General features: G+C 71.8%; 45 protein-coding genes, 9 tRNA genes, 1 pseudogene and 1 riboswitch. Of the genes and pseudogenes, 21 read left to right on the top strand and 34 right to left on the bottom strand.

Features of this window, described 5'->3' with window-relative positions:
- Positions 1-775: 775 nt before the first annotated feature.
- From G3I54_RS11210 to G3I54_RS11195, 4 genes are all read left to right on the top strand, one after another.
- A complete protein-coding gene (locus G3I54_RS11210; RefSeq protein ID WP_164613615.1) occupies positions 776-2,347 on the top strand; it encodes a sporulation protein in 1,572 nt (523 codons plus the stop codon).
- Between the two features lie 115 nt (positions 2,348-2,462).
- Positions 2,463-3,719 carry an L-2-hydroxyglutarate oxidase gene (gene lhgO / locus G3I54_RS11205; RefSeq protein ID WP_164613613.1) on the top strand — a complete coding sequence of 419 codons (1,257 nt, stop codon included), beginning with the start codon at positions 2,463-2,465 and terminating at the stop codon, positions 3,717-3,719.
- A complete protein-coding gene (gene trmB / locus G3I54_RS11200) occupies positions 3,712-4,572 on the top strand; it encodes a tRNA (guanosine(46)-N7)-methyltransferase TrmB (protein WP_164613611.1) in 861 nt (286 codons plus the stop codon). The genes lhgO and trmB overlap by 8 nt, the downstream gene beginning before the upstream one ends.
- Before the next feature lie 74 nt (positions 4,573-4,646).
- On the top strand, positions 4,647-6,128 hold the full coding sequence (locus G3I54_RS11195) for a PrsW family intramembrane metalloprotease (protein WP_164613609.1): 1,482 nt from the start codon (positions 4,647-4,649) through the stop codon (positions 6,126-6,128).
- Positions 6,129-6,136: 8 nt separating this feature from the next.
- Here the strand turns inward: G3I54_RS11195 and G3I54_RS11190 are convergent, their stop codons facing one another.
- The 15 genes from G3I54_RS11190 to G3I54_RS11120 all read right to left on the bottom strand — a co-directional run bounded on the left by G3I54_RS11190 (position 6,137) and on the right by G3I54_RS11120 (position 22,383).
- Positions 6,137-7,081 carry an aldo/keto reductase gene (locus G3I54_RS11190; RefSeq protein WP_164613607.1) on the bottom strand — a complete coding sequence of 315 codons (945 nt, stop codon included), beginning with the start codon at positions 7,079-7,081 and terminating at the stop codon, positions 6,137-6,139.
- Positions 7,082-7,367: 286 nt separating this feature from the next.
- The gene (locus tag G3I54_RS11185) at positions 7,368-8,402 is read right to left on the bottom strand and encodes a M23 family metallopeptidase (protein WP_164613605.1); all 1,035 of its coding nucleotides are present in this window, start codon (positions 8,400-8,402) and stop codon (positions 7,368-7,370) included.
- An 11-nt stretch (positions 8,403-8,413) separates the two neighbouring features.
- Positions 8,414-8,566, bottom strand: a riboswitch (cyclic di-AMP (ydaO/yuaA leader).
- A gap of 210 nt (positions 8,567-8,776) precedes the next feature.
- On the bottom strand, positions 8,777-10,000 hold the full coding sequence (locus G3I54_RS11180) for a PP2C family protein-serine/threonine phosphatase (protein WP_164613603.1): 1,224 nt from the start codon (positions 9,998-10,000) through the stop codon (positions 8,777-8,779).
- A 137-nt stretch (positions 10,001-10,137) separates the two neighbouring features.
- A complete protein-coding gene (locus G3I54_RS11175) occupies positions 10,138-10,884 on the bottom strand; it encodes a MerR family transcriptional regulator (protein ID WP_164613601.1) in 747 nt (248 codons plus the stop codon).
- Positions 10,885-10,991: 107 nt separating this feature from the next.
- A tRNA-Met gene (locus G3I54_RS11170) sits at positions 10,992-11,065 on the bottom strand.
- 125 nt (positions 11,066-11,190) lie between these two features.
- A complete protein-coding gene (locus tag G3I54_RS11165; RefSeq protein WP_164613599.1) occupies positions 11,191-11,721 on the bottom strand; it encodes a hypothetical protein in 531 nt (176 codons plus the stop codon).
- A 4-nt stretch (positions 11,722-11,725) separates the two neighbouring features.
- A complete protein-coding gene (locus tag G3I54_RS11160; protein ID WP_164613597.1) occupies positions 11,726-12,865 on the bottom strand; it encodes a hypothetical protein in 1,140 nt (379 codons plus the stop codon).
- A complete protein-coding gene (locus G3I54_RS11155) occupies positions 12,865-13,491 on the bottom strand; it encodes a hypothetical protein (protein WP_164613595.1) in 627 nt (208 codons plus the stop codon). Before G3I54_RS11155 ends, G3I54_RS11160 begins: the two co-directional genes overlap by 1 nt.
- A 552-nt stretch (positions 13,492-14,043) precedes the next feature.
- Positions 14,044-14,117: transfer RNA gene (locus tag G3I54_RS11150), tRNA-Lys, on the bottom strand.
- A 128-nt stretch (positions 14,118-14,245) separates the two neighbouring features.
- Complete coding sequence (locus G3I54_RS11145) at positions 14,246-17,404, bottom strand: VCBS repeat-containing protein (protein ID WP_164613593.1); 3,159 nt, start codon at positions 17,402-17,404, stop codon at positions 14,246-14,248.
- A gap of 286 nt (positions 17,405-17,690) precedes the next feature.
- Positions 17,691-19,970 carry a DEAD/DEAH box helicase gene (locus G3I54_RS11140; RefSeq protein WP_164613591.1) on the bottom strand — a complete coding sequence of 760 codons (2,280 nt, stop codon included), beginning with the start codon at positions 19,968-19,970 and terminating at the stop codon, positions 17,691-17,693.
- Between the two features lie 239 nt (positions 19,971-20,209).
- The gene (locus G3I54_RS11135) at positions 20,210-20,782 is read right to left on the bottom strand and encodes a hypothetical protein (protein ID WP_164613589.1); all 573 of its coding nucleotides are present in this window, start codon (positions 20,780-20,782) and stop codon (positions 20,210-20,212) included.
- Between the two features lie 286 nt (positions 20,783-21,068).
- Positions 21,069-21,443 carry a fluoride efflux transporter CrcB gene (gene crcB, locus G3I54_RS11130; RefSeq protein ID WP_164613587.1) on the bottom strand — a complete coding sequence of 125 codons (375 nt, stop codon included), beginning with the start codon at positions 21,441-21,443 and terminating at the stop codon, positions 21,069-21,071.
- Between the two features lie 69 nt (positions 21,444-21,512).
- Positions 21,513-21,977, bottom strand: coding sequence for a CrcB family protein (locus tag G3I54_RS11125; protein ID WP_164613585.1), 465 nt, complete (start codon positions 21,975-21,977; stop codon positions 21,513-21,515).
- A 55-nt stretch (positions 21,978-22,032) separates the two neighbouring features.
- Entirely contained in the window at positions 22,033-22,383 is a 351-nt protein-coding gene (locus G3I54_RS11120; RefSeq protein ID WP_030089136.1) for a metallopeptidase family protein, read from the bottom strand.
- Between the two features lie 112 nt (positions 22,384-22,495).
- Between G3I54_RS11120 and G3I54_RS11115 the strand changes: the two genes are divergently transcribed.
- From G3I54_RS11115 to G3I54_RS11100, 4 genes are all read left to right on the top strand, one after another.
- Complete coding sequence (locus G3I54_RS11115) at positions 22,496-24,160, top strand: metallophosphoesterase (RefSeq protein ID WP_164613583.1); 1,665 nt, start codon at positions 22,496-22,498, stop codon at positions 24,158-24,160.
- An 80-nt stretch (positions 24,161-24,240) separates the two neighbouring features.
- Positions 24,241-24,313 (top strand) — tRNA-Glu (locus tag G3I54_RS11110).
- Between the two features lie 38 nt (positions 24,314-24,351).
- Positions 24,352-24,426, top strand: a tRNA-Asp gene (locus G3I54_RS11105).
- Positions 24,427-24,447: 21 nt separating this feature from the next.
- Positions 24,448-24,524 (top strand) — tRNA-Phe (locus tag G3I54_RS11100).
- 38 nt (positions 24,525-24,562) lie between these two features.
- Here the strand turns inward: G3I54_RS11100 and G3I54_RS11095 are convergent.
- The 3 genes from G3I54_RS11095 to G3I54_RS11085 all read right to left on the bottom strand — a co-directional run bounded on the left by G3I54_RS11095 (position 24,563) and on the right by G3I54_RS11085 (position 26,751).
- Positions 24,563-25,429: a cytochrome c biogenesis CcdA family protein gene (locus G3I54_RS11095; RefSeq protein WP_164613581.1), complete on the bottom strand. Its 867-nt coding sequence runs from the start codon at positions 25,427-25,429 to the stop codon at positions 24,563-24,565.
- Complete coding sequence (locus tag G3I54_RS11090) at positions 25,426-26,262, bottom strand: DsbA family protein (protein WP_164613579.1); 837 nt, start codon at positions 26,260-26,262, stop codon at positions 25,426-25,428. Before G3I54_RS11090 ends, G3I54_RS11095 begins: the two co-directional genes overlap by 4 nt.
- A gap of 63 nt (positions 26,263-26,325) precedes the next feature.
- A complete protein-coding gene (locus tag G3I54_RS11085; RefSeq protein ID WP_164613577.1) occupies positions 26,326-26,751 on the bottom strand; it encodes a hypothetical protein in 426 nt (141 codons plus the stop codon).
- A gap of 131 nt (positions 26,752-26,882) precedes the next feature.
- Here G3I54_RS11085 and hrpA point away from each other — a divergent pair, with 131 nt between their 5' ends.
- The 3 genes from hrpA to G3I54_RS11070 all read left to right on the top strand — a co-directional run bounded on the left by hrpA (position 26,883) and on the right by G3I54_RS11070 (position 31,548).
- Positions 26,883-30,830, top strand: a complete 3,948-nt coding sequence (gene hrpA, locus G3I54_RS11080; protein WP_164613575.1) for an ATP-dependent RNA helicase HrpA — start codon at positions 26,883-26,885, stop codon at positions 30,828-30,830.
- 138 nt (positions 30,831-30,968) lie between these two features.
- A tRNA-Asp gene (locus tag G3I54_RS11075) sits at positions 30,969-31,043 on the top strand.
- A gap of 184 nt (positions 31,044-31,227) precedes the next feature.
- Positions 31,228-31,548 carry a DUF6274 family protein gene (locus G3I54_RS11070; protein WP_164613538.1) on the top strand — a complete coding sequence of 107 codons (321 nt, stop codon included), beginning with the start codon at positions 31,228-31,230 and terminating at the stop codon, positions 31,546-31,548.
- Between the two features lie 604 nt (positions 31,549-32,152).
- Here G3I54_RS11070 and bldC read toward each other — a convergent pair.
- Complete coding sequence (gene bldC, locus G3I54_RS11065; protein WP_003949541.1) at positions 32,153-32,359, bottom strand: developmental transcriptional regulator BldC; 207 nt, start codon at positions 32,357-32,359, stop codon at positions 32,153-32,155.
- A gap of 676 nt (positions 32,360-33,035) precedes the next feature.
- Positions 33,036-33,881, bottom strand: coding sequence for a hypothetical protein (locus tag G3I54_RS11060; RefSeq protein WP_164613574.1), 846 nt, complete (start codon positions 33,879-33,881; stop codon positions 33,036-33,038).
- A 218-nt stretch (positions 33,882-34,099) separates the two neighbouring features.
- Between G3I54_RS11060 and G3I54_RS11055 the strand changes: the two genes are divergently transcribed.
- Both G3I54_RS11055 and G3I54_RS11050 read left to right on the top strand, forming a co-directional pair.
- Positions 34,100-35,182: a Glu/Leu/Phe/Val dehydrogenase dimerization domain-containing protein gene (locus tag G3I54_RS11055; RefSeq protein ID WP_164613572.1), complete on the top strand. Its 1,083-nt coding sequence runs from the start codon at positions 34,100-34,102 to the stop codon at positions 35,180-35,182.
- Positions 35,183-35,464: 282 nt separating this feature from the next.
- Complete coding sequence (locus G3I54_RS11050; RefSeq protein WP_007447468.1) at positions 35,465-35,722, top strand: DUF3073 domain-containing protein; 258 nt, start codon at positions 35,465-35,467, stop codon at positions 35,720-35,722.
- Positions 35,723-35,862: 140 nt separating this feature from the next.
- Here the strand turns inward: G3I54_RS11050 and purM are convergent, their stop codons facing one another.
- The 9 genes from purM to purS form a co-directional block, all read right to left on the bottom strand.
- On the bottom strand, positions 35,863-36,936 hold the full coding sequence (gene purM / locus G3I54_RS11045) for a phosphoribosylformylglycinamidine cyclo-ligase (RefSeq protein WP_164613570.1): 1,074 nt from the start codon (positions 36,934-36,936) through the stop codon (positions 35,863-35,865).
- A gap of 60 nt (positions 36,937-36,996) precedes the next feature.
- Positions 36,997-38,523 carry an amidophosphoribosyltransferase gene (gene purF / locus G3I54_RS11040; RefSeq protein ID WP_073799726.1) on the bottom strand — a complete coding sequence of 509 codons (1,527 nt, stop codon included), beginning with the start codon at positions 38,521-38,523 and terminating at the stop codon, positions 36,997-36,999.
- 331 nt (positions 38,524-38,854) lie between these two features.
- On the bottom strand, positions 38,855-39,709 hold the full coding sequence (locus G3I54_RS11035; RefSeq protein ID WP_164613568.1) for an META domain-containing protein: 855 nt from the start codon (positions 39,707-39,709) through the stop codon (positions 38,855-38,857).
- A 96-nt stretch (positions 39,710-39,805) separates the two neighbouring features.
- Positions 39,806-40,603, bottom strand: coding sequence for a maleylpyruvate isomerase family mycothiol-dependent enzyme (locus tag G3I54_RS11030; RefSeq protein WP_164613566.1), 798 nt, complete (start codon positions 40,601-40,603; stop codon positions 39,806-39,808).
- 37 nt (positions 40,604-40,640) lie between these two features.
- Positions 40,641-41,480: a M23 family metallopeptidase gene (locus G3I54_RS11025; protein WP_164613564.1), complete on the bottom strand. Its 840-nt coding sequence runs from the start codon at positions 41,478-41,480 to the stop codon at positions 40,641-40,643.
- Between the two features lie 39 nt (positions 41,481-41,519).
- On the bottom strand, positions 41,520-42,032 hold the full coding sequence (locus G3I54_RS11020) for a helix-turn-helix domain-containing protein (RefSeq protein ID WP_164613562.1): 513 nt from the start codon (positions 42,030-42,032) through the stop codon (positions 41,520-41,522).
- A 151-nt stretch (positions 42,033-42,183) separates the two neighbouring features.
- The gene (purL, locus tag G3I54_RS11015) at positions 42,184-44,433 is read right to left on the bottom strand and encodes a phosphoribosylformylglycinamidine synthase subunit PurL (protein WP_164613560.1); all 2,250 of its coding nucleotides are present in this window, start codon (positions 44,431-44,433) and stop codon (positions 42,184-42,186) included.
- On the bottom strand, positions 44,430-45,110 hold the full coding sequence (gene purQ / locus G3I54_RS11010) for a phosphoribosylformylglycinamidine synthase subunit PurQ (RefSeq protein WP_164613558.1): 681 nt from the start codon (positions 45,108-45,110) through the stop codon (positions 44,430-44,432). The genes purL and purQ overlap by 4 nt, the downstream gene beginning before the upstream one ends.
- Complete coding sequence (purS, locus tag G3I54_RS11005; RefSeq protein ID WP_164613556.1) at positions 45,107-45,358, bottom strand: phosphoribosylformylglycinamidine synthase subunit PurS; 252 nt, start codon at positions 45,356-45,358, stop codon at positions 45,107-45,109. The genes purQ and purS overlap by 4 nt, the downstream gene beginning before the upstream one ends.
- 421 nt (positions 45,359-45,779) lie before the next feature.
- On the opposite strand from purS, the gene G3I54_RS11000 reads away from it, so the two are divergent.
- From G3I54_RS11000 to G3I54_RS10965, 8 genes are all read left to right on the top strand, one after another.
- Positions 45,780-46,115 (top strand): Lsr2 family protein, encoded by a 336-nt coding sequence (locus tag G3I54_RS11000; protein ID WP_164613554.1) that lies wholly within the window; start codon positions 45,780-45,782, stop codon positions 46,113-46,115.
- A 259-nt stretch (positions 46,116-46,374) separates the two neighbouring features.
- Positions 46,375-46,446: transfer RNA gene (locus tag G3I54_RS10995), tRNA-Gly, on the top strand.
- Between the two features lie 79 nt (positions 46,447-46,525).
- Positions 46,526-46,598: transfer RNA gene (locus G3I54_RS10990), tRNA-Gly, on the top strand.
- Between the two features lie 140 nt (positions 46,599-46,738).
- A complete protein-coding gene (locus G3I54_RS10985) occupies positions 46,739-47,746 on the top strand; it encodes an ABC transporter ATP-binding protein (RefSeq protein ID WP_164613552.1) in 1,008 nt (335 codons plus the stop codon).
- Entirely contained in the window at positions 47,743-48,561 is an 819-nt protein-coding gene (locus G3I54_RS10980; protein ID WP_164613551.1) for an ABC transporter permease, read from the top strand. The genes G3I54_RS10985 and G3I54_RS10980 overlap by 4 nt, the downstream gene beginning before the upstream one ends.
- A 1-nt stretch (position 48,562) precedes the next feature.
- Positions 48,563-49,972, top strand: a complete 1,410-nt coding sequence (locus G3I54_RS10975; protein WP_164613549.1) for a histidine kinase — start codon at positions 48,563-48,565, stop codon at positions 49,970-49,972.
- Entirely contained in the window at positions 49,969-50,589 is a 621-nt protein-coding gene (locus G3I54_RS10970) for a response regulator transcription factor (protein ID WP_164613547.1), read from the top strand. The genes G3I54_RS10975 and G3I54_RS10970 overlap by 4 nt, the downstream gene beginning before the upstream one ends.
- Before the next feature lie 23 nt (positions 50,590-50,612).
- Positions 50,613-50,685, top strand: a tRNA-Gly gene (locus G3I54_RS10965).
- A 57-nt stretch (positions 50,686-50,742) separates the two neighbouring features.
- Here G3I54_RS10965 and G3I54_RS10960 read toward each other — a convergent pair.
- The 5 genes and pseudogenes from G3I54_RS10960 to G3I54_RS10940 all read right to left on the bottom strand — a co-directional run.
- On the bottom strand, positions 50,743-51,657 hold the full coding sequence (locus G3I54_RS10960; RefSeq protein ID WP_164613545.1) for a phosphoribosylaminoimidazolesuccinocarboxamide synthase: 915 nt from the start codon (positions 51,655-51,657) through the stop codon (positions 50,743-50,745).
- A gap of 113 nt (positions 51,658-51,770) precedes the next feature.
- A complete protein-coding gene (locus G3I54_RS10955) occupies positions 51,771-53,225 on the bottom strand; it encodes a N,N-dimethylformamidase beta subunit family domain-containing protein (RefSeq protein ID WP_164613544.1) in 1,455 nt (484 codons plus the stop codon).
- Between the two features lie 298 nt (positions 53,226-53,523).
- Positions 53,524-55,251, bottom strand: coding sequence for a hypothetical protein (locus tag G3I54_RS10950; protein WP_164613542.1), 1,728 nt, complete (start codon positions 55,249-55,251; stop codon positions 53,524-53,526).
- Positions 55,252-55,661: 410 nt separating this feature from the next.
- Positions 55,662-56,912 (bottom strand): phosphoribosylamine--glycine ligase, encoded by a 1,251-nt coding sequence (purD, locus tag G3I54_RS10945; RefSeq protein ID WP_164613540.1) that lies wholly within the window; start codon positions 56,910-56,912, stop codon positions 55,662-55,664.
- Between the two features lie 376 nt (positions 56,913-57,288).
- Positions 57,289-57,671, bottom strand: a pseudogene (locus G3I54_RS10940) (DNA polymerase III subunit gamma and tau); the annotation flags it as partial.

Below are 57,671 nucleotides of genomic sequence, written 5' to 3'. Positions count from 1 at the left end.
CGCAGGAGAGGGTGTACGGGCGGCGCACGCCGGAAGAGCATGCGCCCCTGGCAAAGGCCCGACGCGACCTTCACCGCGACGACAGCAACGGAATTGTGGGTTCCGGGAGTTACGGGGGCCGGGTCGTCCGGTGTCCGCGCCGCCCCGGCCCGTCCCCGTGGAAGGGGAAGGGCCGGCGCCGCCCGGAAACAGCGCCGATATCCGGCCATAGTCGGACCGTTGGCCAGACCCTCACCGGACCGTCGCTATTCGGCCATTCTCTCGAAGCGCCACCACGCGCGCATACCGTGCCGCGCCCCCCTGGCGAGCCCTTCCACGCACAGTCCGGGAGGTGGGCCTCACCTCCCGGACCGGTCCGCCGCCCGCGGGGAATGGAGCGGCGGTTTCCCCCAGCCCACTGAGTCCAGCGCAGCGGGCCGACCCACGCGGTACTCAGCCAAGCGTTCCGGTGACGGCCGGGCCAGAGCGCACGGCCGGGCGCACGGCCACACGCCGGGAGCACGCCGCACCCCGGCCCGTACACCGACGCCCGGACGGCCCGGACCGCCCGCACGGACAACAATCCCGCCATCCGGACGTCTGCCCCTTAACGGTAGGGATAGGGAGAACTACGCTGTGTTTACTGGTGTTCTCAGCAGGGGGGCATATTCCTCGGGGCTCAGCCACATGCGTGTGCAGGCGGAGTACGAGGGTTCGAACCTGGGGAGGCATCGGTACGAATGCCGCGCGCCGTCCTCGGTGACGCGGCGGCTGTCTGTGTGTCGAGGGGTGGCGCATGTCCAGGGAGCAACGCGGGCCGAACGAGAAGCTCGGCACAGTTCTCGCCCTCGCGGGAATCAGTAACGCCGGGCTCGCCCGGCGGGTCAACGACCTCGGAGCACAGCGCGGTCTGACACTTCGCTACGACAAGACCTCGGTGGCCCGGTGGGTCGCCAAGGGGATGGTGCCGCAGGGCGCCGCGCCGCATCTCATCGCGGCGGCGATCGGGGCCAAGCTCGGCCGGCCGGTCCCGCTGCACGAGATCGGCCTCGCCGACGCGGACCCGGCCCCGGAGGTCGGCCTCGCCTTTCCCCGGGACGTGGGCGAGGCGGTCCGGTCGGCGACCGAGCTGTACCGGCTGGATCTGGCCGGGCGGCGGGGCGGCGGCGGGATCTGGCAGTCCCTGGCGGGATCGTTCTCGGTGAGCGCGTACGCGACGCCCGCCTCCCGCTGGCTGATAACCCCCGCCGATCCGTCGGTGGCCCGGGACCCGACGGCGGCGCAGGCGGCGATCCTCGGGGCACGCGGCGGCTCGCCCGACGGCCCGCCCGGTCCGGCGGCCCGCGGCGCCCAGAGCGCACCGGACACCCGGGGCGCACACATCCTCCACACACCCGGCGCGGCCGGCTCCGTCCCCGTACAGCCCGGCCCGGAGGCCGCGGCGGACGCCTCGCCGCTGCGGGTCGGCCACAGCGATGTGTCGAAGCTGCGCGAGGCGGCCCAGGACGCCCGGCGGTGGGACTCCAAGTACGGCGGCGGCGACTGGCGTTCCTCCATGGTTCCCGAGTGTTTACGGGTCGACGCCGCGCCTCTGCTCCTCGGCTCGTACACCGACGAGGTCGGACGGGCCCTGTTCGGCGCGTCCGCCGAGCTGACCCGGCTGGCCGGCTGGATGGCCTTCGACACCGGCCAGCAGGAGGCCGCCCAGCGCTACTACATCCAGGCCCTGCGGCTGGCCCGCGCCGCCGCCGACGTCCCGCTCGGCGGCTATGTCCTCGCCTCGATGTCCCTCCAGGCGACCTACCGCGGCTTCGCCGACGAAGGCGTCGACCTCGCCCAGGCCGCCGTCGAACGCAACCGCGGCCTCGCCACCGCCCGCACCATGAGCTTCTTCCGGCTGGTGGAGGCCCGCGCCCATGCGAAGGCCGGCGACGCACCGGCCGCGGGGGCCGCGCTCAAGGGCGCGGAGAGCTGGCTGGAGCGGTCCCGGGCCGGCGACTCCGACCCGCCCTGGCTCGGCTTCTACGGCTACGACCGGTTCGCCGCCGACGCCGCCGAGTGCTACCGGGACCTGAAGGCCCCCCGCCAGGTGCGGCGCTTCACCGAGCAGGCGCTGTCCCGGCCGACCGAGGAGTTCGTCCGCAGCCACGGACTGCGGCTCGTCGTGTCCGCCGTCGCCGAGCTGGAGTCGGGCAACCTGGACGCGGCCTGCGCGGCGGGCACCCGGGCGGTGGAGGTCGCGGGCCGGATCTCCTCGGCCCGCACCACGGAGTACGTCCGCGATCTGCTGCACCGCCTGGAACCGTACGGGGACGAGCCCCGCGTCGCCGAGCTGCGGGAGCGGGCCCGCCCGCTGCTGGTGACGTAGGGCCGAGCCGCCCGGCGGGACGCACGCCGGGCGGAATGTGCGCCACGCCCTGCCCGACTCGGGTTTGAGCCGGTTGTCAGTGGGTCAGTGCACTATCGGGGTGGGAGGTGGCGTGATGATGACGCACGCGGCGTACGACTGCGATGTGCTGGTGATCGGTGGCGGGATCGTCGGTCTGTCGACCGCGTACGCGCTTCTGCGGGCCGCTCCGGGCACCCGGGTGACGGTCCTGGAGAAGGAGCGCGGCCCCGCCCGCCACCAGACCGGTCGCAACAGCGGCGTGATCCACAGCGGCATCTACTACCGCCCCGGCTCCCTCAAGGCCCGGTACGCGCTGCGCGGCTCCGCCGAGCTCGCGGACTTCTGCGCCGAGCACTCCATCGCCCACGCCACCACCGGCAAGCTGATCGTCGCCACCGAGCGCTCCGAGCTGCCCCGGCTGCACGGCCTGGTGCAGCGCGGCCGTGAGCACGGACTGCCCGTGCGGGAGCTGGGCCCGGCGCAGATCGCGGAGTACGAACCGGAGGTCCGGGGCCTGGCGGCGATCCGGGTCGGCACCACGGGCGTCTGCGACTTCACCGCCGTGGCCACCCGCTTCGCGACCGAGGTCACCGCCGCGGGCGGCATCGTGCGGTACGGCGCGGAGGTCACCGCGATAGACCGGCGGCCCTGGGGCGTCGCGGTGCGCACGGCGGACGGCCTGGTCGTCCGGGCCCGCGTGCTGGTCAACTGCGCGGGGCTCCACTGCGACCGGGTGGCCCGCCTCGCCGGGGACGACCCGGGGGTGCGGATCGTGCCGTTCCGGGGCGAGTACTACGCGCTGGCCCGCCCCGAGCTGGTGCGCGGTCTGGTCTACCCGGTGCCGGACCCGGCGTTCCCCTTCCTCGGCGTCCACCTCACCCGGGGCTTCGACGGCTCCGTCCACGTCGGTCCGAACGCGGTGCCCGCCCTGGCCCGCGAGGGGTACGCCTGGCCGCAGGTCCGCCCCGCCGAACTGCTGTCCACGCTGAGCTGGCCGGGCACCTGGCAGATCGCCCGCCGGCACTGGCGGTACGGGGCGGGCGAGGTGCACCGCTCGCTGTCCCGGTCCGCCTTCACCCGGGCCGTCCAGCGGCTGCTGCCCGCCGTCACCGAGGAGGATCTGCGCCCGTCGCCCGCCGGGGTCCGGGCCCAGGCGGTGCTCAAGGACGGCACGCTGGTCGACGACTTCCTGATCCGCGAGGCCCCGCACACCGTGCATGTGCTCAACGCCCCGTCGCCCGCCGCGACGGCGTGCCTGCCCATCGGACGGGAGGTGGCGCGGCGCGCGCTGCACCGGGCTCGGGAGACGGGGTGGAAGCCGCCCGCCGTAGAATCCGGTCATTGTGTCTGAGCAGCCCCTGAACCCCAGCCCCGCCACGGCCCCCGCCGACTCCGCCGACGACGTGACGGCCGAGGACGTGACGGCCGACGAAGCCGCCGCGCTGCGGGCCGCCTCCTTCGAGCGCGCGCGCCGGCTGCGCATGGAGCCCCGCTTCCCCGGCGGCCCCGCCGCCGACCCGGCCGGCTCGCACCACGAGCGCCGGATCCGCAGCTTCCAGCCGCGCCGCAGCCGGGTCACCACCGGCCAGCAGGAGGCCCTGGAGCGGCTGTGGCCCACGTGGGGCCTGGACATCGACGGCAAGCGGGTCCTCGATCTGACCGAGCTGTTCGACGGGCTGCCCGTCGTCCTGGAGATCGGCTTCGGCATGGGCGAGGCCACCGCGCAGATGGCGGCCGACGACCCGGGCACCGGCATCCTCGCGGTCGACGTCCACACCCCCGGCCAGGGCAATCTGCTGGGCCTCGCGGACAAGGCGGGCTCGACCAACGTACGGGTGGCCAACGGCGACGCGGTGATCCTGCTGCGCGAGATGCTGGCCCCCGAGTCGCTGGACGGCCTGCGGGTCTATTTCCCCGACCCGTGGCCCAAGGCCCGGCACCACAAGCGGCGGCTGATCCAGCCGGAGTTCCTGGACCTGGTGGCCCCGGTGCTGAAGCCCGGCGCGATCGTCCACTGCGCGACCGACTGGGAGCCGTACGCCGAGCAGATGCTGGAGGTGCTCACCGCGCACCCCCGCTTCGCGAACACCGCGGCCGACGGCGGATACGCCCCGCGTCCCGCGTTCCGGCCGCTCACCCGCTTCGAGGGGCAGGGCCTGGACAAGGGCCACGTCGTCCACGACCTGCTGTTCGCGCGCGTCTGACGCGTCCGCGGGCGGCCACGTCCTGGCCGGATGCGCCGTCGCCGGGTGTCGGTGCTCCTCGTTAGGGTCGAGAGGTGTCCGACCCTTCCGTGCAGCATCAGCAGGCGCGGCCCGCCGTCCCGGTCCTCCACGAGCAGCGGCTCGACGAGGTCCTGGGCGCCGCGCCGGAGCCTGGCCAATGGCGTTACCGGCCGCGCCGCGTCGGCATGGTGTGGCGCAGCAAGGTGTTCCGCGCCGGGGCCGTGATCGTGGCGCTCGCGCTGTGCGGGCTGGTGATCCTGGCCCTCGTCCGCGAGCAGACCGGCCCGGAGGGGTTCCTCGTCGGCCTCAGCCTGGCGGTGCTTCCGGTGCCGCTCCTGATGGCCGCCTTCCGCTGGCTGGACCGGGTCGAGCCGGGCCCCTGGCGGAATCTGATCTTCTCCTTCGCCTGGGGCGCGTGCGCCGCAGCGCTGGTCGCGATCATCGCCAACTCGTTCGCGACGCGCTGGATAGCCACCGCGACGGCCGACCCGGCGAGCGCCGACACCCTCGGGGCCACGGTGATCGCCCCGATCGTCGAGGAGAGCGCGAAGGCGGCGGCCGTGCTGCTGATCTTCCTGTTCCGCAGACGGGAGTTCGGCGGGGTGGTGGACGGCATCGTCGTCGCCGGGTTCACCGCGACGGGCTTCGCGTTCACCGAGAACATCCTCTATCTGGGCAACGCCTTCGGCGAGGACCAGCAGCTGGGCAGCTCCGGGTTCGCCTCGGTGACGGCGGGGACGTTCTTCGTACGGATCGTGATGTCGCCGTTCGCGCATCCCCTGTTCACGGTCCTCACCGGCCTCGGCTTCGGCTTCGCGGCCGTCAGCGCCCGCCGCCACCGGGTCCGCCGGATCGCCCTGCCGGTGCTGGGCCTGCTGCTGGCGATGGGTCTGCACGCCCTGTGGAACGGCTCGTCGGCCTTCGGCCCGTACGGCTTCTACGCGGTGTACGGCATCGTCATGGTCCCGGCGTTCGGCCTGGTGACCTGGCTGGCGATCTGGTCACGCCAGCGTGAGCTGCGTACGCTCGCCGCCGAGCTGCCCGCGTACGCGGCGGCCGGCTGGCTCACCCCCGCCGAGCCGACGGCGCTCTCCTCCATGCGGGCCCGGGGCATGGCCCGCGACCTGGCCCGCCACTGGCAGCAGGACCGGACCCGGGGCCGGGCGGCGGCCCGCGCGGTCGCGGAGTACGAGTCGTTCGCGACCTCCCTGGCCGGTCTGCGCCGCCGGGCCCGCCACGGCGCGGTGGGCCCGGACTTCGGCGCACGGGAGCGGGAGTTGCTGCACCACCTCTGGCAGCGCCGGGCCATCGCCGCCCCGGCCCTCACCCACGCGGCCCGCCTCACGCACCGCCCGGTCGCCCACCACTACCGCCGCCCGCCGACACCGTACGAATACGGCTACGGCTACGGACAGAGCCACGGGCAAGGACACGGCCACGGGCGAGGACCGGGTTACGGGTACGGCTACGGCGGCCCGGCCCCCCAGCCGTACGGCAGCGCACCGCCCACCTCCCACCGACGCCCGCCGCGGTAGCGGTTCCGTCAGGCCGATGCCTCGGTGAGCAGCGCGACCTCCCGGTCCGTCAGCTCCAGGTCGGCGACCGCGACGAGGGCGGGGAGCTGTTCGACCGTACGGGCGGAGGCGATCGGGGCGGCGACGGTCGGCCGGGCGGCGAGCCAGGCGAGGGCGACCGTCGCGATCTCGGCGTTCCGCTCTCCGGCGACCCGGTCGAGCGCGGCCAGCACCTTGCGGCCCTGCTCCGACTCCAGGTGGCCGCCCGCCTTCGCGGCCCGGGCGCTCTCCACGGCCGTACCGGGGCGGTACTTGCCGGTGAGGAAGCCGGAGGCGAGCGCGTAGTACGGGACGGCGGCGAGGCCGGCGGCGGCCGCGGTGTCCTGGAGCTCGCCCTCGTAGGTGTCGCGGGAGACCAGGTTGTAGTGCGGCTGGAGCGCGACGTACCGGGCGAGGCCCTCGCGCTCGGAGAAGTCGAGGGAGGCCCGCAGCCGCTCGGGGCTGATGTTGGAGGCGGCGATGTGACGCACCTTGCCGTCCTTCACCAGCTGATCGAGGGCGGTGATGATCTCCTCGACCGGGACGGTCTCGTCGTCGAAGTGCGTGTAGTAGAGGTCGATGTGGTCGGTGCCGAGCCGGCGCAGCGAGGCCTCGGCCGCGCCCTTGACGGCGCCGGCGGAAAGGCCCCGGAAGTCGGGGTGGGCGCCGGCCTTGGTGGCGACGACGATGTCGGACCGGTTACCGCGGGAGGCGAGCCACTTGCCGATGACGGTCTCCGACTCGCCGCCCCGGTTGCCCTCGACCCAGGCGGAGTAGGCGTCGGCGGTGTCGATGAAGTTGCCGCCGGCCGCGACGTACGCGTCCAGGACGGCGAAGGACTGTTCCTCGTCCGCCGTCCAGCCGAAGACGTTGCCGCCGAGGGCGAGGGGGAAGACCTGGAGGTCGGAGGTGCCGAGAGTGCGCGCAGAAGTCATGTGAGGGTTCAACGGGCCGGGGCGGCGGAGGTATTCCGCCGGATGGTGTTCCACGGGGTGGCGTTCCACCGGATGGCGCACCACGGGGGCGCACGTCACCGCCGCGCGGGCCCCGACCGGGCCCGGCCGCCCCCGGACAGACCGGCAGCCCTGACGTCGGGGGGGGGTGTGCGTCAGGGCTGCCGGGGTTTCGGGGCGGGGTGGCGACGAAGGGACGTACGTCGTCAGCCGGAGGGCCGGGGACGCGGACCGGACGGCCCGGGCCCCGGACCGAAATGCCGGGGTCTCAGACCGAGAGGCCCTTGCTGTTCAGCCAGGCCATCGGGTCCATCGCCGAACCGCCCGCCGTGCGGACCTCCATGTGGAGGTGGACACCGGTCACGTTGCCGGTGGCGCCCATGCGGCCGATGGTCTCGCCGGTGGTGACCTTCTGGCCGACCGAGACGTCGATCGAGGACTGGTGCGCGTACCAGATCTCCGTGCCGTCATCGAGCTGGAGCACCGTGCGGTAGCCGTACGAACCGGCCCAGCCGGCCGACGTGATCGTGCCGCCGTGCACGGCCTTGATCGGCGTACCGGCCGACCCGGCGAAGTCCAGACCGGTGTGCTGGCCCGAGGACCACAGGGCGCCGGACTGACCGTAGGTCGAGGTGATCGTGTACGAGGAGGTGGGCAGGGAGAAGCTGGCGGCGAGCTTCGCGAGACGCTCGGCCTCCTTCTTCTTCGCGGCCGCTTCCTCCTCGGCCTTCTTCTTCGCGGCGGCCTCGGCCTCGGCCTGGTCCTGCTGCTTCTTGGCCTCCTGCGCCGCCTTCTCGGCCGCGGCCTTCTCGGCGGCGGCCTTGGCCTCGGCGTCGGCGCTGGCCTGCTGCTGCTCGGCCTGCTGGAGGATCCGGGCGCGCAGGGCCTCGCCCGCGTCGGCGGTGCCCTCCTCGGCCTCGGCGGTGGTGAGGCCGGCGGTGGTGAGCGGCGCGGCCGCGGCGACCGGGGCGGGCTCGGCGTCGTCCGACATGAAGGACCCGACGCCGGGAAGGGACTTGGCGTCGGGGAGGTTGTCCGCGATCGAATCGGGAAGAGAGATGGAGACCGGCGCCTTGTCCTGCGCGGTGGCCATGCCGCCCGCACCGACGGCCGCTATGACGCCGACCCCGAGGACGGTGGAGCTACGGGCCAGACCACGCTGCTTGGCTACGCGGTGCCTGCCGCGCACGGGACGGATGGACTCCTCGGTGGGATTCCACTCCTCCCAGGACCGCTCCGCGTCACCGAAGGTGTCGGCACTGAAGGGTGACGGGACCTCAGGGGCAGGCTTGTTGGACGCCACGTGGGCGCACTCCTTTCCTTCCTTCTCGCCTACCGGGTTAGCTGACGGGTTCGGAGCAGGAAGGTCTCCTACGGGCCCCTCCGTCTCTCACGAGACGCAGGCGTCCGATTCACCCCATGTAGGTGGTTCCCCGGTTCCCTTGCGGAATTCGGCGCTCGCGCGCGGTGCCGTCTCTGACGACGACTGGGACGACCGCGCTGCGTTATCGAACGTTAATAGACACCCGGGCCCGATTCCAAGCTGTTCCTGTTGATCATTAACGGACGCGGTGGGGATGTACGGGTCACAAGCGGGCGGAATCGGGCGACTTGACCGCGACTCAGCCACACTCCTTTTTCTGACGTTGTGTCAAATGTTATGCGGAGCGGTGTCCTTCAGTTACGCACCGTGTCATCGCCCCGGCCCACGATCTTCACCGTCGTCCGGCGCACGGGCTGCCCCTCCGCCGGCCGGCCGACCGCGATCAGCGCCATGTCGTCCGTGGTCCGCCCCCCGGTGTGCAGCCGTACGTCGTCGGTCAGCGCCGACAACAGCTCCTCGGGGCCCGGGAAGATCCGGCCGCGCAGCCGGGCCGCCGGATCGTAGAAGACCCCGTTCGCGTCCCTGGCCTCCGACAGACCGTCCGTGAAGGCGAGCAGCGTCGCCCCGGCGGGCATCTCCCACTCGTCGGCCCGGTCCGGCCACACCCCCAGGTCCATCCCCAGCGGCAGCGCGGGCACCGAGGGCGCCAGCACCTCCAGGGCGCCGTCCGCGTGCAGCAGGATCGGCTCCGGGTGACCGCGGTTCACGATGCGCAGCGAGGCCGCGCCGGGCGGGATCTCGGCCAGTACGGCGGTGATGAACCCCTCCATGGCGTCCAGCCCGTACCGCCGCGTCCCCTCCCGGGCCAGCGCCCGCTCCAGCCGCTGCGCCACACCCTCCAGCGAGAGCTCCTGCTCGGCGGCCTCCCGGAACGCCCCGATGATCACCGCCACCGCCTCGACGGCGCCCAGCCCCTTGCCGCGCACGTCGCCGACCACCACGCGTACGCCGTACGGGGTGTCCGCGACGGCGAACAGGTCGCCGCCCACGAACTCGTCCGCCTGTGCCGCCTCGTACCGCGCGGCCACCTGGAGCCCGCCGATCCGCTCGGCCGGCGTCGGCAGCACGGCCCGCATGGCGGTCTCGGCGATCACCCGGGCCGAGGCCAGCTGCTCGTTGCTGCGCCGTACGACCCCGTTGATGACGAGGGCGAGCACCGAGGCGGTGAGCACGGTGATCATCTCGATGACGGGGACCACCTGGGTGGACGTCCCGTCGGAGAGCCGCATCGCGATGACGGAGAGGATCGCCGCGATGCCGGTGCGGATCGTCCGGGACAGCGAGAAGAACGGCGCGGCGATCAGCGGGGCCGCCACGAACAGCGGGACGGCGGTGAAGTTGGGCGGGGCCAGCGAGTCGAACAGCAGCCCGCCGACGATCAGCAGGGCGGGCAGCATCCGGACGAACCGGCGTGACCCCCGGCTGCCGGGCGTCACGTTGCTCTCCGGGGACCCGAACACCGCACGGCCCACGGCGTCCATGCTCCCCGCCGTGCCGCTGCGCCGTCTCTCGGCCATCCCCACCTGTGCACTCCTGCCCGGTCCACCCACGGCTGCGGACGGTACCGCGCCCCGTCCAGGCTTCCCGGAGCCGCGCCGAGCGGCGACTCCGCATCGGCCGAATAGGGGGAAGCGAACGGAGTCCCGGCCCGTGGTCAGTCGGAGAGCCGGTGTTCCGCGTAGACCGTCAGTGCGTCCCGTACGAAGGCGGCGGTGCCGTCCCCGTAGCGATCGTAGTTCTTTCCGAAGCGGGGATCGGCGACATACATCTCACCGAGCCCGATCACGTACGAACGGCTGGGCTCCTCGGCCGACGACAGCCACGCGCAGTGCCGCCGCGCGAGTTCCTGCGCCTCGGCCCCGTCGGCGGCCAGCCCGGCCTCCCTGACCCGCCCCCAGTCACGCGCGATGGCCTCGTGCTCGTCCTGGAACGCCTTCTTCTCCCCGTCCCCGAGCGAACGCCACCAGCGGTCGCCCTCCTCGTACGCGTCCCGGCCCCAGCGCTCGGTCACCTCCTGCTCGTGGGCGGTGTGGTCGAAGCCGTCGAACACTTCATCGGCCATGAGTTCCATCCCCTCCTGGGTCTTGTGGAGAGTGGTCCGCACCGAGGCGATCTGCCGCCCGATGCGCGCCTGTTCCTGTTCGAGCAGCCGCAGATGCGCCCGCAGCGCCGTCGCCGTGTCCCGCTGCCCCGCGAGTACGTCCTTGATGGCGGGCAGCGACAGACCGAGCTCCCGCAGCAGCAGGATGCGCTGCAGCCGGACGAGGGCGTCCTGGTCGTAGTAGCGGTAGCCGTTGCTCCCGATCCGGCTCGGCGCGAGAAGACCGAGGTCCCCGTAGTGCCGGAGCGTGCGGCTCGTGGTGCCGGCCTGGCGGGCGATTTCCTGAATGGACCACTCCATGCCGGAAACGCTAGATCTTTACGCAACGTCAAGGTCAAGCGTCTTCGGCCGGGCCCCGGAAACGACTCGGGCCCGGCACGCTGTGCGTGCCGGGCCCGGGCCTTCAGTAGCGGGGACAGGATTTGAACCTGCGACCTCTGGGTTATGAGCCCAGCGAGCTACCGAGCTGCTCCACCCCGCGTCGGTAAACACAACTCTACGTCATCGGAGCGGCCGCTCCGACCACTTTTCCGTGGAGCCCTTCTTCCCGGAGCCCGGCGCGACCGGGCGCGGAGATGAGCGCGGCGCACGACGGGCACGAGGGGGTCAGCTCGCGCTCGACTCCAGCCTGAAGCGGGGGCAGATGTCCGGGTCGTCGTTCTCGTGGAGCACGATCCGGTCGGAGTCCGCCGCGACCGTCAACGTGTCGAGGGTGTCGTTGGCGCCGAACTTCCTGGGCTCGGTGAAGACAAAGGAGACCGTGGCCTTCTCCCCCGCCTCCCCGCCCGGCCGGAACTCCCAGGTCCCCGCTCCGTCGAAGGTCTCCCCCAGCTCCGACCGGTACCAGTCACCCGTAGGCCAGTTCTCCACGGTCACCCGCCCACCGGACGCCCCGGGCCGTTCCGCGTCCGCCTCCAGACCGACGGACACGCCCTCGGCATCCCGCAGCCCGGTGTACGCGCCGACGAGGTCGGCAGAGCTGACGGCCCCTCCGTCGGGCAGGCACGTCCGGGCGGAGTCGGCCGAGCAGGCGCCGAGCGGAAGCAGCAGAGGCAACAGCAACGCGGCCACCAGGGCGCGCCGCGGCCGGGCGGGGAGCGGGGCGAGGGCGGGAACGTGGACGGGAAATCTGCTCATGCCGTCACTTCCCCTTCGCCGGAATGCGTTCTGTCCAGATGATCTTCTGGTCAACGGACGAGAAAGCCCCTTCCTCCCGATTGAGCTTCTCCAGCCACTCGTAGTAGCCGACGAAGTGCAGGAAGGACTCATTGCTGGTGTTGTTCTTGAGTGAGTACTCCACGACGAGAGAACCGTCCGGGTCCTCGCCCTTGACCGTGTAGTGGAGGTTGTAAGACCCCATGAACGCCTCGCCGAGATGTTCCTCGTCACCCGTGACGATCGCGGGTATGTCTGTGGTGACCAGCTTCTTCAGCGCTCCGAGCTTTCCGCTCTCGGAGATCGAATAGGCGACGTCCCCCTCGGTCAGGCCCTTGGCCCGCCACTCGGCAACGGTGTCGTTGCGCAGCTGCTCCATGCTGACGCTGGAGCGGATCAGTTCGGTCATCTCGTCACCGCTGTAGTACTCGCGGTGACGGGACCCGTCGCCGGTGACCCAGTCCCAGCCCAGCGAATACGGGTCGTCCGAACTCGTCGCCGGGTAGGGATCCTTGCCCTGCATGGCCAGGTTGAGGGCGTTGTACTCGCCGTGCCCGATCCGGTTGGTCGAGTCGATGTCCGTGAAGCGCGGCTTTTCGTTGAACCATTGGCCGAGGCCGACATTGGAAGCCAGGCTGAAGGCCAGGTTACGGTCGGCTGCGGTGCCCCGCTGCACGAGAGCGGTGATCTCACGCTGCGCCGCCTCGATCTCCTTGACATCGTTCTCGTCGACCTGGACCCGACACTCCCCGTCGACGACCGACGTGGACACGACTCCGTCCGACCCGATGTACATGCCTTTCTCACGGGCACGCCGCACAGCGTCCTTCAGTTCTCTTTGCACCACTTTGAGTTCGTGGACCGCGTCATCGACAACGCTGCACGACGAGTCCGCCACCTTGGCCGCGTACTCCAGCTGGCGCTCGATGTCGTCGATCATCTTCCAGGCGTACGGGGCTGCGGCGCCCTCCCAGTAACCCTTGTTCCGCAACGGAACCAGGACCTCGTCGTGCATACGCTTGCTCAGCCCCTTGATGGAACCGTGGATCGACTTCCAGCGTGTGGCCAGGCCGTCCAGCGCCGTCAGGTCCGTGGACAGCAACTCCCCGTAGAAGGTCTTGACCATCAGAAGTCCTCCAGCTTCGAGCGAGCCCGGACCTGCCGCATGTCCTCATCGACTTTCATGTCCGTCTTGGTGTAGCCGCTGTCGGCGACGCGCAGGCTCTCGGCAATGCGCGCCAACCACGCTGTGACCGTTCCCGCCTGGCGTTCCCATTGCCGATGTGCCAGCCGGACGGCGTCATGCGACTCCCAGCCCTGCAGAGCGCCGAGGGCCTTGAGCGCGGCCTCCTCCAGACCCGCCGCCGGCTTGTAGAAGGCGTCGTAGATTTCGTCCACGCGGCCCGCGGCCTTGTTCAGCACCGACGGCGCAATCTTCAGATCCGCGCCCGGCGGAGTCCCGGGCGTCCTCGGGGAGCCCGGAAGCCCCGGACCGTACGGTGCCTGTTGCCCCGGCGGCCGGAGCAGCGGCGGAGCTTGGTCCGGGCCGGGAAAGAAGGGCGGGGCAGCCTGCAGCGGAGGCCGGTCGAGCGGGTCGACGTAGCTGTCGGCGGGTGGAGCACCATAGCGCCCTTCCCACCCCGGCAGCACGTTGTGCCGTGCCAACTCGTCCGGTGACAGGGGAAGTTTCGATGGCTCGGCGAGCCTGTCGTCACCCGCTTCGGAACGCGTCCCGTATTTGCTTTCACTCATGTGCCATCCCCCATGGCGCGCACTGCGACTTCACCGTTCGCACAACTGCTATTGATCACAGAAGCGTATCCAGGCCCTTGCGCGTGGTTCGCCCAGGGCCCACCCACAAGACTCTTCTCATGGCCACCGGATCAGACTTTGGGAGGCGGACGGGCAGCAGCGGGACGACATTCTTCGCGACTATGTGTCGACAGCCATCTGGGCCGGCAGCCGGTTCCTGGGCGAGAAGGGCAAGAAGTTCCTCGCCGGCACACCTGGCGTCGGCGGAGAGCCCCGGACACTGCCGGATCCCCGTGGGCGAGCCGAGAGGCGCATCGCGCAGTCACCTCCCCTGAGGCACCGGCTCTTCCGGCGGCAGACGCCGACGGTCAGATGATCTTCGACTAAAGATCAACGAAGCGCTGAGGACGTTCAACAGTCATCGGCCATCCGGGGGCTCTCCCGGATGAGAGATCGACGCAGGAACCGAACGCCGAAGCGCCTCCACCCGAGCAGGGCCGGGTGGAGGCGCTTCTTCGCAGGCCGCGGGCTTACGCCCCGCCTCGCGATCGGTAGGCCGTGTGGGACTCGAACCCACAACCAACGGATTAAAAGTCCGCTGCTCTGACCAATTGAGCTAACGGCCCCTGAGCGATCACTCCACGAGCATAGCCGTCCCCGGCCCGGCAGCCGATCCGGTATCCGAATCGCGTCCCGGCACGGCGTCGCCCGACACCGGGCCCGGGCGAGTGGATCGCCCGGGCCCGGCCGGCGGTCAGAACAGCGTGAGGTAGCCCTGCCAGCCGGGGCTGAGCTTCTCGCGGGGGGCGAACAGCCCGTCGCCCGTGCCCTCGTACCGCCACAGCACCCCGGCCTTGTCCCGGGCGAACAGGTCGTTCCTGCCGTCGCCCGTGATGTCGCCGACCGCCGCGATCGCGTTGTACTGGCCCCAGCCGGAGCCGATCCGCTGCTTGGCGGCCAGCTTTCCGGCGCCCGTGCCGGCGTACCGCCACAGCACTCCGGAGGAGTCGCGGGCCAGCACGTCCCCGATGCCGTCGCCCGTCAGGTCACCGGCGGCGACGACCGTGAGGCCCTTCCAGCCCGTGCCGATCAGGACGCCGGCCGTGAGCTTGCCCGCTCCGTTCGACGCGTACAGGTACAGCGATCCGGTGGTCTTCTGACGGGCCAGCACATCGGCCACGCCGTCGCCGTTGAGGTCGCCGGGCGAGTACACGTCGTAGGCCTTCCAGCCCGTGCCGATCTTCACCGGGTCGGTGAGGAAGCCGTACGGACCGTCGTCGTCGCAGGTGCCGTCGAGCCGGTACAGAGAGCCGTCGCTGTTCACGACCAGGTAGTCGTTGCAGCGGTCGCCGCGCAGGTCGCCCGTCGGGACGATGTCGGTGGCGCGGGCGTCGAGGATGCCCCAGTAACCGCCGTACGGGCCCACCGTGCCGGGGAGCTTGCCGCGGCGCATGCCGAGGCTCTGGTCCTCCACCGCCACGAAGAGGTCGCCGAGGCCGTCCCGCCCGCCGAAGTCCCGCCAGGCGGGGGCCGCATGGGCGATGTCCACCTTGCCGGCCCTGACCAGGGCCCGGCCGTGGCCGTCGGCGGGCTGCGCCGTCAGCACCCAGTCGTAGGTTCCGTTGACCACGAGCCGGCCGCCGCCGTCCCTGGCGTTCCAGTCGATCTCCAGGACGTCGCGGGCCTCGCCGCCGGTGAGCGTACGGACCGTCCTGCCGGTCCGCCGGTCGACGAGGATCGCCTTCCAGGAGCCCACGGGCTTGGAGAGGCGGGCGGAGTACTGCCAGTGGCCGCTCTCCTCCGTGGGCTGGCTCACCGAGAGTTCGTCGCGGACCCACAGCGGCTGCGTCGGCACACCGGTCGGCACCACGTGCACCCGCTGGCCGCTGTCCACGTACGCGACATGGCCGCCGTGCTTGTCGACCGTCCACGCCACGCGACGCTGCGCGTTCTCGGTCGCCGGCAGGTCCGCGAGCACCCGCTCCGGCGCCGTACCCGTGTCGACGCCGGTCACCAGATCGGTCAGCACCAGCTTTCCGGCGGCCTTGTCGTGACGCACCAGATAGCCGTCGCCGAGCAGGGCCTCGTCGGCGGGTACGGGCAGCGACTTCTTCGTCGTCAGGTCGTACACCCCGGCCGGGCCGGACTCCCCGCACGACCAGTAGAGCCAGCGGCCCAGCGCCTGGAGCTCCCGCGGTGCGCAGCCGGTGCCCAGATCGACGGTCTGCTTGGTGCGGCCCGTCGCCAGGACCGTCTCCGTCACCGTGCCCGGCTTCTCCGCCGCGCTCCACAGCGTCTGCGTCGACAGGGCGGTCGCGACCGGCTTCCGGGTGAGGATCTTCTCCGGCCCGTACGACCGGTAGACGGTCTGTACGCCCGCCGCCTTGTCCGTGTAGACGGCGTACGTCCCGTCGGCGTCCGTGAGCGTGCCGCCGGAGGCGCCGGTGATGAAGGAGTTGCCCTCGGAGTTGCGTACCTCGTCGCCCTCGGCACCGCCCCGCCGGGCGAGGAAGGTGACACCGCCGTCGAGGGCGCCGAACATCGCGTGGCAGTCCGGGTCCTCCGGTCCGCACGCGGTGGCGAAGGTGATGCCGGCCGGGACCCGCGGGCCGTAGGTCGGCGTCCCCGACACGCTCAGGGTGCGCACGGTGGCCTCGCGGAGGTTGGAGAGCCTGCTGTCCGCCACCGTGAGCCGCCCGCCGGACAGGCCGATCCCCTGGATCTTCCGGGGCAGCGGGGCGAGGTCGATCACCCGCTCCGGCACGGGGGCGCCGTCCGGGCCCTCGGTGATCCGGTGCACGCCCCATTCCCGGTCGCCCGCCTGGCCGCTGGCCCCTCCGACGACGATCGCGGAGCCGTTCTCGGCCGCGGCGATGTCCTGCCGGGAGGCTCTCAGCAGCTGGCGGGACGGACCGCCGTCGAGCGGTGTGGCCATGAGGGGACCGCTGCCGCGGTTGTGGATCAGCCAGTCGCCGACGACGCGGAGGGAGGAGGAGTAGCGGTCGGCGGGCGGCACCGAGGTGATCGACCGCGGGGTGCCGCCGATGTCGGAGCGGGGCAGCACCCCGATGGTCGTCCCGGTGCCCACCACGTAGAAGAGAAGGTGCCGGGGGGTCAGGAGGAACGCGTTGCCCGAGGCCTTGACCCCCGCGCCGAGCCGCTGGCCGACGCGCGCGCTCGCCACGTCGACGAGTGCCAGGGTCCCGGCGCCGCCGGTGACGTAGCGGAGCGCCACGGATGTGCTGTCCCCGGCCACGGCCGAGTCGGCGAGCAGCAGCCGGGTGTCGGCGGGCAGCCCCTCGACCGTGCGGTCCCGTACGGTTCCGTCCTCGCGCACGTCCAGCAGATGCGCCTCGTCCGCCGCGCGGGGCTCGTCGCCCGTGGGGTCCGGCGCGATCCTGACCGCGACGACGGTGCGGCCGAAGACGCCGGAGAAGAGCAGGCCGTCCGGGAGCGTGAGGGTGCGGGTGGTACCGGCCGCCATGTCCCGCAGCTCGAAGGTGTTCCCGCGCTGGTACACGATCACGTCCGTGCCCGTGCCGTGCACCTTGTCGACCGGTGCGGTTCCGGACGGGCCGGCGGGGAAGGTGCGCCCGTCGGCGAAGCGGGTCCAGACGTAGGCGCTCGGCGGGCCGGACACCCGGTGGAAGACACCGGCCGTGCCGGCGCCGTCGGGATGGCGCGGCCGGCCGGCGGCGGCGAAGTTGAACGGCTGTACGGACTGGCTCATCACCGGCGGGATGATCACCGGTTCCGCCGCGGCCTTCGCCGCGGCGGGGGCCGTGAAGGCCGCCGGAGCGTCTCTGGGAGCAGGGGCCGGGGCCACGGCCGCGGCCGTCGGTCCCAGACCCGCGGTCACCGACATAACCAGTGCCGCGGCGACGACGCCGTTGGTGAGGGCACGCTGAGCCACTCGGGTTCCTCCCCGTGGAAGACAGTGGGCGCGGGGGGAGGCGATCACTCAGCTGCGGTCGACGGATTCCGGCGTGGAAGGCCCGGGCTCGTTCCCCGGCGGCACCCCCCACACGAGTGAGCGGATCTTAACAGGATCTCCACACATGGGGGAACGTTTTTTCGAGTGCGTCAGGCCTGCCGGAAACAGCAACAGGGCCCGTACGTCACCGAGTCGGTTCGGTGGCGTACGGGCCCTGCCGGTCTGTCAGGCGGACCTGCTCGGCCGGGAATCGGCCGGGCGGGGGTCAGCCGTTGCGCTTCCAGCGCGGCTTGTCGTCGCGGCGGCCGAAGGTACCGGTGTTGGTGCCGGTGTTGGCGCCGCGGTGGTCGTCACGACGGCCGGTGGGGCGGTCGCTGCCACCGGAGCGGAAGCCACCCGAGGGGCGGTCGTCACGACGGTCGCGGTTGAACGGGCGGTCGCTGCCGCCGGAGCGGAAGCCGCCGGAGGGGCGGTCGTCACGACGGTCGCGGTTGAACGACGGACGGTCGTTGTCACGACGCTCGAAGGAACGGCCACCACGGTCGTCCCGACGGTCACTGCTGCCACCGGAGCGGAAACCACCCGAGGGGCGGTCGTCACGACGGTCGCGGTTGAACGACGGACGGTCGTTGTCACGACGCTCGAAGGAACGGCCACCACGGTCGTCCCGACGGTCACTGCTGCCACCGGAGCGGAAACCACCGGACGGGCGGTCGTCACGACGGTCGCGGTTGAACGACGGACGGTCGTTGTCACGACGCTCGAACGGACGGCCGCCACGGTCGTCCCGACGGTCGCCGCCGGAGCGGAAGCCACCGGACGGGCGGTCGTCACGGCGGTCGTTGCCGCCGCGGTAGCCGCCACGGTCGCCGCCGCGGTTGTCGCGGCGCTCGTAGTTGCCCCGCTCGTCGCGGCGCTGCTCGTCGCGGGCGGCCGGCTGCTCGGGGACGGAGACGGCTGCCACCAGGGCGGCCTCGGCCTCGGCGGCCACCTCGGCCACCGCCGCCTCGGGGTCGTCGCCCCGCTCGCGGGCGGCACGGGCGACCAGGCGGTCGGCCTCCTCGCGCAGCTCGACGGCGCGGCGCTGGACGCGCTCCAGCTGCTTCGTCAGGTCGGCGGCCTCGCGCTCGGCCTGCTTGGCGGCGTTGTTCGCGGAGTCGGCCTGGACCTCGGTGAGCGAACGGGCGCCGGTGATCTCGGCGACCTCCGGCTCGAAGACGCCCGCGCCCTGGACGATGTGGCGCGAGGCGTCGACGCCCGCGTCCTCCATCAGGCGGAAGATCTGGCGACGCTGGTGCGGGAGCGCCAGCGAGACGACGACACCGGACTTGCCGGCCCGGGCGGTACGGCCCGAGCGGTGCAGGTAGTCCTTGTGGTCGCCGGCCGGGTCCACGTTCAGGACCAGGTCGATGCCGTCGACGTGGATACCGCGAGCGGCGACGTCGGTCGCGACGAGCGCGTTGACGTAACCCTTCTTGAAGTCCTCCAGGACCCGCGTACGGGCGCCCTGGGTCATGCCGCCGTGCAGCGCGTCGGCCTTCACGCCGGACTCGATGAGCTGCTCGGCGATGCGGTCGGCGCCCAGCTGGGTGCGGACGAAGATGATCGTGCGGCCCTTGCGGGCGGCGATGGCGGCCGTGACCGGCGCCTTGTCCTTCGGCTTCACGACGAGGACGTGGTGCGACATGGTCGTGACGTTGCCCTGGGCGCTGTCGACCTCGTGCGTCACCGGGTTGGAGAGGTAGCGCTTGACCAGCGTGCCGATCTCGTTCTCCATGGTGGCGGAGAAGAGCATCCGCTGACCGCCACCGGGGATCTGGTCGAGCAGCTCGGTGACCTCGGGCAGGAAGCCCAGGTCGGACATCTGGTCGGCCTCGTCGAGGACGGCGACCTGGACGCTCGCCAGGGAGCAGGCGCCGCGGTTGATGATGTCGCGCAGTCGGCCCGGGGTGGCGACGAGGACGTCGACACCGCGCTCCAGCGCGTAGATCTGGTTGCCCATCGACGTACCGCCGCAGACGACCTTCATCTTGAGGCCGAGCACGTCGCCGTACGGCTGCAGCGCGTCCGCGACCTGCATCGCGAGCTCACGGGTCGGGGTGAGGATGATGCCGCGCGGCTTCTTCTTCTCGGTGGTGCCACCGGAGAGCGAGGCCAGCAGCGGCAGGCCGAAGGAGAGCGTCTTGCCGGAGCCCGTACGGCCGCGGCCGAGGATGTCCTTGCCGGCCAGGGCGTCCGGGATGGTCGCCGCCTGGATCGGGAAGGGGGCGGTCACACCGTTCTGCGCGAGCTTGCGGACGATGCCCTCGGGCAGGCCCAGGTCACCGAAGGTGACGGTCGGCTCGGCGGCCTCGTCCGCGATCTCCTCGGGGGAGTCCGTGATCTCGGCGGCGGGGGCCTCGGCCTTCGCGTCGGTGATGAAGTCCGCGACGGGCTGCTCGACGACGGTCTTCTCGGCGGCCGGGGCGGTGGTGCCGGCGGGGGCCTCGGTCACAGCGGCCTCGACGAGCTCGGCGAGCTCGGCGTTGTCGACGTTCTCGGGCATGACGGTGTGGTCAGAACTGGAAATTGACATGCGAAATGCGAAACCTTCCGGAGTCTCGGCACGCGCCCATAACTCCGTGATTCGCAATTTCGACCGCCTCAATGCGGTCCAGCCACGGCAAGGGAGAGTACGCGCCACACGGCGCTCTTCTGTGTCGGCGCCGGGCAATGGGATCAAACGATCTACCACCATACGCACTCTCACCCACATTGCGCAAACCGGCTGCCACGAACCCTCGGCTACACCGGCCCCACCTGCGGCGATGCCTCCGGCGTCCGCAACGGCCCGGCGCCCTCCGGTCCGCTCATCGCATGGGCCCGCAGCTGCGCGGCGGGCGAGGCCGAGGGGGGCGGCTCCGGCGGATCGGTGGGCTCCGGCTCGGGCTCCGGGTCCGGGTCGGGCGTCGGCGGGGCCGGCGGCTCCGGGGTGGTGGGCGGCGGCTCCCCCGGCCCGGGCGTCGAGGGCGTCGGCGAGGGCGGCGGACCGCCCCGGGTGGGCCCCGGAGCGCCGGGCTCGGGGCGCGAGCCCTTGGGGGTGACCGACGGCACGGCACCGGAGGCGTCCGGACTCGGACTGCTCCCGGGGGCGCCCCGGTCCGAGTGCGGGTGGGCGTCCCCGCCGCGCCCCCCGGCCTGCTCGGAGCCGGGAACCGTGTCCCCGGCCGGATCGGCGGCGGAGCCCTTCGGACCGGCGGACCGGGAGGGCCCGGGCCCTCCGGCGCCGTCCTCGCCGACGCTCATACAGCCGGTGGACGCGGCGATCGTCAGCGCGGTGACGGCTGCCCAGCGGACAGGGGCGGACAACTGGCGCACGAGTGGCACCTCCGGGGCGAGGGAGCGGAGAGCGGGCGGGGCGGAGCGGGAAAGCGGTAGCGGGGAGCGGTGGAACGGAGAGCGGGAGCCAGGAGCGGCGGAGCCGGGAGCGGGGAGCGGGGAGCGGAAGTCAGCGAGCGGCGGAGCGGGGAGCGCGGCGTCGGGGCCGCGCGGGAAGCACGAGCGAGCGGTACGGCGTCGTCGCACCGTGCCCAACTCCCCCGACCCCGCCGGAGACACGCCCGAAAACACCACGCGCCCGCGCGACGGCCGCCGAAGCGCCCCGCTACCCCCCGAACCCGCCCGCCAGTTCCGCCCCCAGGAACACCGCGCCCAGCCCCGCCAGCAGCGAGGCCAGCACATTGGCGGCGGCCAGGAAGGCCCGGCCCGTCTCGGCCAGGCGGAGGGTCTCGTACGAGAACGTCGAGTACGTCGTCAGCGCCCCGCACAGGCCCGTCGCCAGCAGGGCGTGCGCCGGGGAGGACACCGCGGCGCCGGTCAGCACGCCGAGCAGCAGGCTGCCCGCCATGTTCGCCGTGAAGGTGCCCCACGGGAAGACGTACGGGACGCCCGGCCCCTGGCGCGCCTGCACCGCACGGTCCGTCAGATAGCGCAGGGGCGCGCCCACCGCCCCGCCGATCGCCACCAGCAGCCAGTTCACGCGGTCCGCCCTTCGCCCCGGTCCGCCCGGTTCACGCGGCCCGTCCTTCGTCGCCCCGGTCCGGCCGGTTCACGCCGACCGCCCCTCGCCCCGCGCGCCCCGGTCCAGCCAGGTCCGCGTCGCCACGGCCGCCGCCCACACCGCCCCGAGCGCGGCCACCACCGTCGCCGCCGCGTACGCCAGGGCGGTCAGGACCTCCTGACGCACCAGCAGGCCCGAGACATCGGCCGCGTACGTCGAGAAGGTCGTGAAGCCGCCGAGCACGCCGACGCCGAGGAAGGGCCGCACCAGGGGGTGGGTCACCCGGCCCCGTTCGACGGTGAGCACCATCAGGACGCCGATCAGGGCGCAGCCGCTCACGTTGACGACGAACACCGTCCACGGGAAGCCGCCCGAGCCGGGCCACAGCACCAGGGCCCCGTAGCGGGCGAGCGCGCCGAGCGCGCCGCCGGCCGCGACCGCCGCCAGCACCCGGCCCTGCGGGGCGGCGGGCGGACCGGGCTCCGGCAGCGTCTCCGGCTCCTGTCCGCTCATCCGCAGCCCGAAGCTTCCCGCCGGCGCACCCGTGGCCCGGGGCCGCGCTCTCCGCTCATCCGTAGCCCAGGGCGTGCAGCCGCTCGTCGTCGATGCCGAAGTGGTGGGCGATCTCGTGGACCACGGTGATCTCGGTCTCCGCGACGACGTCCTCGTGCGACGCGCACATCCGCAGCGTCGGCCCCCGGTAGATGGTGATCCGGTCCGGCAGCACCCCGGCGTACCACTCACCTCGGTCGGTGAGCGGGGTGCCCTCGTAGAGCCCGAGCAGGTCGGGGTCGCCGGGGTCGGGTTCGTCCTCGACGAACACCGCCACGTTGTCCATCAGCCGCGTCAGCTCCGGCGGAATCCGGTCCAGAGCCTGGCTCACCAGCTCCTCGAACTGTTCCCGCGTCATCTCCAGCACCCCGCCATTGTCACGTACGGGAGCCGACTGCGGGCAGATGGCGGCCGCCCCGGACTCATGACCGCGGCCGCCGCCCGGCATGGCGGAGGCCGTACCGGGGCATACGGGCCCAATGGTCCGCGTCCCGTTCCGTGCCGCAGCCGACCGCGTCCGGCACCGCCTCAGCCAGCTCGTCCGCCCGAAGCCCCGTACCCGTCCCCGTACCCCGGACGGCTCCCGCACCGGCACGGCGGCCCCCGGCGATCTGACGGGCCCCGCCCGCCGCCCGTACCTCCGCGCCCTCGGCATGCTCGCCGTCGTCGTGCTGGGGGCCTGGCTGGGACTGCTCGCCGTGGGCAGCATCCATACGCCGGTCGGCCCCATGGACACCAACATGACCCTGCGCCCCTCCCTCACCGGCGGCAGCAAGATCAACGTGTCCCCGCTCGGGGCCCTGGAGCTGGACTCGCACACCGCGCCGCTCCGGCTGGACGTGGACGTGGACCGCCTCGACCCCGAGCGCTCCCAGGCCCTGGTCGACCAGCCGGAACGGTTCTCCACCCTCCAGGCCGAGGTCACCCGGGACGTCGCCGCGGGCACCCGGGAGCTGGCCGTACGCTCCTGCGTCGCCGTCGTCTCCGGCGCGACCGCGCTCGGCCTCGTCGTCTACCGCCGCCCCCGCCGCGCCCTGGCCGCCGGCGGCCTCGCCCTCACTCTGCTGGCCGCGTCCGGCGTCAGCGCGTACGCCACCTGGAACCCGAAGTCCGTCCTGGAGCCGAAGTTCTCCGGGCTGCTCTCCAGCGCCCCGTCCCTGGTCGGCGACGCCCGCTCGATCGTCACCGAGTTCGACATCTACCAGCAGGAACTGGCCCGCCTGGTCACCAACGTCACCAAGCTGTACGACGCGACCTCCACGCTCCCCGTCTACCAGCCCGACCCCGGCACCATCCGGGTCCTGCACGTCTCCGACATCCACCTCAACCCGGCCGCCTGGCACATCATCGCCTCGCTCGTCGAGCAGTACGAGATCGACGTCATCGTCGACTCGGGCGACACGATGGACCACGGTTCCGCCGCGGAGAACGGCTTCCTCGACCCGATCCGCGACCTCGGCGCGCCCTACGTGTGGGTGCGCGGCAACCACGACTCCCCCGTCACCCAGGCCTATCTGGAGAAGTTCAAGAACGTCCGCGTCCTCGACGACGGCAAGGCGGTGAACGTCGGCGGGCTGCGGATCGCGGGCACCGGCGACGCCTCCTTCACCCCGGACCGGACCGCCCCGGTCGGCGGCAAGGCGGCCGCCCGGCTGGAGGGCGCGCGCCTGGCCTCCGCGCTGCGTGACCAGGAGAACGCCGGCACCCCCGTCGACATCGCCGTCGCCCACGACCCGAACACCGCCCGGGAGACCGACGGCAGGGTCCCGCTGGTGCTGTCCGGCCACCTCCACCGCCGGATCAACGAACAGCTGAAGCTCGGCACGCGGCTGAAGGTCGAGGGCTCCACGGGCGGCGGCGGGCTGCGCGCGGTGCAGAACGACAAGCCGGAGAAGGTGCACGCGTCGGTGCTCTACATGGACCGCTCCACCCGCCGGCTGCAGGCCTGGGACGAGATCACGCTGGGCGGTCTCGGACTGACGACCGCCGAGGTCGGCCGCCACCTTCCGGAGGAGAACCTCAAGAAGGACTCCCCCACCTCGCCCACCTCGCCCACCCCGTCCCCGACCTCCTCACCGGCCTCCCCACCTGCCTCCTCGCCCTCCCCGACCCGCTCCCCGGCGCGCCCGACGCCCTCGTCGTAAACCGTTTTGGCGATAGCTCCACCCATCCCATATGCTTCTCTCGTCCCCGACGCGCTGCAAAGCGAACAGGCGGGCCAATAGCCCTCATCGTCTAGTGGCCCAGGACGCCGCCCTTTCAAGGCGGTAGCACGGGTTCGAATCCCGTTGGGGGCACGTTTCACCGTGTGCGAGACTTGTTTCGCACATTGCTTGGTCCTGTGGAGCAGTTTGGAGTGCTCGCCACCCTGTCAAGGTGGAGGCCGCGGGTTCAAATCCCGTCAGGACCGCTGCAGCCCCAGCGGCTGCGTGGCTGGGTAGCTCAGTTGGTACGAGCGATCGCCTGAAAAGCGATAGGTCGCCGGTTCGATCCCGGCCCCAGCCACCACTCGAAGGCCCCGTCCACCGGACGGGGCCTTCGCCGTGTCACACCTTCTCGGTCTCCTCCCGCTGCTCGTTCCGCGGTACGTCGGCGTCGCGCCGGCGCCAGGCGCGTACGCCCAGGACCAGCAGCACCACGAGCACCACCGCGACCAGCGCCACCCCGTCCGACACCCGCTCGCCGAGCTTCTGCGCCCACTGCTCCACCGCGAACGAGTCGTCGACCCCCAGCAGCCCGGGCAGCGCGGTCGTCCCGTCGTAGACGAGGAACAGCGCGCCGAGGCCGATGAAGAACAGCCCCGACAGGAGCGAAGTGGTGTGCAGCTCGAACCGGCCGACACGGACGGCCCGGCCGCGCAGCCAGGCCCGCCGGCCGAGGTCGAAGCGCTCCCAGAGCAGCGCGAGCACGAAGAGCGGTACGGCCATCCCGAGCGCGTAGACCGCCAGCAGCAGCCCGCCGTAGACCGGGCTGCCGCTGACCGCCGCGACGGTGAGGACGCTGCCCAGGATCGGGCCCGCGCAGAATCCGGCCAGGCCGTAGACCGCGCCCAGCGCGTAGACGGAGAACGCGGTGGTCGGGCGGATCCGGCCGCTGAGGGCCGCGATGCGCCGGGACGCGAAGCCGAGGCCCACGATCTGCGCGACGCCGAGCAGGATGATCAGCCAGCCCGCGCCCGTGACAAGGGCGTCGCGGTGGCCGTAGAACAGCCGCCCGGCGTACGAACCGGCAGCGCCGAGCGGGACGAGGGTGGTGGCGAGCCCGGCGTAGAAGATGCCGGTACGGGCCAGCAGCCGCGAGGTGGAGTCGATGGAGTACGCGAAGAAGGCCGGCAGCAGCAGCGCGCTGCACGGGCTGACCAGGGCGAGCAGCCCGCCGAGGAAGGCGGCGAAGTAGCCGATGTCCGCCGTCACTTGGCGGCGTCCCCGGCGTCCCCGGTGTCCCCGGGGTCCTTGCCCGCGTTGCCGGTGGTCTTCGCCTTGGCCTGCTCGGCGGCGGCCTCGATGGCCTGCGTGAACGTCTCGTCCGGCTGGGCGCCCGCGATCGGGCGGCCGTTGACCAGGAACGACGGGGTGGAGGTCGCGCCGATCCCGTACCCCTGCTCCTGGTCCTTCGCGACGGCGGCCCGGGCGGCCTCGCCGTCGAGGTCCTTCATGAACCGGTCCAGGTCCTTCACCCCGGCCTCCGCGGCGAGCGCCTTCACCCGGTCCTTGCCGAAGCCCTTCTCCTTCGCCCCCTCGGCGTAGGCAGCGCGGTGGAACTCCCAGAAGCGGTCCTGCTGCCCGGCGGCCCAGGCGGCGCGCGCGGCGTTCTCGGACTCCTCGCCGAAGATCGGGAAGTTGCGCCACTCGATGCGCAGCGTGCCGTCCTTCACGTACTTCTCAATCAGCTTCGGCTCGGTGTCCCGGGCGAACTTCCCGCAGTAGCCGCACTTGAAGTCGGCGTACTCGATCAGGACGACCGGGGCGTCCGCGCGGCCGGTGGCCAGCTTGTCGTCCGCGTCCCGGCGGGCGAGCTTCGCCAGCTCCGGGTAGACGCCCTCGTTCGGGTCGGCGGAGACCTCGGCGGCGGGGGCGGAGGCGGTGTCCGGGGCGGTGTCGTCGGGGGCGGTGGCCTTGTACGAGGCGAAGCCGAGGAGACCGGCGGCGACGACGACCGCGGCACCGTAGACGAGGGGCTTCTTCGAGCCGGGCGCGGGCTTCGAGGGCGTGGACTTCGCGGACGCGGACTTCTTGGGCGTGGGCATGCGGCACTCCGTGCTGATGGTGCGGGAGAGAGAAGGAAAGGGGTGCGGGTCGGGCGGGCCCGCCTACACCCTCAGCACGGAGAGCTCGACCGGGGTCGGTGTGACGGGGACCGGCGCCCTGACCCGTATCCCCGGCGGCGGCTCGGCCGGCAGCGCGCCCGTCGCGGCGGGCAGCCCCCACGGGGCGAGGCCCGGGGCCTGGTCGTACGCGGTCCGGGCGCGCGAGGGCACGGCGGGCTCGCCGTCGTGGTCACGGAGCTTCCCGCAGCCGGGGACCGGGGCGCCCGCGTCGGCGGCTTCGGCCACCGGGGCCTGAGCCAGGGGCCGGGCCGGGGCCAGGGTCTGCGCGGCGGAGGCCGGGGCGGAAGCGGAAGGGGCGAAGGCCCCGGGCACCGCCGCCGAGGACGCCGCGCTCGCCGCCGGTCCGCACAGCAGCCCCACGACGACCGCGAGCAGCGCCGTCAGGCTCCACCACTGCGTACGGGACACGGGACCGGGCCTTTCTCGCGTGAGCGGCGGTGACAAGCGTTCGACTGCCCGAAATGGTACGTGCCGCGTGACGCAGCCCGCGCGAAATGAGGTCGCCACTGGCCGGGCCCGGGTGAGATCCTGGGATCCGTATGTCTACTTCCTTCGCCGATCTCCAGTCCCAGCTCGGACAGCTCTCGCTCCGTGACGCGAACCGGCTCGGCCGGCGCCTCGAAGGAGCGCGCCGCATCCGCAAGCCCGAGGCCCGCCAGTCCGTGCTGGACGAGATCGCGGCCGAGGCGGGCAAGGCGGCCGAACGGCTCGCGACGCGCGCGGCCCGGCTGCCGGCCCTGTCGTACCCGGAAGAGCTGCCGGTCAGCCAGAAGAAGGACGAGATCCTGGAGGCGATACGCGACCACCAGGTCGTGATCGTCGCCGGTGAGACCGGGTCCGGGAAGACCACGCAGATCCCCAAGATCTGTATGGAGCTGGGGCGCGGCGTCCGGGGCATGATCGGGCACACCCAGCCCCGCCGGATCGCCGCCCGCACGGTCGCGGAGCGCGTCGCGGACGAGCTGAAGACGCCGCTGGGCGAGACCGTCGGCTGGAAGGTCCGTTTCACCGACCAGGTGAACCCGGAGTCGACGTATCTGAAGCTGATGACGGACGGCATCCTGCTCGCCGAGATCCAGACGGACCGCGAGCTGCTGGCGTACGACACGATCATCATCGACGAGGCCCACGAGCGGTCGCTCAACATCGACTTCCTGCTCGGCTATCTGGCCCGGCTGCTGCCCAAGCGCCCGGACCTGAAGGTCGTCATCACCTCGGCGACCATCGACCCGGAGCGGTTCGCGCGCCACTTCGGCGAGGCCCCGATCGTGGAGGTCAGCGGGCGGACGTATCCGGTCGAGGTGCGGTACCGGCCCCTGCTGGAGGATGACAGCGAGGACTCCGACCGGGACCAGATCACCGCGATCTGCGACGCCGTGGACGAGCTGGGCCACGAGGCCCCGGGCGACGTCCTGGTCTTCCTCTCCGGTGAGCGCGAGATCCGGGACACGGCGGACGCGCTGAACAAGCGGAACCTCAGACATACCGAGGTGCTCCCGCTCTACGCGCGCCTCTCGCACGCCGAGCAGCACCGGGTGTTCCAGCGCCACACCGGACGCCGTATCGTCCTCGCGACCAACGTGGCCGAAACCTCACTGACCGTCCCCGGCATCAAGTACGTGATCGACCCGGGCAACGCCCGTATCTCCCGCTACAGCCACCGCACCAAGGTCCAGCGGCTGCCGATCGAGCGGATCTCCCAGGCCAGCGCCAACCAGCGCAAGGGCCGCTGCGGCCGTACGTCGGACGGCATCTGCATCCGGCTGTATTCGGAGGACGACTTCGTCACCCGGCCGGAGTTCACCGACCCGGAGATCCTGCGGACCAACCTGGCCTCCGTCATCCTCCAGATGACCGCCGCCGGGCTCGGCGACATCGAGAAGTTCCCCTTCATCGACCCGCCGGACCACCGCAACATCCGCGACGGTGTGCAGCTCCTCCAGGAGCTGGGGGCGCTGGAGTACGGGGAGAAGTCCCCCCGGGAGGGGAAGAAGGGGCAGCGGCTGACGCCGCTGGGCCGCAAGCTCTCCCAGCTGCCCGTCGACCCGCGCCTGGCCCGCATGGTCATCGAGGCCGACAAGAACGGCTGCGCCCGCGAGGTCATGGTCATCGCCGCCGCGCTCTCCATCCAGGACCCGCGCGAGCGGCCCGCGGAGAAGCAGACCCAGGCCGACCAGAACCACGCCCGGTTCAAGGACGAGACGTCCGACTTCCTGGCGTATCTGAACCTCTGGGCCTATGTGCGCGAGCAGCAGAAGGAGCGTGGCTCGTCCTCGTTCCGCCGGATGTGCAAGCAGGAGTATCTGAACTTCCTGCGCATTCGCGAATGGCAGGACATCTACGCGCAGCTGCGTACGGTCGCGAAGCAGATGGGCATCACCGTCGAGGAGCCCAAGGCCGAGGCGTCCGTCCCCGAGCAGGCGGTGCACACCTCGCTGCTGGCCGGGCTGCTGTCGCACATCGGGCTGAAGGACACCGAGAAGAACGAGTATGTGGGCGCGCGCAACGCCAAGTTCGCGATCTTCCCCGGTTCGGCGCTGTTCAAGAAGCAGCCCCGGTTCGTGATGTCGGCGGAGCTGGTGGAGACCTCCCGGCTCTGGGCGCGGGTCAACGCCAAGGTCGAGCCCGAGTGGATCGAGCCGCTGGCCGGACACCTGCTGAAGCGCACCTACAGCGAGCCGCACTGGGAGAAGGACCAGGCGGCGGTGATGGCGTACGAGCGGGTCACCCTCTACGGCGTGCCGATCGTCGCCCAGCGCAAGGTCAATTTCGGTCGGATCGACCAGGAGGCCTCGCGGGATCTGTTCATCCGCAACGCCTTGGTCGAGGGCGACTGGCGCACCCACCACCAGTTCTTCCACGACAACCGCAAACTGCTGGGCGAGGTCGAGGAGTTGGAGCACCGGGCCCGCCGCCGCGACATCCTCGTGGACGACGAGACGCTCTTCGACTTCTACGACCAGCGGATTCCCGAACACATCGTGTCCGGGGCGCACTTCGACTCCTGGTGGAAGAACAAGAAGCGCGAGGAGCCGGACGCGCTCGACTTCGAGCGCTCCATGCTCATCAACGAGAAGGCCGGGGCCGTCACCAAGGACGACTACCCGGACTCCTGGCGGCAGGGGAAGCTCAAGTTCAAGGTGACGTACCAGTTCGAGCCCGGTGCGGACGCGGACGGCGTGACCGTGCACGTACCGCTCCAGGTGCTCAACCAGGTGACGTCCGAGGGCTTCGACTGGCAGATCCCGGGGCTGCGCGAGGAGGTCGTCACCGAGCTGATCCGCTCGCTGCCGAAGCCGATCCGCCGGCACTACGTGCCCGCGCCCAACTACGCGGACAAGTTCCTCGACCGGGCGGTCCCGCTCCAGGAGCCGCTGCCGCAGACCCTGGCGCGTGAGCTCCAGCGGATGGTCGGCGTGCCGGTCACCGCGGACGACTTCGACCTCTCCCGCGTCCCGGACCACCTCAAGATCACGTTCCGGATCGTCGACGAGCGGCGGCGCAAGGTCGCCGAGGACAAGGACCTGGAGGCGCTGAAGCTCCAGCTGCGGCCGAAGGCCCGGCAAGCGCTCTCCAAGGCCGCTGCGGCGACCGCGGGCCCCTCCGGCGAATCCATCGAGCGCTCGGGCCTCACCGACTGGACGATCGGCACGCTGAACAAGGTCTTCGAGACCAGGCGTGCCGGGCAGCCGGTCAAGGCGTATCCGGCGCTGGTCGACCAGGGCGAGACCGTCGCCGTACGGCTCTTCGACACCGAGGCCGAACAGCAGCAGGCGATGTGGCGCGGCACCCGGCGGCTGATCATGCTGAACATCCCGGTGAACCCGGCGAAGTTCGCCTCCGACCGGCTGAGCAATCAGCAGAAGCTGGCCCTGTCCCGTAATCCGCACGGTTCGGTCCAGGCCCTCTTCGAGGACTGCGCGACCGCCGCCGCCGACCGGCTGATCGCCGCGCACGGCGGTCCCGCGTGGGACGAAAAGGCGTTCCGGACGCTGTACGACAAGGTCCGCGCCGATCTGGTGGACCTGACCGTCCGCACGATCGACCAGGTGCAGCAGATCCTGGCCGCCTGGCAGGCGAGCGAGCGCCGGCTGAAGTCGACGAACAGCCTGACGCTGGTGGCCAACGTCGCCGACGTACGCGAGCAGCTGGCCAGACTCGTACCGTCCGGTTTCGTTACGGCGACCGGACTGCGCCGGCTGCCCGACCTGATGCGCTACCTCGTGGCGGCCGACCGGCGGCTCCAGCAGATGCCGACGGCCGTCCAGCGGGACACCACGCGGATGGCGAAGGTCCACGAGATGCAGGACGAGTACGCCTGGCTGCTCGAACAGCTCCCGCAGGGGCGGCCGGTGCCGCAGGAGGTGCTGGACGTCCGCTGGATGATCGAGGAGCTGCGGGTGAGCTACTTCGCCCATGCGCTGGGCACCGCGTTCCCCGTCTCGGACAAGCGGATCGTGAAGGCGATCGACGCCCTCGCGCCCTGATCCGCACCCTGGCGCGGAGGCATGGCGGGGCCCGGGAGACGGTGACGGAGTCACCACCAGGAGTGAAGTCGACCTGGGCCTCCCACCTCCTGTACAGTCTGGTTTCGCAGCAAGCCGCAAGGCAAGCGGCGAAAACCTGGTCCTGTGGAGCAGTTTGGAGTGCTCGCCACCCTGTCAAGGTGGAGGCCGCGGGTTCAAATCCCGTCAGGACCGCAGTAGAAGAAAGCCCGGATCGTTTCGATCCGGGCTTTCTCGCGTCCTGCCCCGTGTCTTGACGGCGTCATCTGCCGCGGGTAACCCGTAGAAGCAGAGGCTGTACCTGTTTCTCAGCGGTCCTCGGCATCCTCGGCGCTTCGCACGGCGGGGGACGGCCGGGCCCACCGGGAAGGTGGCTCGTATGTCCGCGTCCACAGCACGACACGAGACCCGCGCGCTGCTGCGCGCCCATCTGGCGGCCGCTTCCGCCTATCGCCACCTCACCCGGCACTGCGCGGTCTGCCATCGCCTCCTGCGCCTCGCCATGGAGCCCGGGGGCGACGGGGAGTGGAGAGCGGCCGCAGGAAGCCCCTCAAGCCCCTCGGACGCCCCGCAGGCCGCCGCCGGACCTCAGGACTCCGCCGGACGGAGCGACGAGGACGAGAGCGGGGGCGGGGCCGGGAGCGGAGCCGAGGACAGGGCCGAGGCCGGAACCGGGGCCGAAAGGCCCTCCGGGACATGACCATCGGCCGGATGCTTCCGCGTCCGGGCAGTGGCAGGCTCGAAGTTGGCAAGCATCGGGCGGTGTGACGGTAGTCACCGAAAGAGTTTTCAGACCGGGGGATTTTACGCCTCCCCTACAACTGGTGAATTTAATATGTGCAATTGCACGGGGGTGACGGGCTCGCGTGGACCGTTCCGTCCGGGGCTGTCCCACCGCGTCCCCACCCCGTCCCCACCCCCTCCGGGACGCTCACCCACACTCCCGCACAGACCCGCTCACAGACCCACGAAGGCCCCGCCGACCCACTGAAGCCGACCGACCGCCCGGTTCTGGACCGGCCGGCCGGAGGGGCCGGGAACGGCCCGAAGAGGCCCGAAGGGGCCCGTCCGGGGGCACAGGACCACAGGACCTGAGGCGCGGGGCCCGGGCACAAAAAAGATCGCGCTGGACCCGGCGGAGTCCAGCGCGATCGATACGACGGCACCCGTAGGACACAGGTATGACGCCCGTTGGGGCAGGCGTCCGTCGAGTGGAGCTATGGGTGGGCGGCTGAGGTTGGGGGACCTGACAGCTGCCCGGATGGTGATGCTGTGCTGCTGTATTGCTGCGCGGCAGGGGTGTGTCAGGCCTCGCTGCGCTGCTGCGGAATACCCGCAAGCAGTGCGCGGACCTCTGCCTCGCGGTACCGGCGATGCCCACCGAGCGTGCGGATGGACGTGAGCTTGCCAGCCTTGGCCCAACGGGTGACCGTCTTCGGGTCCACGCGGAACATCGTGGCAACCTCAGCCGGGGTCAGCAGCGGCTCGGCATCAGGGGTGCGAGCGGTCATGAGCGGCCTCCTCGGGAGAACCGAACCTTCTCGGTTCTTTCCTCTAAATTCTGCACCTTGACCCGCGTTGCCCGAAATGGCGGACGCGGGCCGAGTCGGTTATAGGACGAACGGCTTGTCCTCGGCACTACAACTACACCATCCGTCCAGCCACGTCGGCCAAACCGATGGAATTGCCCTCCCAGGTGTTCATCAGCGACGGAAGCCGATGGACCATGCCATAGCGGACAGTCACGCCCCAGTGACGATCAGTCACAGAGCGATCAGGAGTCGTCAGACCCCCCATAGAGTGCAATGTCGAGCATTCTGCCCTTACTTGGACAGAAGGAGCCCTCCCCGGACTCCTTGTCCTATTTTGGCATGAGGGGTAGGGATAGACGCAAGGGCCCCGTTAGTGCTGTCCATCACGCTTGAGGCAAAGGCCCGGTTCGGGACGTAGGTCCTGGGCCCAGCGGCGTACGCTTCCGCCTCACACATCACACGCGTCACACAGGACGCAGGTTCACGGCCCGTCAACTGTTTGTCGAGCCCCCTTCGCCGCCCTCCGCCGAGGCGACCCGGCTTCCTCCTCCTTCCGTACGGTCCGGCCTCGCGGCCCGTCCGTCGACCCTCCGGCCGTCCTGGATGAAGGATGCCCCGGTTCCATCACCTTGATGCCACTGTGGGCCTTTTCACGTCAATTGGTGAACTGGCGGTCCCGGACCGCCCGCCAGCGCTCCGCGAGCCGCGCGTACGCCTCCCCCGCGCCCTCGCTGTCGCCGTCCCGCAGCGCGGTGAGCCCCTCCGCCACATCCGCCGCCGACCGGTCCCCGGCGAGCCGTTCCGCCGGCAGCGCGTGGACGAGACCTCCGTAGTCCAGCTCGACCAGGGAGCGCGGATGGAACTCCTCCAGCCAGCGCCCCACGTCCACCAGGCCCTCGGTCAGCGGGCCTTCGGGAACGTTCTCGCGCAGGGTCCGCAGCGCCCGCGCCAGCCGGCGCCGGGCCTCGACCATCGGGGTGCGGTAGCGCAGGACCGGCGCGGCCCCGTCCCCGTCCGCCGCCGCGTACTCCCGCTCCTCGTCGTGGAAGAGGACGAACCAGCGCACCGGCACCTGCCACACCGTGGTCCGGATCCAGGGCCGGGCGTCCGGGTGGAGCCGCTGCCAACGCTCGTGGTCCGCCGTCGCCTGGCCGCGCACCACCGCGGGCAGCAGGACGTCGAGCACGTTGGCCGGAAACATGCCCCCCAGTTCCTCCAGGGCCAGCCAGCCCCGCAGCCTGGTCCGCCACGGGCAGACGCACACCACTCCGTCCAGCTCCGCCACGAACGCGTCGCCGCTCTCGTGCACGGGCACCCCGACTGGTGGTGTCGACGCCAAGTCGGCCAGCGAGCGGCGCAGTTCGTCCTGGGCCGTGGGGAGCTCCTCGCGTTGCGCGTAACGCGCCCAGTGGCTCCGCTCGGGTTCGGCGAACGCGGCGAGCGGCTCGTAGATCCGGAGGTAGGACGTGTAAGGGACGCGCACCGAAGACACCACCGACATGCAGCGCATCGTGTCACGGCTCCACACCCCCGGGCCTCTCGTTTGGATCGGGTCGGATCCAAACGAGAGGCCCTGGGGGGTGATCCTTCGCGCAGGGGCAGATCCGCGCCGCCGGAGGACTTACGCTCTTGCCCATCGGACCGGCCGTGCCGGTCGGTCCGGGGCCCTCCCCACCCCTAGGAGGGCTTCCGCCGCTTCGTTCTTTGGGAGTCACCACAGTGACCGATGTGACTGACGGCGTCCTGCACACCCTGTTCCACTCGGATCAGGGGGGCCACGAGCAAGTCGTGATCTGCCAGGACCGTGCCAGCGGCCTCAAGGCCGTCATCGCCCTCCACTCCACCGCCCTGGGCCCGGCCCTCGGCGGTACCCGCTTCTACCCGTACGCCTCCGAGGCGGAGGCCGTCGCCGACGCGCTGAACCTGTCGCGCGGGATGTCGTACAAGAACGCCCTCGCCGGCCTCGACCACGGCGGCGGCAAGGCCGTCATCATCGGCGACCCGGACCGGATCAAGAGCGAGGAACTCCTCCTCGCCTACGGCCGGTTCGTCGCCTCGCTCGGCGGCCGCTACGTCACCGCCTGCGACGTCGGCACCTATGTCGCCGACATGGACGTCGTCGCCCGCGAGTGCCGCTGGACCACCGGCCGCTCCCCCGAGAACGGCGGCGCGGGCGACTCCTCGGTGCTCACCGCGTTCGGTGTCTTCCAGGGCATGCGGGCCTCGGCCCAGCACCTGTGGGGCGACCCGACGCTGCGCGGCCGCAAGGTCGGCGTCGCCGGTGTCGGCAAGGTGGGCCACCACCTCGTCGAGCATCTGCTCTCCGACGGGGCCGAGGTCGTGATCACCGACGTGCGCGAGGAGTCGCTGCGCCGGATCACCGATCTGCACCCCGAGGTCACCGTGGTCGCGGACACCGACGCGCTGATCCGTACCGAGGGCCTGGACGTCTACGCGCCGTGCGCGCTCGGCGGCGCGCTGAACGACGACACCGTCTCCGTGCTCACCGCGAAGGTGGTGTGCGGCGCGGCCAACAACCAGCTCGCGCACCCGGGTGTGGAGAAGGACCTGGCCGACCGGTCGGTTCTCTACGCACCCGACTACGTGGTCAACGCCGGTGGCGTGATCCAGGTGGCCGACGAGCTGCACGGGTTCGACTTCGACCGGTGCAAGGCGAAGGCGACGAAGATCTTCGACACCACGCTGGAAATATTCGCACGTGCGAAGGCGGACGGGATTCCGCCGGCCGCGGCGGCCGACCGGCTCGCCGAACAGCGGATGGCGGAGGCGCGCTCCCACTGACCGGGCAGCCGTCAGCGACCCGCCGGCCGACGAGACAAGACTCACGCCCGTCGGCGGGTCGTACCTCCACAAGAGGTTAAAATCGCAGTTGACCAGCGAGGACGGGGCTCCTCACTGGCCCTGTGCCGGGGACCGGAATGCGGGCGGCGTACCGTATGGCCACGGAAGCAGGTACCGTTAAAGCTCTACGGGCGCGGTCTCTCTGTCGAGAGTCCGTCCCGAAACATGAACGCGTGTCAAGACTCTGGGGCCGTCGAGCCCCGTCACCGAGGGGGTCGAGCCATGGGGCGCGGCCGGGCAAAGGCCAAGCAGACCAAGGTCGCCCGCCAGCTGAAGTACAGCAGCGGCGGGACTGACCTGTCGCGTCTGGCCAATGAGCTGGGCGCATCGCCTTCGAGTCAGCCACCGAACGCAGAGCCGTTCGAGGACGACGACGAGGAAGATGACCCGTACGCACAGTACGCGGATCGCTACAACCAGGACGATGACGAGGATCAGGACGATCAGTCCGGTCCGTCGTCACAGCGCCGCGGCGCTTGACCTCGCCTGACACATCAACCCGGTCCGGGCCTGCCCCGGGCCGGGTTCTGTGTGTCCAGAACCGGCCGTGCCCGGTGCGACCCGGTTTCCGTGCCCAGTGCGCCGGGCGGTCAGCCCGGCGCACCACCGCGTGAGGACGACTAGCGCGCGTAGGCCCCGGTCAGCTCGGCGCCCGTCGCGTGATCGCCGCGGTCGGTGATCTCACCGGCGACCCAGGAGTCGACCCCGCGGTCGGCCAGCGTCGTCAGGGCCGCGTCCACCGAGTCGGCCGGGACGATCGCGATCATGCCGACGCCCATGTTCAGCGTCTTCTCCAGCTCCAGCTGCTCGACCTGGCCCGCCTTGCCGACGAGGTCGAAGACCGCGCCGGGCGTCCAGGTGGAGCGGTCCACCGTGGCGTGCAGCCCGTCCGGGATGACCCGGGCCAGGTTGTTCGCCAGGCCGCCGCCGGTGACATGGCTGAAGCCGTGCACCTCGGTCGTCCGGGTGAGGGCCAGGCAGTCCAGGGAGTAGATCCGGGTGGGCTCCAGGAGCTCCTCGCCCAGCGTGCGGCCGAACTCCTCGATCTCGCGGTCCAGCGCCCAGCCGGCCCGGTCGAAGACCACGTGGCGGACGAGCGAGTACCCGTTGGAGTGAAGACCGGAGGACGCCATGGCGATGACCGCGTCACCCTTGCGGATACGGTCCGGGCCGAGCAGGCGGTCCGCCTCGACCACGCCCGTACCGGCTCCGGCGACGTCGAAGTCGTCCGGTCCGAGGAGACCCGGGTGCTCGGCGGTCTCGCCGCCGACCAGGGCGCAGCCGGCCAGGACACAGCCTTCGGCGATGCCCTTCACGATGGCCGCGACACGCTCGGGGTGCACCTTGCCGACGCAGATGTAGTCGGTCATGAACAGCGGCTCGGCGCCGCAGACGACGAGGTCGTCCACGACCATGCCGACGAGGTCGTGGCCGATGGTGTCGTACACGCCCATCTGACGCGCCAGGTCCACCTTGGTGCCCACACCGTCGGTGGCGGAGGCGAGGAGCGGACGCTCGTAGCGCTTCAGCGCCGAGGCGTCGAAGAGACCGGCGAAGCCGCCGAGCCCGCCGAGGCCGGCGACCTCGGGGCGCTGGGTCTTCTTCACCCACTCCTTCATCAGCTCGACGGCACGGTCACCGGCTTCGATGTCGACGCCGGCCGCCGCGTAGGAAGCACCTGTTGTCTCAGACATGGCCTGGGATCTTTCGTGTGGAGATACGGGGCTGGTGGGGGATGCGGCGGCGCGTCCGGGTCACGGACGGCGCAGCGCGTCGGCCGCGGCGGTCGCCGCCGGGCCCGCCGCCAGCTCGGTCTCCAGCAGCTGCTTGCCGAGCAGCTCCGGGTCCGGGAGGTCCATGGGGTATTCGCCGTCGAAGCAGGCGCGGCAGAGGTTCGGCTTGTCGATCGTCGTCGCCTCGATCATCGCGTCGATCGAGATGTACGAGAGGGAGTCGGCGCCCATGGAGGTGCAGATCTCGTCGACGGTCATGCCGTTGGCGATCAGCTCGGCGCGGGTCGCGAAGTCGATCCCGAAGAAGCAGGGCCACTTCACCGGCGGCGAGGAGATCCGGATGTGGATCTCGGCCGCTCCGGCCTCGCGGAGCATCCGGACGAGCGCGCGCTGGGTGTTGCCGCGGACGATCGAGTCGTCGACGACCACCAGGCGCTTGCCCTTGATGACTTCCTTCAGCGGATTCAGCTTGAGCCGGATGCCGAGCTGGCGGATGGTCTGCGAGGGCTGGATGAAGGTCCGGCCGACGTAGGCGTTCTTCACCAGTCCGGCGCCGAACGGAATGCCGCTGGCCTCCGCGTACCCGATCGCGGCGGGAGTGCCGGATTCCGGGGTCGCTATGACGAGATCCGCCTCGACGGGGGCTTCGGCGGCCAGCTTTCGGCCCATCTCCACCCGGGAGAGGTAGACGTTCCGGCCGGCGATGTCGGTGTCCGGGCGTGCCAGGTAGACGTACTCGAAGACACAGCCCTTGGGCTTCGCTTCTGCGAATCGAGAGGTGCGCAGACCGTTCTCGTCGATGGCGACGAGCTCGCCCGGCTCGATCTCGCGTACGTAGCTGGCACCGCAGATGTCCAGTGCGGCGGACTCCGAGGCGACCACCCAGCCGCGCTCGAGACGGCCCAGCACCAGCGGGCGGATGCCCTGCGGGTCACGGGCGGCGTAGAGCGTGTGCTCGTCCATGAAGACGAGCGAGAACGCGCCCTTGACGTCGGGGAGCACCTTGGCGGCGGCTTCCTCGATGGTGAGCGGCTTGTCGTTCTCGTCGCGCTGCCCGGCGAGCAGCGCGGTCACCAGGTCGGTGTCGTTGGTCGCGGCGACCTGGGTGGCGCGGCCGTCCTTGCGCGGGAGGTCGGCGACCATCTCCGCGAGCTGGGCGGTGTTGACCAGGTTCCCGTTGTGGCCGAGGGCGATCGAGCCGTGCGCGGTGGCACGGAACGTCGGCTGCGCGTTCTCCCACACCGAGGCGCCGGTGGTGGAGTAGCGGGCATGACCGACCGCGATATGGCCCTGGAGGGAACCCAGAGACGTTTCGTCGAAGACCTGCGAGACCAGTCCCATGTCCTTGAAGACCAGGATCTGGGACCCGTTGCTCACTGCGATGCCCGCGGATTCCTGTCCGCGGTGCTGCAGGGCATACAGTCCGAAATAGGTGAGCTTGGCGACCTCTTCACCCGGAGCCCAGACACCGAAGACGCCACAAGCGTCCTGGGGGCCTTTCTCTCCGGGGAGCAGGTCGTGGTTGAGTCGTCCATCACCACGGGGCACGGCACCGAGTGTAGGCGAGATCGACCACTGGTCCGAATTGGGGACCGATGGGCAAACGCGCGGTGGAGCACGGGGAACCGCCCTCTCCGCCGCCCGGGGCGGGCGATTCGCGGGACTTCGGACGGTGACACTGCGTGACGGCCGCATCGATGGATCGACCTCCGCGAGGGGAACGCGGGGCTCACTTCCGGGCCGAGAGGCTGGTTACCGACCGGTAGGGATCGTCGGCGGCGGACGGGCGGCCGTGGCGCTCGGTGAACGCGCCCCATGCCCGGCCCGGCCGCCGGCCGAACGCCCGTTTCGTGGTGAGCCTCACACCGGGGAGCCGGGTTCAGCCGTGCTGGGAGCTGTTTTCGGCCCCGGGAGAGGCGGCCGTGGCGCCGATCCCCTTGCCGCCCTCCGCGGTGACGGTGAGCGTGCTGCCCTTGATCGTGTACGTCGTCGAGCCCTTCAGGGCCGCGAGCACCGCGCGCTCCACCTCCATCTCCTGCTCCGGGCACATCCTCCGGGTTCCGGCCACCGGGCCGAACGTGATCGTGCCGTCCTTGACCGTCGCCTTGCCGCGGAAGGAGTTGCAGCCGGAGTTGCCCTGCACGGTGCCGTCCTCGGAGAAGGTCAGATGGGGCGCCTTCTCCTTGGGCAGGTCCGCCGGCACGGTCGTGGCGGTCTCGCCGCTGAGCAGCGTGGTCACCGACCACCGGGTGCCGACCAGCTCGGCGGGCTTCTCCTCGCTGAGGGCCATCGTGTCGCCGCTTTCGGTGGTGAGGGTCAGCTTGTCGCCGGAGAGCTTCGCGGTGTGCTCGCCGCCCATGGCGTCGATGGCGGCCTTCTCGAACTTCTCGATCTCCTCCCCGCAGGCCATCTGCGTGGTGACGGGCTTGCCCAGGGTGATCCGGTCGCCCTCCACCCGGGCGTCCACGCTGATGTGGTTGCAGCCGAAGTGGGCCTTGGCCCGGCCCTTCGGGTCGATCTCCAGCCGGGAGCCCTCCGGGGCCTCGGTCTTCTTCCCGCCGACGGTCACGGAGTCGACGCGCCACGCCACCCCGGTGACCGGGACATCGCTCTGCACGGCGTCCCCGCCGTCGCCGGAGCCCTTGGCGGAGCCGGGGCCCGACTCCGTACCGCAGGCGGCGAGGGCGAGGAGGGCCAGGACACTGACGCTGAGGGTCGTACGTTGTGTGCGCATGGCGATTCGACGGGACGGGGGGCCGATCCGGTTCCGTCCGCTCCGCTTCGGGGTGTACGGGGCCGGATCGTCCGCCCTCGCCGCGCGCGGTCCGGCTCAGCGCAGCAGCGGGAGCAGCGCGGCCAGGTCGGCCCGCTCTCCACTGGCGCTGACCTCGGCTTCTTCCAACGCCTTCGCCCACTCCGTACGCCCGGTGGCGAGCCGGATCCAGGTGAGCGGTCCGGTCTCCACGACATTGGGCGGGGTGCCCCGGGTGTGCTTGGGCCCGCCGATGCACTGGACCACCGCGAACGGCGGGACGCGCACCTCGACCGACCCACCGGGCGCCCGGTCCGCGAGGGTGTCCGCCAGCAGCCGGGTGCAGGCGGCCAGGGCCTGCCGGTCGTACGGGATCTCCGAGCCGAGCGCCTCGTTCAGGTCGTCCGTGTGGACGATCAGCTCGACGGTCCGGGTGACCAGGTAGTCGGTCAGCCGCATGGAGCCGACCCGGGTGGGCAGGAGCCGGTCCCCCGCCCCGGAGGCCGGGACGTCCGCGAGGAAGCCCGCCTCCACCTCCCCGTACAGCGCGAGGAGGTCGGGGTGGGCGGCCGCCGGGGCCGGGGCCTCGGGGTCCCTGATGACGGCCGCGACGGCCGGCGGCCACTCCAGGAGGGTGGTCGCGGGCTTGGGGCCGGGCGGCTCCGGCAGGGCCAGGTCCCGGCTGACCGAGCCGAGCCCCTGCGCGATGTGCGCGGCCAGATCGCGCACCGTCCACGCGCCGAGCCGGGTCGGCCGGGCGAGCTGGCCGGGCGTCAACGAGCGGACGGCGTCGCGGACATGGGCGAACTGGGCGAGGACCGCCGTCCGGGTCCTGAGGTGGTCGTAGGCGCGCGGGCGCTTCTTGGCCGGGGGCATGGGGCCGAGACTAACCGGCCCCACCGACATCGCCCGGTCAGGCCCGGGCGGCCTGCTCCTCGACCGTGAACGTCTCGCCGTTCGCGGGCACTCCGACGCCCCGCCAGGTGAACGGGATGCCCCGGGCCGAGTCCGGGTCCGGACCGTCCATCAGCTGGAAGTGGAGGTGGGGTTCGGTGGAGTTGCCGGAGTTGCCCACGCGCCCGAGCCGCTGTCCGGCGCGGACCCTGTCCCCGGCCTTCACCTGGAGCGAGCCGCGCTGGAGGTGGGCGTAGACGGCGTACGTGCTGTCGCCGAGGTCGAGGATGACGTGGTTGCCGATGATCCGGTGCGCGCCGACGATGCTGCGCACGTCCCCCTCGATCAGCATCAGATAGAGCAGCGCGGGCAGCGAGTTGCGGCTCAGGTGGTCGCGCTGGCCGTCGCTCGCGCGGACGACCGTGGCGTCGGCCACCGCGGACAGCGGGGCGCCGAACGCCGGGAAGTCGCGGTTGCGGCGGACGAGCGGCCAGAGCCAACGGAACGCCGGGCGGGCGGAGGGCTCGCCCTCACCGGTCTCGGGCTCGGCCACGATGTCGATCGCGTACGTCTGTCCGTACGCGTGCGTCCCATGGCTCGGCACCTTGTCCGCCGGGCTGTTCAGGGCGGACCAGCGACCGGTCACGGGCGGCTCGACCTCGACGGCGGGGCGGCTCTTCAGGGTCTCCTTGGGACCGGTGAAGCTCAGGACGAGGCTGATGACCACAGCCGCGCCCGCGGGCACGAAGGTCAGGCCGAAGGGCACCAGCGGTTCGGCGAAGACCCCGGTGAGCACCAGCACCCCGAAGAGGAGCCAGCACACGCGGTGGAGCACCGCCATGACTTTGCGGACGGACATGATCATTTCCCCCTGTTGTCTGCGTTCGGTCTGCGGCTCCTAGGGCCGCGCCGCCGTCAGCACCACCAGCAGCGGCACGACCCGGGCGGGCGGCACCTCGTACCTGCCGCGCCCGGCCGCGTGCAGCCAGCCCGCGCCGGTCAGCTGGCGCAGATGGTGGTAGATCTGGCCGGTGGTGCCGGCCCCGTCGAGCGCGGCCAGTTCGGCGGCCGTCCTCAGGCCGCCGAGGATCTCGCGGAGCAGGCGCAGCCGGACCGGGTGGCCCAGCGCGGCGAACGACTCGGCGGCGTCCGCCCAGTCCCCGTCGAACAGGGCCTCGGTGAACGCGCCGTACTGCCACCCGTACTGCTCACCGGTGGGCAGCCGGACCGAGCCCGTGTAGAGCACTCCTCCATCGGCCCCGGCCTTCCCGGCGTCGGCGAGCTGCTGTTTCAGCCCTTCCAGCGCCCAGAAGTCGCCGTCTCCCAGGCGGGGAGACGCGGACTCCGGGTCCTGCCGCTCCAGCGCCGTGAGCCGCCTCTCCAGCTCGGCGACCCGCTGCTCCAGCTCCATGACACCAACCTTACGTAATTACGTAATCTCTGACAAGCGATGTTCATCAGGGGACGTTCATCGGGGATGTTCATCGGGGGACGGGGGAAGGCCGAAGCCCCCGCCCGGAGGACCCGGGCGGGGGCTTCGACAACGCCGGTCGGCGCGCGGCTCAGGCGAGCAGCGCGGGGATCGTCGCCTCGTGCGCCGTACGGAGCTCGCTCAGCGGGATGCTGAACTCGCCCTGGAGCTCGATCTCCTCGCCGTCCACGACACCGATACGGGCGACGGGCAGACCGCGCGCCCCGCACATGTCGGTGAAGCGGAGCTCCTCGCTGCGCGGGACCGAGACGACCGCGCGTCCCGCCGACTCGGAGAAGAGGAACGTGAACGCGTCCAGGCCGTCCGGCACGACCAGCCGGGCGCCCTTCCCGCCGCGCAGGCAGGACTCGGTGACGGCCTGGATCAGACCGCCGTCGCTCAGATCGTGCGCGGCGTCGATCATGCCGTCGCGCGAGGCCGAGACGAGGATCTCGGCGAGCAGCTTCTCGCGGCCGAGGTCCACCTTGGGCGGCAGGCCGCCGAGGTGGTCGTGGACGACCTCGGACCAGGCCGAGCCGCCGAACTCCTCGGCCGTGTCGCCCAGCAGGTAGAGGAGCTGGCCCTCTTCCGCGAAGGCGACCGGCGTACGGCGGTTGACGTCGTCGATCACACCGAGCACGGCCACGACCGGCGTCGGGTGGATCGCCGTCTCACCGGTCTGGTTGTACAGCGAGACATTGCCGCCGGTGACCGGGGTGCCCAGCTCCAGGCAGCCGTCCGCGAGACCGCGGGTGGCCTCGGCGAACTGCCACATGACGTCCGGGTCCTCGGGCGAACCGAAGTTCAGGCAGTCCGAGATGGCCAGCGGCTTGGCGCCGGAGGCGGCCACGTTGCGGTACGACTCCGCCAGCGCGAGCTGCGCGCCGGTGTACGGGTCGAGCTTGGCGTACCGGCCGTTGCCGTCGGTCGCCATCGCCACGCCCAGGTTCGACTCGGCGTCGATGCGGACCATGCCCGCGTCCTCGGGCATCGCCAGGACGGTGTTGCCCTGCACGAAACGGTCGTACTGGTCGGTGATCCAGGACTTCGAGGCCTGGTTCGGGGAAGCGACCAGCTTGAGGACCTGCTCGCGCAGCTCGGCCGCATTCGCCGGGCGGGCGAGCTTGCCCGCGTCGTCCGCCTGGAGCGCGTCCTGCCAGGACGGCCGGGCGAACGGACGGTGGTAGACCGGGCCGTCGTGGGCGACCGAGCGCGGCGGCACGTCCACGATCTGCTCGCCGTGCCAGAAGATCTCCAGCTGGGAGCCCTCGGTCACCTCACCGATGACGGTGGCGATGACGTCCCACTTCTCGCAGATCTCCAGGAAGCGGTCCACGTGCTGCGGCTCGACGATCGCGCACATGCGCTCCTGCGACTCGCTCATGAGGATTTCCTCGGGCGAGAGCGAGGAGTCGCGCAGCGGCACGGTGTCCAGCTCGACGCGCATACCGCCGGAACCGGCCGAGGCCAGCTCGCTGGTGGCGCAGGAGAGCCCGGCGCCGCCGAGGTCCTGGATGCCCGCGACGAGCTTCTCCTTGAAGATCTCCAGGGTGCACTCGATGAGGAGCTTCTCCTGGAACGGGTCGCCGACCTGGACGGCGGGCCGCTTGGCGGGACCCGTCGACTCGAAGGTCTCGCTCGCCAGCACGGAGACGCCGCCGATGCCGTCGCCGCCGGTGCGGGCGCCGTACAGGATGACCTTGTTGCCGGGGCCCGAGGCCTGCGCGAGGTGGATGTCCTCGTGCTTCATCACGCCGATGCAGCCGGCGTTGACCAGCGGGTTGCCCTGGTAGCAGGCGTCGAAGACGACCTCGCCGCCGATGTTGGGCAGACCGAGGCAGTTGCCGTAGCCGCCGATGCCCGCGACGACGCCCGGCAGGACGCGCTTGGTGTCGGGGTGGTCGGCCGCACCGAAGCGCAGCGGGTCGACGACCGCGATCGGGCGGGCGCCCATCGCGAGGATGTCGCGGACGATGCCGCCGATGCCGGTGGCCGCGCCCTGGTAGGGCTCGATGTACGAGGGGTGGTTGTGCGACTCGACCTTGAAGGTGACCGCGTACCCCTGACCGACGTCGACGACGCCGGCGTTCTCGCCGATGCCGACGAGCATCGCGTCGTTCTGGGGGACCTTCTCGCCGAACTGCTTGAGGTGGACCTTGCTGCTCTTGTACGAGCAGTGCTCCGACCACATCACCGAGTACATGGCGAGCTCGGCGCCGGTGGGACGGCGGCCCAGGATCTCGCGGATCCGGGCGTACTCGTCCTCCTTGAGACCGAGCTCCTTCCAGGGCTGCGCGGCGTCCGGGGTCTCGGCCGCGTGCTTGACCGTATCCAGGCTCATGCGTTGACCAGCTTCTTGATGATCGAGGTGAAGAAACCGAGGCCGTCGGTGCGGCCGGTGCCGATGAGCGGCTCCACGGCGTGCTCCGGGTGCGGCATCAGGCCGACGATGTTGCCCGCGGCGTTGGTGATGCCCGCGATGTCGCGGAGCGAGCCGTTGGGGTTGCCGTCCAGGTAGCGGAAGGCGACGCGGCCCTCGGCCTCCAGCTCGTCGAGCGTGTGCTCGTCGGCGGTGTACCGGCCGTCCATGTTCTTGAGCGGGACGCTGATCTCCTGGCCGGCGCTGTAGTCCGAGGTCCAGGCGGTGTCCGCGTTCTCCACCCGCAGCTTCTGGTCGCGGCAGATGAAGTGGAGGTGGTTGTTGCGCAGCATCGCGCCGGGCAGCAGGTGCGCCTCGGTCAGGATCTGGAAGCCGTTGCAGATGCCGAGGACCGGCATACCGGCCTTCGCCTGCTCGATGAGGGGTTCCATGACCGGCGAGAAGCGGGAGATGGCTCCGGCGCGGAGGTAGTCGCCGTAGGAGAAACCACCGGCCAGGACGACCGCGTCGACCTGGTGCAGGTCCTTGTCGCGGTGCCACAGGGATACGGGCTCGGCACCCGCGATCCGGACGGCGCGCAGGGCGTCCTGATCGTCGAGGGTGCCGGGAAAAGTGACGACGCCGATACGGGTGGTCACTTCTCCTCCTCCACCTTCAGGACGAAGTCCTCGATGACGGTGTTGGCGAGGAACGTCTCGGCCATCTCGTTAATACGGGCGAGGGCGGCGTCGTCCACCGGTCCCTCGACCTCCAGCTCGAAACGCTTTCCCTGACGAACGTCCGCGATTCCCTCGAAGCCGAGACGGGGCAGTGCACGCTGCACCGCCTGTCCCTGCGGGTCGAGGATCTCGGGCTTGAGCATGACGTCGACTACGACGCGTGCCACTGGCACTCCCGGTGTGGTGGTGTGGTGCGGCTGTCTCTCCGGGGGGTTCCCCAGACCCCCGCGGGTCCACTCAGCGTACCTGGCCAAAATTTCTACGCGGGTAGATATCGGGCGGCACGGACACGGTGAGCACGCGGCGCGGATCACGCCGAGATATCGGACACGACACCGCACGGAAAAGGTCTGGGAAAAAACCCGCCCGGATTGCACACGGATTGCACACGGACACGCGGATGTAATTGGCTGGGCTTCACAATGCGGTACCCACCGCTGTACAAATGATTACCGGGGAAAGCAACATTGCCCCGGGAACAACGGAACAGTCGACATCTCGTCGATCCACATCCGCCCGCCTGACAGCCGGAAGGCCGGCATCCGCGCACGCGACACGCGCCGGTGCCGTAGGAAAGGACCGATATCCGTGGCTCAGCGCGTAGTGGTGACGCTCTCCGACGACATCGACGGGGGAGCAGCGGCGGAAACGGTGACCTTCGCCCTGGACGGGAAGACGTACGAGATCGATCTCAATCCCGCCAACGCGAAGAAACTGCGGAAGACGCTGGCGCCTTACGTGGCCGCCGGCCGCAAGCAGACAAATGCCGGCAAGCACGGCAGGACGCCCACGGCCTACCACCACACCTCCCTCGCCCCGGACCCGGCGGCCGTCCGCGCCTGGGCCCGCTCGCACCGGATGGAGGTGCCGGCCCGGGGCCGCATCCCGAAGAAGGTCTACGAGGCGTTCGACGCGGCAAGCTGAGCCGGGGCGGCGCCGGGCGGCGGGCCGTCCGCCGGGCCGGGCGGTCCGCCGGACGCCGGACGGCACGACGGACCCCGGCCGACCCGCCGGACGCTCCGTCAGGCGGCCCCGGACGGCCCGTCGGACGCCCTGCCGACCGGACCGGCGGGGCCGCTCCGCGAGCTCCGCGGGGAGCCGACTTGCGCGACACCCCCGCAGGTCGGCTAGAGTCTGGAGCACGCCGAGGGGCGAGGCCGCAAAGCCGAATCCCACGCAGCGTGCGGGTGTAGTTCAGTAGTAGAACATCCCCCTTCCAGGGGGAAGGCGCAGTGTGCAATTCCTGTCACCCGCTCTGCACGACTCTTCGGACCACTTCGTTGGATCAGGTAGAGTGGTGCTCGCTCCACCGGTGAAAGCCGAGTGGCTGCACTGCGGACGTAGCTCAGTTGGTAGAGCGCAACCTTGCCAAGGTTGAGGTCGCCAGTTCGAACCTGGTCGTCCGCTCAGCATCAAAGGCCCTGACCTTCTCGGTCAGGGCCTTTGTCGTGCTCCCGGTCCTCTCCGGACGCCCTCATGACGTTTGTCATGAGCAGTGGTGACAGCGCGCACTGCTCGCGGGCCGGTTCCGGCGGAAACCTTGAAGCATGACCAGCGACGACATTCTCAGCGACCGCGTGAACGGTCCCGTGATCGAGGCGAACGGGGTCCGACGCCGTTACGCCGGCGGCTTCGAGGCCGTGTCCGGGATCTCCTTCTCCGTGGCCCGCGGCGAACTGTTCGCCCTGCTCGGGACGAACGGCGCGGGCAAGACCTCGACCGTGGAACTCCTCGAAGGCCTGGCGCCGCCGACCGACGGCACGGTCCGGGTCCTCGGCCACGACCCGTACCGCGAACGCGCCGCCGTCCGCCCCCGTACCGGAGTGATGCTCCAGGAGGGCGGCTTCCCCTCCGACCTCACGGTCATGGAGACCGTGCGCATGTGGTCGGCCTGCACCACCGGCGCCCGCCCCGCCGCCGAGGCCCTGGAGATGGTCGGCCTGACCGTACGGGCGAACGTGCGCGTCAAGCAGCTGTCCGGCGGCGAGAAGCGCCGCCTCGACCTGGCGCTCGCCCTGACGTCCCGGCCCGAGGTGCTCTTCCTCGACGAGCCGACGACCGGGCTCGACGCCGAGGGCCGGCAGGAGACCTGGGAGCTCGTCCGGGCGCTGCGGGACAACGGCACCACCGTGCTGCTGACCACGCACTACCTGGAGGAGGCCGAGGCGCTCGCCGACCGTCTGGCGATCATGCATCAGGGGAGGATCGTGACGACCGGGACCATCGCCGAAGTGACCGCGCAGCAGCCGGCCAGGATCCGGTTCGTCCTGCCCGAGGCCGTGCCCGCGGCACGCCTCCCGCTCTCGCTGCGGGCCGCGGCCGAGGGCTCCCGGGTCGAGATCCGCACCCCCGCACTCCAGGAGTCGCTGCACGAACTCCTGGAGTGGGCCCGGGAGTCCGGCGTACGGCTGCACGGCCTCGACGCCCGCTCCGCCTCCCTGGAGGAGGCGTTCCTCGACATCGCGAAGACCCAGCACGCGCCCCGCGACCAGGACCCGCGCCAGGTCTCGGACCGCTCCACCCGCTCCGGCGGCACGAAGAAGGTGACGGCATGACGACCACGACCCCCGTCCGCGACCGGACGCCCGCCGGCTCCCCCACGGGCGCGGCGGCCGTGACCCGGCGGCTGACCGCCCTCGGCCGCGCCGAGCTGATCCTCCTGCTGCGCAACCGGACCGCGATCGTCGTGGCCCTGCTGCTGCCGCTCGCGATGATCTTCGCGATGCGGTCCTCGCTCGAACAGATCGACCTCGGCGGCACCGGCCTCACCGTCGCGGGCGCCACCCTGACCGGCGGCATCGGCATGGTGCTCGTCCAGGTCGTCTACATGAACCTCGTCTCCGCGTACGTCGCCCGGCGCGAGGAACTCGTCCTGAAGCGGCTGCGCACCGGCGAGATCTCCGACCGCGAGATCCTCATCGGCACCGCGCTGCCGTCCGTCGCGCTGGCCCTGGCCCAGTGCGTGCTGCTGGTGGTGGCCGGTGCGATCGCCTTCGACCTGAGCGCCCCGCACCGCCCGGACCTCCTGCTGGCCGGACTGGTGCTGGGCTTCGTCCTGATGTCCGCCCTGGCGGCGGCGACCGCCGTGATCACCCGGACGGTGCAGACCTCGCAGCTCACCACGCTGCCGCTGTTCTTCGTCTCGCTGTTCGGCTCCGGGCTGTTCGTCCCGCTGGCGGTGTTCCCCGACAAGCTGGCCTCCGTACTGGAGCTGTTGCCGATGACGGGCGTGATGACCCTGATCCGGCACGGCTGGCTCGGCGGCGTCGAGAGCGGCGACCTGCTCGTCGCCGGTGTGACGGCGCTGGCCTGGACCGCTTTCGGAGTGTTTGCTGTGCGACGGTGGTTCCGCTGGGACCCGCGCGGCTGACATGAAGGAGCTGAGGGGCGTGATCGGTCGGGTACGGGGCTGGCGGCGCGGCTGGCACGAGCGCAGCAAGCTCCAGCGCATCGACCTCTACACGCGGGCGACGCTCTACTCGCTGGTCTGGTTCTTCGCCGTGTCCTGGGGCCTGCTGCCGCTCGGCGCGACCCTGGACGAGGGACCGGTGGCGGTGGCCCTCGGGGTGGCGTTCCTCGCCGTCAACATCGTCCAGTCCGTGCTGAGCAACCGCAATCTGTCGCCCGCCTTCGAGCACTACCGGGGGGCGGAGCCGTTCCCCGTGCGGCGGCTGCGGCTGCCGACCGCGCTGCTGGTGGTGATGACCGGCCTACTGCTGGCCCTCGCGTCGGTGGGCGGCGTCGAGGAGGAGGGGCTGGCGCTGCTGGTGCTGGACCTGCCGGTGGCGTTCGCCATGCCGTACGTCCTGCTCGTCCCCGTCCGGACCTTCCTGCTCCGGGCCGCCGCCTTCGCGGCGGCCGTCATGGCGCTCCTGGCGGCCGTGGGCGTGCCGGGCAGGCAGCTGCTCGGGTCGTCCGTCGCGCTGACCGTCGTCATCCTGCTGATCCTCGTCTCGACCCGGCCGAGCTTCTGGAGCCTGTCCGTGATGTGGCAGGCGGAGGAGGCGCGGGACATGCAGGCGCGCCTCGCGGTGGCGGAGGAGCGGCTGCGGTTCGGCCGGGACATGCACGACGTGCTGGGCCGGAACCTGTCGGTGATCGCCCTGAAGAGCGAGCTGGCCGTGGAGCTGGCCCAGCGCGGGAACCCCGCGGCGGTGGACCAGATGGTCGAGGTGCAGCGGATCGCCCGGGCGTCCCAGCAGGAGGTCCGCGATGTCGTACGCGGCTACCGGGAGGCCGATCTGCCGACCGAACTCATGGGCGCGCGAGGTGTGTTGCAGGCCGCCGGGATCACCGTCACGGTCGAAGGGGCCGACGGCCCGGCGGGCATCGGGGCGCCGGCCGCCGTCCAGGCCGCGCTCGGCTGGGTGGTGCGCGAGACCGCGACGAACGTCCTGCGCCACGGCGACCCGCGCCACTGCTGGATCCGGCTCGCGCGGATCCGGGACGCGGTGGTCCTGGAGGTCGAGAACGACGGGGCCGGCGCCATCGATCCGCTCGGCGGCCCGGACGACGGCGGCGGTTCGGGCCTGGCCGGACTGCGCGAACGGCTCGGGGCGCTGGGCGGGACGCTCACGGCCGGAGCCGCCGGGGACGATCTCTTCCGGGTGACGGCGACGGTGCCGCTGACGGCCCCCCGCCCGGCGCCTTCCGCCGCCTCCTCCCTCTCCCCTTCCGCCCTCCACCCTTCTGGCCCCGCCTCCCCCTCCGCGCCCTCCTCACCCTCCGCGCCTTCCTCCCCCTCTCCCGACACCGCTTCCGCTCCTCCGGAGGAACGATGACCACCGAGCAGCCCCTGCGGGTCCTGCTGGCCGACGACGAACACCTGATCCGGGGCGCGCTGGCCGCACTGCTCGCCCTGGAGGAGGACCTCGTCGTGGTCGCGGAGGCGGCGAGCGGGCCCGAGGCACTGGCGATGGCGCTGGCGCACCGGCCCGACGTCGCCGTCCTGGATCTCCAGATGCCGGGCGCGGACGGTGTGAAGGTCGCCACATCACTGCGGACGGAACTGCCCCACTGCCGCACCATGATCGTGACCAGCCACGGCCGCCCCGGGCACCTCAAGCGGGCGCTGGCCGCCGGCGTACGGGGGTTCGTCCCGAAGACGGTCAGCGCCCGGCGGCTCGCCGAGATCATCCGTACCGTCCACGCCGGAAACCGTTACGTGGATCCGGAGTTGGCGGCCGACGCCATCTCCGCCGGCGACTCCCCGCTGACCGCCAGGGAGGCCGAGGTGCTCGAACTGGCGGCGGACGGGGCGCCGGTCGCGGAGATCGCGGAGCGGGCCTCGCTGTCCCAGGGGACCGTACGCAACTATCTGTCGTCGGCCGCCACCAAGATCGGTGCGGAGAACCGGCATACGGCAGTGCGTCTCGCCCGCGAGCGGGGTTGGGTATAGTAGGCCTCGCGCTTCGGCGCACTGCGGACGTAGCTCAGTTGGTAGAGCGCAACCTTGCCAAGGTTGAGGTCGCCAGTTCGAACCTGGTCGTCCGCTCCGAATGAAGAAGCCCCGGTCCTCTCGGACCGGGGCTTCTTGCGTATCCGCTTGTGGTCAGGACCAGTTGGTGCCGGTCAGCACCTCGTACGCCTCGATGTACTTGGCGCGGGTCGCCGTCACGATCTCCTGCGGCAGCGCCGGGGGCGGCTGCTCGCTCGCGCGGTCCCAGCCGGAGGCCGACGAGGTCAGCCAGTCGCGCACGAACTGCTTGTCATAGCTGGGCTGTGCGCGGCCGGGCTGCCAGGTGGCGGCGGGCCAGAAACGCGAGGAGTCCGGGGTCAGCACCTCGTCGGCGATGATCAGCCGCTCGGTCCCGTCCTCGGTGGTCTCGAAGCCGAACTCGAACTTGGTGTCGGCCAGGATGATCCCGCGCTCGTGCGCGATGTCCCGGGCCCGGCGGTAGACGTCGAGCGTCGTGCGCCGCAGTTCGGCGGCCGTCTCCACGCCGACGGAGCGGGCGACGTCCTCGTAACTGACGTTCTCGTCGTGGTCGCCGACGGCCGCCTTGGTGGCCGGGGTGAAGATCGGGCCGGGCAGCTCGGATCCGTTGACCAGGCCCTCGGGGAGGCCGATGCCGCAGACCGTACGGGTGGCCTCGTACTCGACGAGCCCGGAGCCGGTCAGATAGCCGCGGGCCACGCACTCGACCTCGACCATGCGCAGCGACTTGCAGATGAGGGTGCGGCCCGCCCAGTCGGCCGGGGCGCCCGGGGGCAGCTCGGTCGAGATGACGTGGTTGGGCACCAGGTCGGCGAGCTGGTCGAACCACCAGAGCGAGAGCCGGGTGAGGACGCGGCCCTTGTCGGGGATCTCGGTCGGCAGGACCCAGTCGTACGCGGAGATACGGTCGCTGGCGACCATGACGAGGTCGCCCGCCTCGTTCCGGTACAGATCACGCACCTTGCCGGTGTGCAGGTGGGTGAGGCCCGGAACCTCGACGGGCTCGGGCTTTTCTACAAAACCGGACACGGTGCCTCCGCGTAGATTGATCCAGGAGCGGTTCCGATTGTCCCGTACGGGGAGGGCGGAGCGCGCGCGGGGGCCCGCGGCCGTGCCTGTGTCTGTCCGTCGTCCCTCGGACGTCAGTCGCGCTTGCAGATCCGGTCGAGGAGGTTGGCCGTGGCCCGCTGGATCCGGGGGTCCGTGTGGCCGGGCCGGTCCAGGGCCGGGGACCAGGCGAAGGTGCCGGAGGCGAAGACGAGCGCGCCGGAGGGGGCCTGGTAGAGCGAGGTCTCCTGGTGGCGGGTGGCGCCCTCGGAGTCCTCGTACGGGGAGTGGGCGAGCAGGATCCTGTTGTCGTGCTCGGGCAGGCTGGTGCGCGGGAAGTAGCGGTCGGCCTCACCGGCGACCAGGCCTTCGATCTCGTCGCCCTCGACCGCGCCCGTGGCGTCCCAGAGCCAGTGCTCGGCGTTGCGCACGACCAGCGGGCGGGGCTCGGGCACCCGGCCCGCGTACTGGATGCCCAGGAGCTGCTGCTCGGGCCGGTCCACCTCGCGCCACAGGGCGGACTTCCCGGGCCCCCGGCGTTTGCGGCAGGTCAGCAGCCGGTCCGCCTCGCCGGAGGCGGACGGGGCGAGGCCCACCTGCCAGTACATGGTGTTGGCGGAGAGGAAGACGAGCGAGGTGCCGGAGTCCCGGGCGCGCTCGGCGGCCCGGCGCATCGGCAGCGACCAGTACTCGTCGTGGCCGGGGAAGACCAGGCCCCGGTAGCGGCTGGGGTCGACGCGGCCCGCGTGCAGGTCGCGGGCGTCGGCGTAGGCGAGGTCGTAGCCGTACCGCTCGGCCCAGCGGATGAAGTCGTACGCGTGTCCCACGTGCAGCGGCAGGCCGGCCCCGGCGTACGGGCGGTCGAAGGAGATCGTGACGGCGGCGTCCTCCTCGCCGAGCAGCCGCCCCCGCTCGTCCCACGCGTGGTAGAGGCTGGCGCCGGTGCGGCCGTCCTCCGGGTAGAGGTTGTACGCCTGCCAGGTGATGTCGGGCAGCAGGAGCAGCAGGTCGGCGGGGTGGTCGTGGCGGACCGTGAAGGGGATGTGCGAGCGGTAGCCGTCGGCGGTGGTCAGGACGGCCACATACGCGCCGACCGACCAGTAGCTCGGGATCTGGAGCCGCCAGGACATCCACCAGTGGTGGCAGGAGACGGTCCGGTCGGCGGCGAGCGGCGGGGGCTGGACGATGCCGGAGAGCCGCGGACTCGTGGTGATCTTGGCCGCGCCGTCGCCGCCGTAATGACCGATCCGGTAGACGTCGACGGAGAACTGCTGGGGCGGGTCCACGGTGATGTGGAAGTCGATGGCCTCGCCGGGGGCCGCGGCGCCGGGCGAGACGAAGCCCTTGATCTGGCGGTGCACATCGTCGGCGGTACGGGTGCCGCCGCCGGTGGAGCGGGCGAGGTCGGCATACCAGGGGACGACCTGGCCGGTGTCGTCGAAGTAGTTCTCACTGCCGCGCAGCCAGGGCAGCGGGCCCTGTCCGAAGGGATCGCTCACCGCGTGCGCGAGGGCACCCGACTCCCACCGGCGAATCTGCTCCGCCCCCATGCCGCGCCCCTCCCTCGGATCCCCCGGAGCCGGACGACTCCGTGGATCCCCCGGACAACTCTGGTGCGCCGAATGTCAGCGCCGATCCCCAGCACATCACATAACGCATGCACCCCGTCACCCTTCGTCGTGAATTGACGGGAACGGAACCATTCCTTCCGAACTCCGAACTCCGGGCTCCGGGCTCCGGACTCCGCTCCTTCCGAACTCCGGGCTCCGCGACTCCGGGCTCCGCGCTGCGGACCGCGGACGGGCCGGTCCGGGTGTGCTGTGGGCCGCGGCACGTGGCGGTGCGCGCTCACACCAGCCGGACCGGCTTGTCGGAGCGCACGCCCACCTCGGCGAGCCAGGACAGCAGCGGGTCCGGATCGCCGTCCTCGACGAGGCTGAGGACCGGGGTCGCGAGGTCCGCCCGGCGCTCGCCGCCGACCAGCAGCGCGGGGCCGTCCAGCCAGTCCAGGCCGGGGGCCGCGCCCGCCGTGTCCACGGCCGCGCAGCAGACCATGGCCGCGACGTGGTCGGCGAGCAGCTCGGTGCCCGTACGCGGCGGCTGGAGCGGGAAGAGGGGCAGCGGTCCCGGCCCCCAGAGGTCGAGGGGGTCCTCGGCCGCGCCGGACTCCGGGCTGCCGTGCCCAGAGCCGCCGTGTCCCGGACCACCCGGCGCGGAAGCGCCGTGTCCCGGGCCGCCGTGCCCCGGAGTCCCGGCCTCCTCGCGGGCGACCGCGGCGCCGATGCCCGCCGCGAGCTCCTCGCCCGGGCCGCCCGGTCCGCCGGGGCCGGACAGGTGCTCCATGACCCGGGCCAGAGTCGGCACGGCCGGGTCGCCGGCGGAGGCCCGGGGGACGCCCAGGGTGTCCAGGACCCGGTGCAGCCGGGCCGCTTCCGTACGCCACTTCCGGTCGACGACCTCGTCGGGATACTGCTGCCAGTCCACCGGCGCCCAGTCCGGACCGCTCTCGGCGGGGCCGCCGTGGAAGAGCCGGGCGGCGAGCAGGGACGCCGCCTCGTCGGCCACCCCGGGCTCCTCCAGCAGGTCGCACGCGGGCCGCTCGCCGAGACGCAGGGCGAAGCCGTCGGCCAGCCGGTCCCGGCGGGAGAGCTCGGTGAGCGCGGAGACCACCCCGGCGTCCAGCCGGGAGGGCCAGCGGCCCATCCGCCAGGCGGGCAGCGCCACCCGGGTCAGCAGCCGGTCCCAGCCGGCGTAGGCGAGGCCGACCTGTTCCTGGGCGGCGATGCGCAGCCCGTAGTCGACCGTCTGGGCCCGCATGGACGCGGCCGCGGCCACACAGCGCTCCATCTCGGCGGCGTGGTCCCGGCAGGCCCGCAGCAGCAGCCGGGCGACCCAGCCGGCGAAGGCGAGCGGCGCCCCGCGCACCACACCCCGGCCCGGGGCGGCGGCATCGGCGATCGCCGCGTCGAGACCGCGCACGAAACGGCGGGCGGCGGCTATGTCGGGGTGCGCGGACGGGCCGGTGCCCGCCACCACGGGGGCGAGGACCGCGCGGAGCTCGGCGACCCGCATCCACCACAGGAACGGCGAGCCGATGACCAGAACGGGAGCGGTGTCCCCGTCCCCGCCCTCCGCCGAGGCCCCCCGGCCCCTCCGGAGCGCGCGGTGGGTCCGGTCCTCCAGCCAGCTGTCGCAGTCCGGGGTCAGCGCTATCGCCGAGGGCGCGGGCACGTCGAGCCGGTCGGCCAGGTCCCGGACCAGGCGGTAGAGGTCGGGGGCCCCTTCCTCCGGCACGGGGACGGTCGGGCTCATGGCGGGCCGTGCGCGGGCCACGGAGACGGCGACCAGGACGGTCACCAGCAGCACGACGACCGCGACGCCGAGGACCGTCCAGCGCACGGCGTCCCAGGCCGGACCGGCCAGGTGGCCCTGCGCGCCCGCCGCGAAGAGCACGACGGCGACGGCCGCGGGCAGGATCGCCACGGCCAGTGCCCTGCTGCGGATCCGCAGCAGGGAGAGCGCTCGGGCCTGTGCGGCCCGCGCACCCAGCTCCTCACCCACATCGATACCGGACACGGCCGGACGTCACCCCCTCTGCCCCTCGACGGTGTTGCTCACTCCCCCACTGTGGCACCCGTCACCGACATCGCAATGCCGGTGGGCCAAGTGCCGGAACGCTTGCGCCGCACCCTAGTTGGGGCTCCGCCGACCGTCATCCGGATGGCCCAGTCGTCACCCGATGGAATGGCTTTGGGTAAAGCTGCTGACGTGTTCGCGTCCATGGGCAAGCGGCCGGGCCGGGGTGGGCGCGGACAGGGGGCAGCCCCTCGCGCCTTCCGCGTACGCCGGTGGCGTACGGGGGGGCGGGCGGAGGGGCTGCTTGGCCCGGGGCTGCGGGGCTGGCTGCGGGGCTGCGGGGCCTTTCTGGCCGCCGTGGCCTGCGGGCTGTCTACGGGGCTGGTGACGGGTGCCGGCCCTGGCGGGTGTCAGCCCTGGGAGGCCTTGAGGGCGATGTCCGTACGGTGCTGGGAGCCGTCCAGGCGGATGCGGCCGAGCGCGGTGTAGGCGCGCTCGCGGGCCGCCGTGAGGTCCTTGCCGGTCGCGGTCACCGAGAGCACCCGGCCGCCCGCGCTGAGCACCGCGTCGCCCTCGGCTCGGGTCCCGGCGTGCAGGACGTACGCGTCGGGGGCATCCTGCGCCGCGACGTCCGCGAGCCCGTCGATCGGGTCGCCGGTACGCGGGGTGTCCGGGTAGTTGTGCGAGGCGATGACCACGGTGACGGCCGCGTCGTCGCGCCAGTTCAGCGGCGGGAGGACGTCGAGGGTGCCGTTGGCGGAGGCGAGCAGGACACCGGCCAGCGGCGTCTTCAGCCGGGCCAGGACGACCTGGGTCTCCGGGTCGCCGAAGCGGGCGTTGAACTCGATGACCCGCACGCCGCGCGAGGTGATCGCGAGGCCCGCGTAGAGCAGCCCGGAGAAGGGCGTGCCCCGGCGGCGCAGCTCGTCGACGGTCGGCTGGAGGACGGTCTGGAGGACCTCGTCGACCAGCTTGGGGTCGGCCCACGGGAGCGGGGAGTAGGCGCCCATGCCGCCGGTGTTCGGGCCCTCGTCGCCGTCCAGGGCGCGCTTGAAGTCCTGGGCGGGCTGGAGCGGCAGCACGGTGGTGCCGTCGGTGATGGCGAAGAGGCTGACCTCGGGGCCGTCGAGAAACTCCTCGATGACCACGCGGTCGCAGGACAGGGCGTGGTCGCGGGCGGCGGCGAGGTCGTCGGTGACCACTACGCCCTTGCCGGCCGCGAGGCCGTCGTCCTTGACGACGTACGGGGCGCCGAAGGCGTCGAGGGCCTCGTCGATCTCCGCGGGGGTGGTGCAGACGTAGCTGCGGGCGGTGGGGACCCCGGCGCCGGCCATGACGTCCTTGGCGAACGCCTTGGATCCTTCCAGCTGCGCGGCCTCTCCGGACGGGCCGAAGCAGGGGATGCCGGCCGCGCGCACGGCGTCGGCGACCCCGGCGACGAGCGGCGCCTCCGGGCCGACGACCACCAGCCCGGCGCCCAGCTCGGTCGCGAGGCGCGCGACGGCGTCACCGTCGAGCGCGTCGACCGGGTGCAGTTCGGCCACCTCTGCGATGCCGGCGTTGCCGGGGGCGCAGTACAGAGCGGTGACATCGGGGTCGAGGGACAGAGAGCGGCACAGGGCGTGTTCGCGGGCGCCGCCGCCGATGACGAGGACCTTCACGGGGTGCAGCCTAGCCGCCGGGCGCGGGGAGCCCCGACGGCCGCCGGTCCGTGGACGGACCCGCCCCCGCTCGGCCGCCGATCCGTGGACGAGCCCGCCGTACTCGGCCGCCGGTCCGCGGACGGGCACCACGGCCTCACGGCTCGGCGGCGGTCGGGCCCACCCGCGGCCCCGACCACGGGCTCGCTTGGCCGACCACCAGCTCAGGTTGCTGACCACGGGCTCGGGTGGCCGACCACGGGCTCACGAGCCGCCCACCGCCTCACGTGGCCCGACCACGGGCTCACGGGCCGCCCACCGCCTCGCGGGCCGACCGCGGCTCACCGCTCGTCCCGTCGGGGAGCTCCCCTCGTCGGGGAACTCCCCGACCACCGGCTCACTGCTCGTTCGGGAACTCCTCGACCACCGTGGCGCCCAGCTCGCGGACGATCAGTTCGTGGCCGGAGAGGGCGGAGTCGACGAGATCCGGATCGTCGGCCTCCGGGGTGTCGTCCTCGGGGGCCACGGATCGCGGCGGCTCCGCCCCGTACGAACTGTGGGAGGCCTCGGGGGCGGGCGCGGCCTCCCGGCCCTGTGGCGGCGCGGAGGAGGGCGGCGGCTGCGGGGCGGACGGCGCGTGCTGCCCCTGCTGCGGGGCCGAGGGCTGCTGCTGCGGGGGCGTGTGCTGGGGCCGGGGCTCGTACGCGACCGGGGCCGCCGGTGCGGCCGGGGCGGGCTGGTACTGCGGGGCGGGGCGTCCGCCGCCTCCGCCGCCTCCGC

The organism is Streptomyces sp. SID14515 (genome assembly GCF_010548505.1).
Classification (GTDB): domain Bacteria; phylum Actinomycetota; class Actinomycetes; order Streptomycetales; family Streptomycetaceae; genus Streptomyces; species Streptomyces caviscabies.
The sequence above is the reverse complement of the archived record's forward strand: the minus strand, read 5'-3'. Positions and strand labels throughout refer to the sequence as shown.

What these genes read in the sequence shown, in the direction of transcription:
- G3I54_RS11210 (WP_164613615.1), top strand. Translation starts at nt 776, where the DNA reads ATGTCCAGGGAGCAACGCGGGCCGAACGAGAAGCTCGGCACAGTTCTC.
- lhgO (WP_164613613.1), top strand. Translation starts at nt 2,463, where the DNA reads ATGATGACGCACGCGGCGTACGACTGCGATGTGCTGGTGATCGGTGGC.
- G3I54_RS11190 (WP_164613607.1), bottom strand. Translation starts at nt 7,081, where the DNA reads ATGACTTCTGCGCGCACTCTCGGCACCTCCGACCTCCAGGTCTTCCCC.
- G3I54_RS11180 (WP_164613603.1), bottom strand. Translation starts at nt 10,000, where the DNA reads ATGGCCGAGAGACGGCGCAGCGGCACGGCGGGGAGCATGGACGCCGTG.
- G3I54_RS11175 (WP_164613601.1), bottom strand. Translation starts at nt 10,884, where the DNA reads ATGGAGTGGTCCATTCAGGAAATCGCCCGCCAGGCCGGCACCACGAGC.
- G3I54_RS11165 (WP_164613599.1), bottom strand. Translation starts at nt 11,721, where the DNA reads ATGAGCAGATTTCCCGTCCACGTTCCCGCCCTCGCCCCGCTCCCCGCC.
- G3I54_RS11160 (WP_164613597.1), bottom strand. Translation starts at nt 12,865, where the DNA reads ATGGTCAAGACCTTCTACGGGGAGTTGCTGTCCACGGACCTGACGGCG.
- G3I54_RS11155 (WP_164613595.1), bottom strand. Translation starts at nt 13,491, where the DNA reads ATGAGTGAAAGCAAATACGGGACGCGTTCCGAAGCGGGTGACGACAGG.
- G3I54_RS11140 (WP_164613591.1), bottom strand. Translation starts at nt 19,970, where the DNA reads ATGCCCGAGAACGTCGACAACGCCGAGCTCGCCGAGCTCGTCGAGGCC.
- G3I54_RS11125 (WP_164613585.1), bottom strand. Translation starts at nt 21,977, where the DNA reads ATGAGCGGACAGGAGCCGGAGACGCTGCCGGAGCCCGGTCCGCCCGCC.
- G3I54_RS11115 (WP_164613583.1), top strand. Translation starts at nt 22,496, where the DNA reads ATGGTCCGCGTCCCGTTCCGTGCCGCAGCCGACCGCGTCCGGCACCGC.
- G3I54_RS11090 (WP_164613579.1), bottom strand. Translation starts at nt 26,262, where the DNA reads ATGCCCACGCCCAAGAAGTCCGCGTCCGCGAAGTCCACGCCCTCGAAG.
- hrpA (WP_164613575.1), top strand. Translation starts at nt 26,883, where the DNA reads ATGTCTACTTCCTTCGCCGATCTCCAGTCCCAGCTCGGACAGCTCTCG.
- G3I54_RS11070 (WP_164613538.1), top strand. Translation starts at nt 31,228, where the DNA reads ATGTCCGCGTCCACAGCACGACACGAGACCCGCGCGCTGCTGCGCGCC.
- bldC (WP_003949541.1), bottom strand. Translation starts at nt 32,359, where the DNA reads ATGACCGCTCGCACCCCTGATGCCGAGCCGCTGCTGACCCCGGCTGAG.
- G3I54_RS11060 (WP_164613574.1), bottom strand. Translation starts at nt 33,881, where the DNA reads ATGTCGGTGGTGTCTTCGGTGCGCGTCCCTTACACGTCCTACCTCCGG.
- G3I54_RS11050 (WP_007447468.1), top strand. Translation starts at nt 35,465, where the DNA reads ATGGGGCGCGGCCGGGCAAAGGCCAAGCAGACCAAGGTCGCCCGCCAG.
- purM (WP_164613570.1), bottom strand. Translation starts at nt 36,936, where the DNA reads ATGTCTGAGACAACAGGTGCTTCCTACGCGGCGGCCGGCGTCGACATC.
- G3I54_RS11035 (WP_164613568.1), bottom strand. Translation starts at nt 39,709, where the DNA reads ATGCGCACACAACGTACGACCCTCAGCGTCAGTGTCCTGGCCCTCCTC.
- G3I54_RS11030 (WP_164613566.1), bottom strand. Translation starts at nt 40,603, where the DNA reads ATGCCCCCGGCCAAGAAGCGCCCGCGCGCCTACGACCACCTCAGGACC.
- G3I54_RS11025 (WP_164613564.1), bottom strand. Translation starts at nt 41,480, where the DNA reads ATGTCCGTCCGCAAAGTCATGGCGGTGCTCCACCGCGTGTGCTGGCTC.
- G3I54_RS11020 (WP_164613562.1), bottom strand. Translation starts at nt 42,032, where the DNA reads ATGGAGCTGGAGCAGCGGGTCGCCGAGCTGGAGAGGCGGCTCACGGCG.
- purL (WP_164613560.1), bottom strand. Translation starts at nt 44,433, where the DNA reads ATGAGCCTGGATACGGTCAAGCACGCGGCCGAGACCCCGGACGCCGCG.
- G3I54_RS10985 (WP_164613552.1), top strand. Translation starts at nt 46,739, where the DNA reads ATGACCAGCGACGACATTCTCAGCGACCGCGTGAACGGTCCCGTGATC.
- G3I54_RS10980 (WP_164613551.1), top strand. Translation starts at nt 47,743, where the DNA reads ATGACGACCACGACCCCCGTCCGCGACCGGACGCCCGCCGGCTCCCCC.
- G3I54_RS10975 (WP_164613549.1), top strand. Translation starts at nt 48,563, where the DNA reads ATGAAGGAGCTGAGGGGCGTGATCGGTCGGGTACGGGGCTGGCGGCGC.
- G3I54_RS10970 (WP_164613547.1), top strand. Translation starts at nt 49,969, where the DNA reads ATGACCACCGAGCAGCCCCTGCGGGTCCTGCTGGCCGACGACGAACAC.
- G3I54_RS10955 (WP_164613544.1), bottom strand. Translation starts at nt 53,225, where the DNA reads ATGGGGGCGGAGCAGATTCGCCGGTGGGAGTCGGGTGCCCTCGCGCAC.